This is a genomic window from Rhizobium sp. SYY.PMSO (assembly GCF_046840415.1).
GTDB lineage: Bacteria > Pseudomonadota > Alphaproteobacteria > Rhizobiales > Rhizobiaceae > Rhizobium.
The window spans coordinates 1-55,623 of the sequence record NZ_CP177349.1; the positions used below are offsets into that span (position 1 = coordinate 1).

The following is a 55,623-nucleotide window of genomic DNA, read 5'->3' on the forward strand; positions in this document are numbered from 1 at the left end:
ATGCAGATACATACGAGGACGACGGGTGCGTTGGAGAATGGGGACAATGCGCAGGCGTTCAGTGCGGTTTGCTTAGAAGCGGCGGGGGAAAAGAGCGACGTGGCGCAAAATAATCTGTTCGACCGCGTCAGTGCGCGCCTGAAGGCCCAGGTCGGACCCGATGTCTACGCCAGCTGGTTCGCACGGCTCAAGCTTCATTCGGTATCCAAGAGCGTCGTTCGTCTCACGGTGCCGACGACCTTTCTGAAATCGTGGATCAACAATCGCTATCTCGATTTGATCACCAGCCTGTTCCAGGCGGAGGATTCCGAGATACTGAAGGTTGAAATCCTGGTGCGCACCGCGACCCGGCAGGGCGCGAAGCCAAGCACGGACGAGCAGCCGGCGGTTCCGGATCAGGCGGCAGTCGCGCCGATCCGTCGCGCTGTCGCACAACCGGCAGGTCAGGTCGTCGCCCAGGCGGTGAGCGCGGCTGCGGCTGCGCGGCCGGCAACGGCGGGCACGCCGCTGTTCGGCTCGCCGCTCGATTCCCGCTTCACCTTCGACACTTTCGTCGAAGGCAGCTCGAACCGCGTCGGCCTTGCCGCCGCAAAGACCATCGCGGAAGCCGGCACCGGTGCCGTGCGCTTCAATCCGCTCTTCGTCCATGCGACGGTCGGCCTCGGCAAGACCCACCTTTTGCAGGCGATCGCCAATGCTGCCGTGCAGAGCCCGCGCGGCCTGCGCGTCGTCTATCTGACGGCCGAGTATTTCATGTGGCGCTTCGCAACCGCCATCCGCGACAACGACGCGCTGACGCTGAAGGATTCGCTGCGCAACATCGACCTGCTCATCATCGACGACATGCAGTTTCTGCAGGGCAAGATGATCCAGCACGAGTTCTGCCATCTGCTCAACATGCTGCTGGACAGCGCCAAGCAGGTCGTGGTTGCTGCCGATCGTGCCCCCTGGGAGCTGGAATCGCTCGACCCGCGCGTGCGGTCGCGTCTGCAGGGCGGTGTGGCGATCGAGGTCGAGGCGCCGGATTATGAGATGCGTCTCGAAATCCTCAAGCGCCGCCTGGATGCTGCCCGCCAGGACGATCCGTCGCTGGAAATACCGGCCGAGATCCTCTCGCATGTCGCCCGCAACGTGACGGCCAGCGGCCGGGAGCTGGAAGGAGCCTTCAACCAGCTCATTTTCCGCCGCTCCTTCGAGCCGAACCTGACGGTCGAGCGGGTCGACGAGCTGCTGGCGCATCTGGTCGGCTCCGGCGAGCCGCGTCGCGTCCGCATCGAAGACATCCAGCGCATCGTGGCACGCCACTATAATGTCTCGCGTCAGGAACTGGTCTCGAACCGCCGTACGCGCGTCATCGTCAAGCCGCGTCAGATCGCCATGTACCTGTCGAAGACCCTGACGCCGCGCTCCTTCCCGGAGATCGGCCGTCGCTTCGGCGGTCGCGATCACACAACGGTCCTGCACGCCGTACGCAAGATCGAGGAACTGATTTCCGGCGACAGCAAGCTGTCGCACGAGATCGAGCTTTTGAAGCGCCTCATCAACGAGTAAACCGTTCGGTCGGTATCCGCTCCATGGTCACGGCCGGCTTAACCGCCGGCCGTTTCTTTTCTGACTTCCCGCTTGGCGCAGGCTGCTGTCCCTGCAAGCAATCCCTCGCCTGCTGCCTCTGAAAATTCCGAGCAGCCTCTATGCCGGCGGCGTCGTGCGAGATACCTCGGAAAACAGCCATGCGCGCAGGGCCGCGATCGCCGGCCGCTCCAGTGCGCCTGGCGGATAGACGAGGTGATAGGCAAGCGCGCTCGCAAATCCGATCGGGAAAGGGGCGGCGAGCGTGCCGTCCGCCAGCTCCTGCGCGATGAAGGACCGGCGCATCAGGGCAATGCCGAGCCCTGCTTTCATGGCGTGATAGGCACCCATGCCGTCGGTGAAGACCGGCCCGTGCATGGCGTCAACGCGCGTCGCTCCGGCGGCCTGCAGCCAGAGCTCCCAATCCCGCCGGTAGACATCGTGGATAAGCGTGAGACCGGCGAGATCGTCGACCGCGGGAGAGGGACCGAGCGCCGCCGCCATTTCCGGTGTACAGATCGGCACATACTCGTCATCCAGCAGCCTCTCGCTCGCCAGCCCCTCGTAGCCGCCGAGGCCGTGACGGATGGCGATGTCTATGCCGTCCCGTTGAAAATCCATCATGCGATGGGAGGCGCTGATGCGCAGGTCGATATCGGGATGGGCTTCCTCGAAACGCCGCAGCCGCGGCACCAGCCAGTGCGTGGCGAAGCCGGCCGTACAGGTCACGGTCAACACCGTATCCTTCGAACGCATCGCCAGGGCGGCCGTCGCCTCGCGAATGAGCCGGAAAGCCGTCCGCATCGTCGCGAAATACTCGGCGCCATCCGCAGTCAGGGCAAGGCTGCGTGCCCGCCGCTCGAAAAGCCGCACGCCGAGCGCGCTTTCGAGATCGCGGATCTGCAGGCTGATGGCGCCTGGGGTCACATGCAGCTCGTTCGCCGCCAGCGTCATGCTGAGGTGCCGGGCGGAAGCTTCGAAGGCGCGGAGCGCCGAAAGGGATGGCAGTTGATCCATAATGATTGAGTTCAGCTAAATCATGATTCGAAAAAGACTCGTTTGCCCGAGCCTTGGTATTGCTGGATTATTGCAGTAGTTTGGTGGGCTTGCAATAAATGCCGGTCAATCAATGGCTAAGAAAAACTCAATCAACATAATATCGGAGATGAGCACATGCCGCAAAAATCCATGGGCGCAGGCGAGTGGAGCATGTTGGTGGGCCTGTCCATTCTCTGGGGCGGCTCCTTCCTGTTCAACGGCATATTGGTGCGCGAACTGCCGCCCTTTACCATCGTCACCGCGCGTGTCGCGCTCGCCGCCATTGCCCTGCACATCATCGTGCGCGCCACCGGGCATTCCATGCCGAAAGACCGCCAGAGCTGGCTTGCTTTCTTCGGCATGGGCTTTCTCAACAACGTCATCCCCTTCCTGCTGATCGTCTGGGGCCAGACCCACATTGCCAGCGGCCTTGCCTCGATCCTCAACGCCACAACGCCGCTCTTTGCGGTCGTCGTCGCCCATTTCCTCACCGAGGACGAGAAGATGACCGGCAATCGACTGATCGGCGTCATCGTCGGTTTCGCCGGCGTCGCCCTGATGATCGGCCCCTCGGTGCTGGCAAGCCTCGGCTCGAACGTACTGGCGCAGCTGGCCGTGCTGGGAGCCGCCTTCAGCTATTCGCTGGCGGGCATATTCGGCCGCCGCTTCCGCCGCATGGGATTGGCGCCCATCATTCCCGCCGCCGGTCAGGTGACGGGCTCGGCCATATTGCTTTTGCCGATCGCGCTCCTTGTCGATCGTCCCTGGGCGTTGTCAATGCCGTCTGGCGAAACCTGGCTTGCGCTCGCAGGCCTTGCCATTCTGTCGACCGCTGTTGCCTATGTGCTGTTCTTCCGCATCCTCGCCACGGCCGGCGCCACAAACCTGATGCTGGTGACTTTCCTCATTCCCGTCAGCGCGATCCTGCTTGGCGCGCTCGTTCTCGGCGAAAACCTGCAACCGAAGCATTTTATCGGCATGGCGCTGATCGCCCTTGGTCTTGCAGCCATCGATGGACGATTGCTTGCGCTGGGAAAAAGGCGGATCGCTCCGCAATAGCCTGCCGGATCGGATCAGCAGGCGAGATCGGCGACGACCGAGTCGAGAACCAGCATTCCCGCCGGCGTGCAGCGCAGGCGGGAATTGCCGATCCGCTCGATAAAGCCGTGTTCCAGTAAAAACGCCTCGCGCTGGGGATCGGGATCGCGGCCGGAAAGCTGCTGCCAGCGGGCGAGGTCGACGCCTTCCCGCAGCCGCAGGCCCATCAGCAGCAATTCGTCCGCCTGCTCATCGAACCCCAGCATTTCCTGATCGACCATGCCGTGGCCGTCGCGCTCGACCATTTCGAGCCAGCTCTCCGGCTTGCGTTCGGTGGCCGTGGCGAGCTTCTGCGGCCCGCGGGTCAAGCGGCCATGGGCGCCAGGGCCGATGCCGGCATAGTCGCCATAGCGCCAATAGGTGAGGTTATGCCGGCTTTCGGCGCCGGGACGCGCGTGATTGGAGACCTCGTAGGCCGGCATGCCCTCGCGCTCGGTGATGTCCTGCGTCGCCTCGTAGAGCAGCGCCGATTGGTCGCCATCGGGGACGATCAGCTTGCCGGCCTTGTGAAGGCCGTAGAAGGGCGTGCCTTCCTCGATCGTCAGCTGATAGAGCGAGAGGTGGTCGACGGCATAGGATATCGCCTCCTTCAGCTCGCGCTCCCATTCCTCGACGGTCTGGTTTGGGCGGGCATAGATGAGATCGAAGGACATGCGCGGGAAAATCTCGCGCGCCAGCCTGATCGCCTTCAGCGCATCCTCGACATTGTGGAGACGTCCGAGGAATTTCAGGTCGCGATCGTTCAGAGCCTGCACGCCCATCGACACGCGGTTGACGCCGGCGGCGCGATAGCCGCGAAAACGCTCGGCTTCGACGCTCGACGGATTGGCTTCCATGGTAATCTCGATACCGTCGGGCACATGCCAGGCCCCGGCAATGCCGTCGAGGATCGCACCGACCGTTTCGGGCTTCATCAGCGAAGGCGTGCCGCCGCCGAGGAAGACGCTGGTCACGGTCTTCGGGCCGCTGATCATCCGCATCGTCGCCATTTCCTGGAGAAAGGCGGCAGCGAAACGGTCCTGATCGACCGGTTGATGGCGGACGTGACTGTTGAAATCGCAATAGGGACACTTGGCCGCGCAAAAAGGCCAATGCACATAGACCCCGAAACCGGGTTCTCCGGTATCCGGCAGCAATTGCGCTCCGCGCATCAGATCCTGCGTATCGACGATTTCCACGGGGTAAGCTTACGCCTCCAGGCAGGTTTCGACAAAGACCTTGAAGGCGCGGGCGCGATGCGAGAGCGCCTGCCGGTCGCCGGGCTTCCAGCCATGCTTCTGTTCGGCGCTCATTTCACCGAAAGTCGTCTCGTATCCTTCGGGCTGGAAGACCGGGTCATAGCCGAAGCCCTGCGTGCCGCGCGGCGGCCAGACGACGGTGCCTTCGACCTCGCCGCGGAAAAGCTCGGTATGCCCGTCCGGCCAGGCAAGGCAGAGGGCACTGACGAAGCGTGCCGTGCGGCTTTCCGGAGAGGTGGCGCCGGCCTTTTCCAGCGCGGTCTCGACCTTCTGCATCGCCATGGCGAAGTCGCGCGTGCCATCGGCCGTTTCGGCCCAGTTGGCCGTATAAACGCCGGGATCGCCGCCGAGCGCATCGACAACGAGACCGGAATCGTCCGAAAGAGCCGGCAGGCCGGAGGCACGGGCGGAGGCCAGCGCCTTGATCGCGGCATTTTCCTCGAAGGTGGTGCCCGTCTCGTCCGGCTCGATGAAGTTGAGGTCTGCGGCCGACTTTGCAGCGAAGCCGAGGGGACCGATCAGATCCTGTATTTCGCGGATCTTGCCGGCATTATGGCTGGCGACGACGATGGTCTTGGTATCGAGCTTGCGCATGTGCTGTCCTGTCATAGGCCCCAGATGCGGGGTTCGGCGCATTCCAGGCTGTTGCCCGCCGGATCGCGGAAATAGATCGAACGGCCGCCGTTCGGCCAGTGAAAATCGGCTTCGATATCGACACCGGCGGCCTTCAGCTTCTGCGCCATGGCCTCGATAGCGTCGTTGTCGAGGCGGAAGCAGACGTGCCCGTGCCCCTTCGTGCCATGCGGCGGCACGGGCAGGGCGCCCGGTTCGTGCGGCTTGACCGTTTCCTCGCTATTGAAGATCAAAAGCACGCCGGGCCCGCAGCGATAGAAGACGTGGCGATTGCCGCCGCGCGAGATCTTCTGCAATCCGAGAATGCCCCCATAAAAGGCCTCGACCGCATCGAGATCGTCCGCATAGAGAGCGGTTTCCAGTACGCTTGCGAGGGCCGGATCAGCCATTGCACGATATCCTCAGGCGATAGCCTGCTTCTGCAAATCCACCAGTTCGGCAATGCCGTTCTTGGCGAGGCCCAGGAGCGTGGCGAATTCCTCTTCGCTGAAGGGCGCGCCTTCAGCCGTTCCCTGGATCTCGACGATGCCGCCCTTGCCCGTCATGACGAAATTGGCGTCGGTCTCGGCCGAGGAATCCTCGAGATAGTCGAGATCGATGACGGGCTGGCCGGCGAAGATGCCGCAGGAGATGGCGGCGATGTGGTCCTTCAGCACGCGATCGACCTTCACCATGTTGCGGCTTTCCATCCACTTCAGGCAGTCATAAAGCGCGATCCAGCCGCCGGTGATCGACGCCGTGCGCGTGCCGCCATCGGCCTGGATGACGTCGCAGTCGACGGTGATCTGGCGCTCGCCCAGTTCCTTGAGGTCGACGACGGCGCGCAGCGACCGGCCGATGAGACGCTGGATTTCCTGCGTGCGGCCGCCCTGCTTGCCGGAAGCGGCTTCGCGCTTCATGCGTTCGCCCGTTGCGCGCGGCAGCATGCCGTATTCGGCCGTGACCCAGCCTTTACCGCTGTTGCGCAGCCATGGCGGAGTCTTGTCTTCCAGGCTTGCCGTGCAGAGCACATGCGTATCGCCGAATTTCACCAGGCAGGAGCCTTCCGCATGCTTGGAAAAATTGCGCTCGAACGACACCTTGCGCATCTGGTCGGTTTTTCTGCCTGAAGGCCGCATTCCACTCTCCTGAAAGTTCGTTGACCGCTTCTACGACCCACAAGCCGCTTTTGCAAAGGAAAAGCAGGCCAAAGTGCCTCGTAAGGGCGAGGGCGGTATTTTCCCTTTTGCCATTGCGAACCGAATGATTATATTTTGGCCAAGCTCAACGGAATGGATCTCACAGCGAAATGGTATTCACGACATCGTCGGTCTCGGATGTCATTGCCGCACTGGACGAACGCTCCAAGGAAATCTTCCGCCGTATCGTCGAAGGCTATCTGGAGAACGGCGAACCTCTCGGGTCGCGCAATCTCTCCCGCCTGTTGCCCATGTCCCTGTCGCCGGCCTCCGTGCGCAATGTCATGAGCGATCTGGAGGAGCTCGGGCTGATCTATTCGCCGCATGTCAGCGCCGGACGATTGCCGACCCAGGTGGGTCTGCGCTTCTTCGTCGATGCCTTCATGCAGGTCGGCGATCTCTCCGCCGAAGATCGGGCCAATATCGATCGGCAGGTGCGCGGCAACAATCGCGATCAGCCGATGGAATCCATGATGTCCGAGGCAAGCCGCGTGCTGTCGGGCGTTTCGCGCGGCGCCGGCCTCGTGATCACCTCCAAAAGCGACCAGGTGCTCAAGCATGTGGAATTCATTCGCCTGGAGCCGACCAAAGCGCTTGCCGTGCTCGTCGGCGAACACGACCAGGTGGAAAATCGCATCATCGAACTGCCGGCCGGCACCACATCCTCGCAGCTGACGGAGGCCGCCAACTTTCTCAATGCCCACATGACCGGCCAGACGCTGCCGGAACTGCGGCGGCAGCTGCAGGCCCTCAAGGAAGGCGTGCGTCAGGAGCTGGACAGTCTGTCCCGCGAACTGGTCGAGCGGGGCATAGCGGTGTGGTCGGGTGGCGATGACGACGGCAAGCCGACGCAACTCATCGTACGCGGCCACTCCAATCTGCTGGCCGAAATCGGCGGCGCCGAAGATCTGGACCGCCTGCGGCTGCTGTTCGACGACCTGGAAAAGAAGGACAGCCTCATCGAGATTCTCAATCTCGCCGAAAGCGGGCCGGGCGTGCGCATCTTCATCGGTTCGGAAAACAAGCTTTTCTCGCTTTCCGGATCCTCGCTCATCGTTGCGCCCTATCGCGACGAGGACGATCGCATCGTCGGAGCCGTCGGCGTCATCGGTCCGACACGACTGAATTATGCCCGCATCGTGCCCATGGTCGATTACACGGCGCAGCTGATTTCGAAACTGTCGCGGCCAGGGATCTGATGGGCGGCGGGCACATCGCCGCGGCAATGATTCCGGCAGCCGCAAAATGCCGGGAATTGGCCCTTCTTCTCGACAAAGCCTTGATTTTTTCCAGCCAAACCTCGATATCGGGCACATTCAAAGACCAAGCAATTCGGAGACCGTCATGACCGACGAAACAACAAAAAACGGACCTGACGCCACGGCGGCCGACATCTCAGCGGATTTCACGCAGGATGCGGCGGAAACCGTCGATGCGACCGAGCCGTCTCAGCCGGATCCGGTTGAGCTGCTGAAGGCCGAGAACGGCGAACTGCGTGATCGCTACCTTCGCCTCGCTGCCGAGATGGACAACCTTCGCCGCCGCACCGAGCGCGACGTAAAGGATGCGAAGTCCTATTCCGTGGCCAGCTTTGCCCGCGACATGCTCTCGGTGGCAGACAATCTGCGCCGTACGCTGGATGCCATTCCGGCCGACGAGCGCACCGGCGACAATGCCGGGCTGAAGACGCTCATCGAAGGCGTCGAAATGACCGAGCGTTCCATGCTCTCGGCCCTGGAACGCCATGGCGTGCGCCAGCTAGAGCCGATCGGCCAGAAGTTCGACCCCAATTTCCATCAGGCCATGTTCGAGGTGCCCAATCCCGACGTGCCGAACAACACGGTCGTCCAGGTCGTGCAGGCCGGCTTCGTCATCGGCGACCGCGTTCTGCGCCCCGCCATGGTCGGCGTTGCCAAGGGCGGCCCGAAGATCGTCGAAAATGCCGAGCAGGGTTCCAACAGCCCGCTCGATGAAAAGGACGCCTGATCTTTCAGCCATAGGCCTGTCGCGCCTGGAGCCTTTCCGCTTTTCCTCGAATCGCGCAAGCGGAGAGATGGAGCGGGCCAGGAGTTCCGTGAAGGACTGAACCGCAGTGGCGGCAAAGGAAAAGAGCCGGATGACGTCTCAGGTCATCCGGCTCTTATTTTTGCCTTGGTCCGATGCGATCCAATCCGTCAGGCGGCGTTGGATGCCTGCTCCTCGTTGAGGAATGCGTAGATGGCGGAGGCGGAATCGGTGGCGCGCAGCTTGGCGACCAGATCCTGGTCGCGCAGAACGCGGGCAATGCGCGATAATGCCTTCAGATGGTCCGCGCCTGCGCCCTCGGGCGCGAGCAGCAGGAAGACGAGATCGACGGGCTGGTCGTCCAGCGCCTCGAAATCGACAGGCGCTTCGAGGCGCGCAAAAATGCCGACGATGGACTTGATGCTGGCAAGCTTGCCGTGCGGAATGGCGATGCCGTTGCCGACTCCGGTGGAGCCCAGGCGCTCCCGCTGCAGCACGACATCGAAGATTTCACGCTCCGGCAGTCCAGTCAGCTTGGAGGCTTTGGCGGCCAACTCCTGAAGCAGTTGTTTTTTGGAATTTGCCTTCAAGGCGGGGATGATCGCATCTTGCTGTAGCAAATCTGCCAATGCCATTCTCTTTATCCTTCGTGTCGCCGGGAACCGATGACGAGCAAGCGGCGGCTGCCGCTGGGCGCAGCCGCCGCTTATCTTCTGTTCTCAGCCTTTGATATTGGCCGCGTCGATCCAGCCAATGTTACCGTCCTGACGGCGGTAGACGATGTTCAAGTGGTCCTTGCCCGGGCTGCGGAAGAGCAGCAGCGGCTCGTCGGTCATGTCGAGCGCCATGACGGCGGTCGCGACCGACATGGTCTTCAATTGCTTCGTGCTCTCGGCGACGATGGCCGGCGCGAAATCGGCGGGGATCTCGTCGTCGTCATCAGGAACGCCATCCATGACGGTATAGGCGACTTCGGCGTGACCGTTCGTGTGGCTGTTGGCCTGATGGTCCTTGAGTTTGCGCTTGTAGCGGCGCAGGCGCTTTTCGATGCGCTCGGAGGCTGCGTCGAAAGCGAGCTGCGGATCCATGGCCTCCCCGGCAGCATGCAACACCACGCCACTGTCGAGATGAAGCTTGCAATCGGCCGCAAAACGCGAGCTGGACTTTTGCACAATCACTTGGCCCGAATACCCCCCGTCGAAGTATTTCGTCACGGCCATGCCGATCTGGTCTTCAATCCGCTGGCGGAAGGAGTCACCAATTTCCATATGTTTACCGGAGACACGCACACTCATGGAGTTTCCCTTCTTGTAGTGGTTATTGCGCGTATCAGTTTACGCCAAGCCTCAAGCTCATCCAAGCACTTCACGCAGTTAAAGGCAAATTGCGTATAATGGTCGCCTTTTGGATGGTGGGGATAAGTTTCATGGTCGTGCTGTCCTGCAGCGATTGCGGCGGGCTTCTAGCCTTGCCGCATGGGAAAGTCAACTGCGTCTTAACGGACTGTTAGGAGTTCGGCAGCCTGTGGTTGAATACTGCCGCCTGTCAGAAGCCGGAGACTTTGGCCAAAGCTCGCTTCTCCCGCCGCCGCTGCACGGATGAGGGGATGTTCATGGCTTCGCGGTATTTTGCAACCGTGCGGCGAGCGAGCTCGATCCCGCCCTTCTTCAGCGTATCGACGATATCGTCGTCGGACAGCACCGCATCCGGGCTTTCGTTCGAGATCAGCAGGCGGATCTTGTGGCGCACGGCTTCGGCGGAATGGCTGTCGCCGCCTTCGACGGCGCCGATCGAAACCGTGAAGAAATATTTAAGTTCGAACAGCCCCCGCGGCGTGAGCATGTACTTGTTCGAGGTCACGCGGCTGACCGTCGACTCATGCATCTTGATGGCGTCCGCCACGGTCTTCAGATTAAGCGGCCGCAGATGATCGACGCCATGCAGCAGGAACGCGTCCTGCTGCCGCACGATCTCGCTCGCCACCTTCATGATGGTCTTGGCGCGCTGGTCCAGGCTGCGGGTCAGCCAGTTGGCGTTCTGCAGGCATTCCGAAAGGAAGGCATGGTCCTGGCTGGTCTTGGAAACGGACGCGAAATAGGACTGGCTGACCAGCACGCGCGGCAGGGCATCGGGGTTGAGTTCCACCAGCCAGCTCCCGTCCGCGGAGGGGCGCACGACGATATCGGGCGTGATCGCTTCCGATATATCCGTGTCGAAACCGCTGCCGGGTTTGGGATTGAGCTGACGGATTTCCGCCATCATGTCGAGCAGGTCTTCCTCATCGACGCCGCAAAGCCGCTTCAGCGTCGCAAAATCCCTTCGTGCGAGCAGCTCCAGGTTCTGTATCAGCCGCTCCATGGCGGGGTCGAACCGGTCCTTCTGCCGAAGCTGGATCGCCAGGCATTCGCTGAGGGAGCGGGCGAAGACGCCGGGTGGGTCCAGCTGCTGCAGGATTTCCAGCACGCGCTCCACGTCCGCCATGGTCGTGCCGAGACGTTCGGCCGTTTCGTTGAGATCGGCGCGCAGGTAGCCGGCATCGTCGAGCTGGTCGACAAGGTGCTGGCCGATCAGCCGGTCGCTGATGACGGGAAGCGAGAACGGGATCTGTTCGTTGAGATGGTCGCGCAACGACACCCGGCCGGCGACGAAATCGTCGAGATCGTAGCTTTCGCCCGCTTCGCCGCCCGGCATGGATTTCCATTGGCTCAGCAGCTCGGGCGCATCGGCGCGCTGCGGGCTGCCGTCATCGGGAAAGACGTCGCTGAAATTGGTGTCGAGCTCGTCGCTCAGCCGATTGGCGTTGCCGGTATTGTCGCTTTCGTACCAGTCGCTCGCAAGGTCGCCCGCGCTGCGCTCGGAACCGTCGTCGCCGCGGGTTTCCTCGACAGCCTCGAAGCGGTCGTCCTTTGCGTCCCGGTCGCCGCCGCTGCCCATATCCTCGTCATTTGACGCAAATTCCAGCAGCGGATTCTTTTCGACTTCCTGCGCGATGAATTGTGTGAGTTCAAAATGGGTCATCTGCAGCAACTGGATGGATTGCATCAGTTGCGGTGTCATCACCAGGCTCTGGCTTTGGCGCAGGAAAAGATTGGCCGATAGTGCCATGGCGGACGCGGGACTCCCCTTGAACCTCGGGAATCCGCGCTTTCCATCCATAAAATCTTCGCGAAATTCCAACTGGCCCAAAAATTGCTTTTTTATCGGATTTGGTCAAGCGGAACTGTGAAGCAAAAGTAGATTTCCGGCCTGCGGCGGCATCCGGTCAATATTGGCAAGCGAGGTGGTGGAATTTCAGCCTGTCAGAGGCTGAAATTATCGCCCAGATACAATTTGCGTACTTCGGGATTGCTGACGATATCGTTCGCCCGCCCGTGGGTCAGCACCTCGCCCGCATGGATGATGTAGGCCCGGTCGATCAGGCCGAGCGTCTCGCGGACATTATGGTCCGTGATCAACACGCCGATGCCGCGTGCCGTCAGGTGGTGCACGAGGTTCTGAATGTCCGCGACCGAGATCGGATCCACGCCCGCGAAGGGCTCGTCGAGCAGCATGAAGGTCGGGTCCGTCGCCAGCGCGCGGGCGATTTCCAGGCGCCGCCGCTCGCCACCCGAGAGCGCGATTGCCGGCACGGTGCGCAGATTGCGAATGTGGAATTCCTCCAGCAGTTCGTCGATCTTGCGCTCCCGCTTCGTCTTGTCCTTTTCGTGGACCTCGAGCACGGCGCGGATATTTTCTTCCACCGTCAGGCCGCGAAAGATCGAGGCTTCCTGCGGCAGATAGCCGACGCCGAGCCGCGCGCGGCGGTACATCGGCATGGTCGTGACGTTGTTGCCGTCGATCTCGATCGTGCCTTCGTCCACCGGCACCAGTCCGGTGATCATGTAGAAACAGGTCGTCTTGCCCGCGCCGTTCGGCCCGAGCAGACCGACCGCCTCGCCGCGCCGCACTACCAGCGAGACACCGTTGACGACGCGCCGCCTGCCGTAGGTTTTGGTGAGGCCGCGGGCGATCAGCGTACCTTTATAGCGTGCCTTGTCAGCGGCCGGTGCGTCCGATGCCGCGGAAGACGGCCCGGGCATGCCGGGCAAAGTGGAGGTGGTCGATGTCGTCACGAGGAGGCCGGTATCAGTTCTTCTTTTGTTGTTGCTGCACTTGCTGCGACTTCGGATCGAGCTGGATCTGAACGCGGCCCCCACAGGAATCCAGCTGTGCTTCGCCCGTTGCCATGTGCACGGTGAGCTGGCAGCCGGTAAAGACGTTCGGTCCGTCGGTGAGAACGACCTTCTTGCCCTTGAGCACCGCAAGCTGGTTGGCCATGTCGAAGGAGCCGTCGTCTGCCGTCGCCGTCTGGGTTCCGGACACGAGATAGACCTTGTCGGTGACCAGAATGTGGTCGATGTTGGCATCGCCGGATACCAGCGACTGGTTCTGCTCCTTGGCGGCCTTGGCGACCGGATTGTCGGCCTGCTTGGCGTCGGCGGCCTGCTTCTTCTTGTAGAAGACCGTCATCTTGCCCGCCTGCATCGTCGTGGTGCCCTGCACCACCTTGACGTTGCCGGTGAACACGGCCTGGCTTTCCTGGTCATGGATTTCCAGCTTGTCGCTTTCGATCTGGATCGGCTGATCCTTGGAAAGGGCAAGGCCCGGCATGGAACTGGTCGTCGATTGCGCGCCTGCATCCGCGGCGGCGAAAAAGGCGAGCGCGCTGAAAGCACAGATAAGGCCGGCCTTGCGCGGACCGGAAGGGAAAATTGAATTTGACCAATACTTTATCATGAACCGCCCGGCTTCTGTTCGCTAGCTGAATTATGGATTGTGGAAGGCTCGATATGCATCCGCACCTCCCCGTCGAATTCGATTACGCTCCCCTTATCCGTCATCTTGAGCGAACGCGCAACAACCGACATGCCTCCTCGCTGGATTGCAACCTGATCCTGGCTGGAAAGGTCGCCTTTCTTCACGTCCAGGAAGGCCGTCTTGAACTCGGCGCGCAGACCGTTGTCCATCTGGATGACGAAGGGCTCGGTGAGCTTCAGCGTATCGGCCTGGCGGTCGAAATCGGCGCTCCGGGCGGTTACATGGGCGATCACGTCGGTATTGACCGGCATCGAAGCCTTGATCGTCTTCAGCGTGATCATGTTCGGGTTCTTGATGTCCTGCAGCGCCTTTTCGGCAAGAAGCGAATAGTTGATGCCGTCCTTGTTGCGGCCGGCAATGGCGGGGCGCTCCATGACGACCTTGCCGTCCTCGATCTTGGCGCCCTCGATCTGTATCTCCGCCGGCAGATAGGCGCGGACGATCGAGACAGCGATAAAGATGAGCGAAACGACGAAGGCGACAAGCGGCAGCAGCACCCTCAGCCGCTTCACGCGCGCCGAGTGAAAGGTAGCGTCTTTATATGCGTTTCGTTCCGGCGCCGAGCGGATTGCCTCGCCGGGAGTCTCGATCGTATTCAGCATGCAACAGGTCCGTCTTGTATGATCCGGAGAACCGCATTCACGCTATGCGAGGCTGTGCCAAAAAGCCTGTCGGATCGTTTCGCATTATTGCACTGGCTTGCCAATATGGATTTTTTTCCGCCGGTCAGGAATTTTGGCAGAAAAATATGGCATAAGCCGGTTTCATCGGGGCTGGCGATGCCCTATCTGATGAACCGGCAGAGCGACGTCCCGCCGACGACATCGAAAACGGGAGCAGCTTTTCTTTATGGATTGTGCCAGCTTCAAGGTCATGATCCGATTTGTTGCGCATTCGGTTTGTTGCAGGGAGAAATAAGGCGTGATGGACAGTTCTGCAATCGCGGACCGGCGACAATTGCGCCGAAAGCTTGGTTTCTGGCGCATTGTTGCCGTTTTGCTCCTTGTGGCGCTCGGTTTTGCGCTCTACCGCTTCATCGCGGCCGATCTGCCGGATGCGCGAGGCCCGCAAATCGCGCGTGTCACGATTTCCGGCCTCATTCAGGACGATCCCGAACTGCTGGAGCGGCTGAAAAAGATCCGCGACAACGATCAGGTCAAGGCGCTGATCGTTTCCATCTCGTCGCCGGGCGGGACGACCTATGGCGGCGAGCGCATCTTCAAGGCGATCCGTGCCGTCGCGGCCAAGAAGCCCGTGGTATCCGACATCCGCACGCTCGCAGCCTCGGCCGGGTATATGATCGCCACGGCGGGCGATACCATCGTGGCCGGCGATACCTCGATTACCGGCTCGATCGGCGTCATTTTCCAGTATCCGCAGGTCAAGGATCTGCTCGACAAGGTCGGCGTTTCCCTCGACGAGATCAAATCGGCGCCGCTGAAGGCCGAGCCGTCGCCTTTCCATCCGGCGAGCGAAGACGCCAAGAACATGATCCGCAATATGGTCATGGACAGCTACGCCTGGTTCGTGGATCTGGTGGCGGACCGCCGCAAGCTGCCGCGCGAAGAGGTGCTGAAACTCGCCGACGGCAGCATCTTCACCGGCCGCCAGGCGCTTCAGAACAAGCTGATCGACCGGCTCGGGGGCGAGGAGGATATCCTCGCCTATCTCGAAACGCGCAAGGTCAACAAGGATCTGCCCGTCGTCGATTGGAAGCGGGAAGACAGAACATCATCCTTCTTTTGGCCGGGCGCGGCTTCCTGGTTGCTAAATCGTCTCGGTTATGATGATTTTGTAAAAGGAGAGAGTTTCCAGAAAATCATGACCGATAAGTTGTTTCTTGACGGCCTGCTTTCTGTTTGGCAGGGTGCAGCCGATTGATAAATCAATGATTTAAGGGGATAGCCGTGATCAAGTCGGAATTGGTGCAGATTGTCGCCGCCCGCAACCCGCATCTCTATCACCGTGACGTCGAAAATATCGTCAACGCTGTCCTCGATGAGATTACCGATGCGCTTGCCGCCGGAAACCGGGTTGAACTTCGCGGCTTCGGCGCGTTCTCCGTCAAGAACCGGCCTTCGCGCTCCGGTCGCAATCCGCGCACCGGCGATACGGTCTTCGTCGAGGAAAAGTGGGTTCCCTTCTTCAAGACAGGCAAGGAGCTTCGCGAGCGTCTGAATCCGGGCGCCGGCGACGAAGACGACGACAGCTGATCGAGCCGGGCGTTTTTCCGAAAATACTACGGCGGAATGCCGTCGGACATGATTGTGCCGCGACGCGGTGGCACTTGAATTCGGCCGCCTCTTTTTTCTATTCTGCGGCTGAAGGCGGTTTGGGTGCGATGCACGCATGCCCGCGAATGGAAGGAGCTGCGCAATGGCCAAGAAGATCGTCAATCTGCTGATATTGCTGCCGCTCGGCATTATCCTCATCATATTCTGCGTTGCCAACAGGCAATCCGCCACGCTGGCCCTCAATCCGTTCCGGCCGGAGGACCAGGTGCTGTCGCTGCATGCGCCGCTGTTCGTGCTGCTGTTTGCCGCGCTGATCCTCGGCCTGCTTGTCGGAGCCGCGGTCACATGGTTCAATCAGGGAAAGCATCGCAAGCGTGCCCGCAGCCAGTCGCTGGAGGCGGTGCGCTGGCAGGCAGAAGCCGACAAGCATCGCACGCGGGCCGAACAGATCGCCGGACAGCTTCCGTCACCGTGACGGGCGGCCGCCAAGCAGCATTTCCTTGTAGTCGCCCTCGGGCGATGTGCCATCGCCAATCGTCTCGAAACCGATCGCTCTGTAAAAGGCCATCGCGCGCGTATTTTTGATCAGGCATTTCAGCCGGTAACGCCGGGCCGGCCAATCCGGCAGGCCGGAAAGCAGGGCTTTGCCGGCGCCGCGGCCCTGGAAGGCCGGCAGGATATAGAGCATATGGATGAAGTCGTCCGGTTCCCAGATCGCGGCGAAACCTGCGATCTTGCCATGCTCGTCCTCGCACACGAACAGGCGCTCGCCATTCGTGTGAGCCGCGAAGTCTTCCAGGCCGAAGCGGCCGGGATCGACCCATAGGAATGTTTCGCGGCGGACGCGGAGATAGATCTCCGCCAGATCGTGCATGTCCTGCTCGCGTGCCGGCCGGATGGCCCAGGTCTCGGATTTCGATATCATGATCGATTATATGGGCGCCGATGTGCCCGCGGCAATCAGGCGCCGGCCCGGCCGTTGATCGCTGCGGTGAAATCCGCGAAAAACTGCTGCGCGAGCTTCTTGGCGCTGGAATCGACCAGCCGCGAACCGAGCTGGGCGATCTTGCCGCCGACCTGCGCCTTGGCCTCGTATTGCAGGATCGTTTCGTCGCCGTCCTCCTTCAGCACGACGTCGGCGCCGCCCTTGGCAAAGCCGGCGATGCCGCCTTTTCCTTCGCCCGATATCGTATAGCTTTCCGGCGCGTTGATATTGGAAAGCGTGACCTCGCCGTTGAAGGAAGCCGAGACCGGGCCGATCTTCAGCTTCACGGTCGCGGTCAGTTCCGTCGGCGATACCCTCTCCAGGCTTTGACAGCCGGGAATGCATTGCTTGAGGATGTCGGGATTGTTCAACGCGGCCCATACCGCGTCCCGGGGTGCTGCGATCCGCTCTTCGCCGGTCATATCCATGCGCGATCCTCCCAATGTGACATTTTGTGCACGGATCATCGCAGATCGGAAAGCGCTTTGCCAAGTGGCGCCCAGATGCTATTTGCACGCACATATCAATTTCGAGACAAGCATGGTGAAACATAGGGAAAGCCGGCCCGGTCAGAAAACCGCGGGCGGTCCCGGGGCGAAACCCCGGCGTGACATGCCCGGCAAGCCGCCGGCAAAGCCCGAGCCTGCCTCAAGGCCGGCCAAGCCTTCGCGCGATCATGGCGAGCGTGTTGCCGAGCCGCGTGCGGCTGCGCCCGCGGCCGCCGCACCCGAGCGCCCGCTGATCGTGCGCAGCGGAGAGCGGCCGGCTGAGCGCGTGCCGGTCATCCTCGAATCGCTCGGCGCCGGGGATTTTCATCTCATCGACAGCGGCAACGATCTGAAGCTCGAGCAATACGGACCCTATCGCATCGTCCGGCCCGAGGCACAGGCGCTTTGGCCGCCGTCGCTTGCCTCGCATGTCTGGGACAATGCCGACGCCGTCTTCACCGGCGATACCGACGAGGACGGCATGGGCCGCTGGCGCTTTCCGCGCGAGGCGCTCGGCGAGACCTGGCCGCTGCAATTGCTCGGCGTCGATTTTCTCGGCCGCTTCACCGCGTTCCGCCATGTCGGCGTCTTTCCCGAGCAGATCGTCCATTGGGCGTGGATGAAGGAGCAGGTCGAGGCGGCGAAACGCCCGCTGAAAGTCCTGAACCTCTTCGGCTATACCGGCGTCGCTTCGCTGGTCGCCGCCGCGGCCGGCGCGGAAGTGACCCATGTCGACGCCTCGAAGAAGGCGATCGGCTGGGCACGCGAAAACCAGGCTTTGGGCCGCATGGAAAAGCTGCCGATCCGCTGGATCTGCGAGGATGCGATGAAGTTCATCCTGCGCGAGGAACGCCGCGGCAGCAAATACGATATCATCCTCACGGATCCGCCAAAATTCGGTCGCGGTCCGAACGGCGAGGTCTGGCATCTGTTCGAACACCTGCCGCTGATGCTCGATATCTGCCGCGAGATCCTGTCGCCGAAGGCGCTCGGCCTCGTGCTGACGGCCTATTCCATCCGCGCCAGCTTCTATTCGATCCATGAGCTGATGCGCGAGACGATGCGCGGCGCCGGCGGCGCGGTCGAATCCGGCGAACTGGTCATCCGCGAAGCCGGCCTCGACGGCCGCACGCCGGGCAGGGCGCTTTCCACCTCTCTTTTCAGTCGCTGGGTGCCGAAATGAATCAGGATTTCCGTAACGACGGCCCGCGCAAGGTCGGACAGGTCAAGGAAGTCACTTCGCTTGCCAATCCGATCGTCAAGGATATCAAGGCGCTGACGGTCAAGAAGTCGCGCGAGGAAAGCGGCGCTTTCCTGGCCGAGGGGTTGAAGCTCGTCATCGATGCGCTGGAACTCGGGTGGACGATCCGTACGCTTGTTTATGCCAAGGCCGCCAAAGGCAAGCCGCTGGTCGAGCAGGTTGCCGCGAAAACGGTCGCTGCCGGCGGGCTGGTGCTGGAGGTCAGCGAAAAGGTGATCGGCTCGATCACCCGCCGCGACAACCCGCAGATGGTGGTCGGCGTCTTCGAGCAGCGCTGGCGGCACCTTCGGGATATCAAGCCGAAGGCGGGCGAGACCTGGGTGGCGCTCGACCGGGTGCGCGATCCCGGCAATCTCGGCACCATCATTCGCACCGCCGATGCGGCGGGTGCTTCCGGCGTCATCCTTGTCGGCGAGACGACCGATCCGTTTTCGCTGGAAACCGTGCGCGCCACCATGGGTTCGGTCTTCGCCGTCCCCGTCGTCAAGGCGACGCCGGAGGAGTTCCTGGCCTGGAAGAAGACGGCAGGCGTCAGCGTCGTCGCCACCCATCTCGCAGGCGCCGTCGACTACCGCACCATCGATTACAAGAAAAAACCCGTCGTGCTGCTGATGGGCAACGAGCAATCCGGCCTGCCGGATGCCCTGGCGAAGGAGGCCGATGCGCTTGCCCGCATCCCGCAGGCCGGCCGTGCCGACAGCCTCAATCTGGCGGTTGCGACGGCAGTCATGCTGTTCGAGGCCCGCCGCCATATCCTGACACTTACCTAGCGAGACCCGATGACCGAAAGCGAGACCCATGGCCAGCCGCCGGCAAAGCCGGCCCTGTTTTCACGGCCCCTGCCGATCCTGATCTTCATCGTGGTCGCGGTCATCCTCGATCAGGCCATCAAGATCATGGTCGATCGCTGGCTGCCGCTTCAGGAGATGGTGCCGGTCATTCCGATGCTGGCGCTCTATCGCACCTACAATCTCGGCGTGGCGTTCTCGATGCTGTCCGGTATGGACGGCTGGTTCATCGTCGGCATGCGGCTCGTCATCGTCGCCTTCGTGCTGTGGCTCTGGCGGCGCACGCCCGATCATCGCTGGCTTGCGCATACGGGCTTTGCACTGATCATCGCCGGCGCGCTCGGCAACCTGCTCGACCGCTTTCTCTACGGGCATGTGATCGACTATATCCTCTTCCACACGCAAACATGGTCCTTTGCGGTGTTCAACCTTGCCGACAGTTTCATTACCATCGGGGCGGGCTGCGTCATTCTCGATGAGCTTCTGCTGCCGAAAAAGGCAAAAGCTTAAAATTCTAGCGAATCCCTGAAGGCATCGGGAAGGTTGTGCATGATAGCCAGAGTCCATGAGCACTCTGGCAGATCTGCACGAAAAGCTGGCCGCGGCGGCGGCTCGCAGCCAAGCGGAACCGATCGAAGGTCCGGCCGAGTTCGAGTCGTCGCTTGTGAAACCGGTCGTGCCCTCTCACGACCAGGCCCGGCAGCAGGCGCCGTCGCCCCAGTCCCGATGGTTGCAAAACCACTGGTTGGCCGGCGGCGGAGTGGTCGCGGGCGGCGCCCTCCTTGCGATCGGTTATGCCTCAGGTCCGCTGGCGCTCGCGGGCGCGCTGGGACTCATCGCGATCGCATTTGCCGTCACCGGCATCTGGAAGCTCCGCAGAGCGACGGGCGAACCCTCCATCGCCGCTACGGATTTCAGCGAAAGCGAGCACGATCGTCTTTGGGAGCATAAGGAAAGCGCGAGCCTGCTCGCCACCATCCATGACGCGCTCGGCGACGTCGCGGTCACGCGCAGCATCGATCGTCGGATTCTGTGCGCCAATGCCACTTTCTGCAAATTGACGGGCAAGTCGCATCCGGAAGGCCTGACGCTGGAAGAAACCGGTCTCGTGTTTCGAACCGTGACCGACGGCAAGCATCAGGACGCGGAAATCGTCACGCCCGAGGGCCGGCGCATCTTCGCCTGGCATGATGTGATGTTCCGCGATCCGGCGACCGGACAATTATGCATACAGAGCATCGCGCGCGACGTGACGGAGGAGCGGCAGGCCGCCCGCCAGCGCGAAGATGCGCGGCTGCAGGCGGAATACAACAGCGCCGCCAAGTCGCGTCTGCTTGCCACCGTCAGCCATGAGATCCGCACGCCTCTGTCGGGCATTCTCGGCATGAACCATCTGCTGGCCCAGACGACGTTGACTTTGGAACAGGCAAACTACCTGACCGGCATTCGCCAGTCGGGCCATGCGCTGGTGCAGCTGGTCGAAGACCTGCTCGATTTCTCCACGATCGAAGTCGGCCGCTTCCAGTTGCATCCGCGCAAGGAGGCTTTGCGTCCCCTCTTGGAAGGGGTCATCGAAATGCTCGCCCATCGCGCCCACGAAAAGGGCATCGAAATCGCCGCAAGCGTTGCGGCCGACGTTCCCGAGACGATGGAGTTCGACCCCGCCCGCCTGCGCCAGATTCTGTTCAATGTCATCGGCAACGCCGTGAAGTTCACCCAGACCGGCGGCGTTCTCGTCCGCGTCGATCTCCGGGGGCGGGATCTGACGATATCGGTGCAGGACAGCGGCCCCGGCATGACGGAAGAAGAGCAGGCTCGCGTCTTCGGCGAGTTCGAGCAGGCCGGCACGGTCGTTGAAAGAAGTGCCGGCACCGGGCTCGGTCTCGCCATTTCCGCCCGCATCCTGCGCGAGTTCGGCGGCAGGCTCAGCGTTGCCAGCGAGCGCGGCAAGGGCAGCGAGTTCGTCATTTCCTTTCCGATCGGCCTGGTCGCCGGGCAGGATGGATACCAGCCGCGAGACACAGTGCTGAAGGGATCGCGCGTCCTGCTGCTGGCGCCCGAAGGCGCGGCGAGCACTGCCGTCATACGAACCATCGAGACCCTCGGCGGTCGTTGCAGGCTGATCGGCGCCGCAGATATGGACGACCTGCTGCGCTCGTTCCCGATGGGCGAGGAGGGGAACTGGACGGATCTGATCGTCGATCATCGCATGGCGCCATGGTATTTCCACGAAGGAAGCGCGCTTGCCGCCCCGATGCTGCGCAAGATTTTTCTGGTCAATCCCGAGGAGCGAAATACCCATCCGCTCGATCTGTTCGATGCCTGGCTCATCCGGCCGCTGCGCGAGCAGTCGCTGGTCGATGTGTTGAGCGGCCGCATGCGCGGCATGGAAAAGCGCGACGCCCTGATCGAGGCGGTCTCCGAGATCGGCATAACGACGCCCGAGGCGGAAGACCGCACGCTGGACATCCTGCTCGGCGAGGATGATCCGGTCAACGCGATGCTGGTTCGCGCCATGCTCTCCAAGGCCGGTCACAGGGTTCGCCTCGTGGAGGATTTCGAAGCTCTTCGTGCCCGCACCGAAAATGCCGAAACAAGGCCCGAAGTGCTGGTGACGGATTTCAACATGCCCGGCGGCACGGGTGCGGTGGCGCTCGCGGAATTGCGGGCCTACGAGCGCCGGCATGGCTTGCCGCCGCTTCCGGTCATCGTGCTGACCGCGGACAGCCGTGATGCGATCCGCCGTCAGGCACTGCTGGCCGGCGCCGATGCCGTCATCGTCAAGCCGGTCGATCCCGGGAAGCTGACGATGACGCTGCAGAGCCTGACGGGATCGATTTTCGAACGCGCCTAGAATTTCCCCCGTCGGCCGAGTTTACCAATGCGGCTCATCAATGCTCGATAGTGCCGGGCGATGGGGTTCAACCTGTGGCAATTGCCCTTTCTAAATTGGGGATGGCTGCCCCATTCGAAAATTGCAACGGGCACGCTTCTTGCTTTTAGCCAGGCTGCATGTCACTTTCCTGTCGCATGAATTTGGTTTATGGCGCTATATCGGCCCGCAGGGGGGAGAATCGCCATGTCCATCGAAATCTTGAATCGCGAAGCTCAGGGCGAAATGGTTCAGTCTTCAAAGGCAACGGTTGAGCCGGTTGCCAGCGATGTGCTTGGACGCATCGGAAATCTAGAAACGCGCCTTGCTCGCACGGCGCGCGAAATCGATGCCGCTCAGGCTGTCCGCTACCGCGTTTTCGTCGAGGAGATGAATGCGCAGTTGCCGGCGGAGGCCATGCGCCGTCAGCGCGACGTCGACAGCTGGGACGCCGTTTGCGACCATCTTCTGGTGTTGGACCGTTCGCTCGAAGGCGATCCGGAAGATCAGATCGTCGGCACCTATCGCCTGTTGCGTCAGGAAGTCGCCATGGCCAATGGCGGTTTCTACTCCTCCTCGGAGTTCGATATCGATGCCCTGCTCGCCCGTCATCCGGACAAGCGCTTCATGGAACTCGGCCGTTCCTGCGTGCTGCCGGATTACCGCAACAAGCGCACCGTCGAGCTTCTGTGGCAAGGCAATTGGGCCTATGCGCTGAAACATGGCATGGGCGCGATGTTCGGTTGCGCATCCTTCCCCGGCATTCAGCCGGAGCAGCACGCGCTGGCCCTGTCTTTTCTGTACCATAACGTCCTTGCCAAGGACGAATGGGCCGTCGGCGCATTGCCGTCGCTTGCCCGCAACATGGATCTGATGCCTGTCGAGGCCGTCAATCCGAAGAAGGCATTGATGGCGCTGCCGCCGCTGATCAAGGGCTATCTGCGCCTCGGCGCCATGGTCGGCTCGACCGCGGTGGTCGATCACGCCTTCAATACGACGGACGTGCTCATCGTCCTGCCCATCGCCAGCATCTCGAACCGCTACGTGAATTATTACGGCGCCGACGCGGGTCGTTTCGCGAGCTGAAACGCATTTGACGGCGCAGTGCTGGGGCGCGCCCCCGGTGACGAAACTCGCTTTTGCAAAGGCCCGGCTGCTGTAGCGCAACCGGGCCTTTGCAATTTCATGGCGTCAGCCGGGTGAAGCCGTCAGGCGCCCGCCCCGTAGGCGGCGATCGCCGCCATGTTGACGATGTCGGAATCCTTGGCACCCATCGAGGTGATCTGCACCGGCTTGTCGAGCCCGACGAGCAATGGGCCGATCACCGTGGAGCCGCCGAGCTCCTGCAGCATCTTGGTGGAGATCGCCGCCGAGTGGAACGCCGGCATGACGAGGACGTTCGCCGGTCCGGAAAGCCGCGAGAAGGGATAGAGGCTCTCCATGATCTTGCGGTCGAGCGCCACGTCGGCCGCCATTTCGCCGTCGAACTCGAAATTCACATGGCGCTTGTCGAGGATGCTGACGGCTTCGCGCACGCGCTCCGACCGTTCGCCCGACGGATGGCCGAAGGTGGAATAGGCGAGCATGGCGACACGCGGATCATAGCCCATGCGTCGCGCGAAACCTGCCGCTTCTTCTGCGATATCGGCCAGTTCCTCGGCGGTCGGCATGTCGTGCACGGCGGTATCGGCGACGAAGACGGTGCGGCCGCGGGCCAGCACGATCGATATGCCGATGACCCGGTGCCCCGGCTTGGCGTCGATGCAGCGGCGCACGTCTCCGAGCGCCGTCGAATAGTTGCGGGTAACACCCGTCACCATGCCGTCGGCATCGCCGAGCGCCACCATGCAGGCGGCGAAGTGATTGCGGTCGTTATGGATCAGGCGGGTCACGTCGCGATGCAGGTAGCCCTGGCGCTGCAGCCGGGCATAGAGGTAGTCGATATAGGCATCGCCCCGCTTGGAGATGCGGGCGTTGACGATTTCGAGGCCCGGGCGGTTGAGGTCGATGCCCGCGCGCTCCGCGGTTGCCTCGATCAGGTCCTCGCGGCCGAGAAGGATGGCGGTGCCGAGCCCCTGGTTGGCATAGGAGAGGGCGGCACGCATGACCTGCTCTTCCTCCGCCTCGGCGAAGACGATGCGCTTCTGATGCCGGCGCACGCGCTCATAGAGCTGTGACAGCGTCGAGGCGATCGGATCGCGGCGGGCGGAAAGCTCGCGGGCATAGGCGTCCATATCGGATATGGCGCGGCGGGCGACGCCGCTTTCGATCGCCGCCTTGGCGACGGCGACCGGGATTGCCGAGATCAGACGCGGGTCGAACGGCACGGGAATGATGTACTGCGCGCCGAAGCGCGGCCTTGCGCCCTGATAGGCGGCGACCACGTCGTCCGGCACATCCTCGCGTGCGAGGCTTGCCAGCGCGTTGACGGCGGCGATCTTCATCTCGTCGTTGATGGTGGTCGCACGCACATCGAGCGCGCCGCGGAAGATGTAGGGGAAGCCGAGAACGTTGTTGACCTGGTTCGGATAATCCGAGCGCCCGGTGGCCATGATGGCGTCGTCGCGGATGCGGGCGACCTCCTCCGGCGTGATTTCCGGATCGGGATTGGCCATGGCGAAGATGATCGGCTTGTCCGCCATCGAGCGGATCATGTCTTCGGAGAAGGCGCCCTTCTGCGACAGGCCGAAGACAATGTCGGCACCCTTCATCGCTTCGGCGAGCGTGCGCTTGTCGGTCTTGACCGCATGCGCCGACTTCCACTGGTTCATGCCCTCGCTGCGGCCCTGGTAGATCACGCCCTTCGTGTCGCAGAGGATGATGTTTTCCGGGTTGAAGCCCATCGACTTGATCAGCTCGACGCAGGCGATTGCCGCCGCCCCCGCGCCGTTGCAGACGAGCTTGGCGGTCTTCAGGTCGCGGCCGGTCAGTTCGAGTGCGTTTATGAGGCCGGCGGCGGCGATGATGGCGGTGCCGTGCTGGTCGTCATGGAATACGGGGATGTCCATCAGCTCGCGCAGCCGCTGCTCGATGATGAAACAGTCCGGCGCCTTGATGTCCTCGAGGTTGATGCCGCCGAAGGAGGGGCCGAGATAGCGCACGCAATTGATGAATTCGTCGACGTTCTCGGTGTCGATCTCCAGGTCGATCGAATCGACGTCGGCGAAGCGCTTGAAGAGAACCGATTTGCCTTCCATGACCGGTTTGGAGGCCAGCGCGCCGAGATTGCCGAGCCCGAGGATGGCGGTGCCGTTGGAGATGACGGCGACCATGTTGCCGCGCGACGTGTAGTCGTAGGCGGTGGCGGGATCGGCGGCGATCGCCTTCACAGGCACCGCGACGCCGGGCGAATAGGCAAGGGAAAGATCGCGCTGCGTCGCCATCGGCTTGGTTGGGTTGATCTCAAGCTTGCCGGGGCGGCCCTGCTTGTGGAAGTCCAGCGCCTCCTGGTCGGTAATCCCCGTTCCCGAACGCGACTTGCTCTTGCTGTCTGCCATTGTTCCTCCAAACCTCCTGTGGGCGACCGGTCCCTCTTGCCCGATAGCTGTTGTCTTCTATAGCGGCGCGCGGGTAGGGTGGCACCTCATTTTTTTGGAAAAACTGCACCTCCGTGAACGAACGTATTAACGCCAGCATCGATGCTTTCTCGGCCGCCGAGCTTGCCTCGGAGGAGAGCCGCGCCTCGGCAACTCCGATGATGGAGCAGTATATCGAGATCAAGGCGAACAATCCCGGTTCGCTGCTGTTCTATCGCATGGGCGACTTCTACGAGCTGTTCTTCGAAGACGCCGTCGATGCCTCGCGTGCGCTCGGCATCACGCTGACGAAGCGCGGCCAGCACATGGGGCAGGATATCCCGATGTGCGGCGTGCCGGTTCACGCCGCCGACGACTATCTGCAAAAGCTGATCGCCCTCGGCTTCCGTGTTGCCGTCTGCGAACAGGTGGAAGATCCGGCGGAAGCCAAGAAGCGCGGCGGCAAGTCGGTGGTGCGGCGCGATGTCGTGCGCCTGGTGACGCCGGGCACGATCACCGAAGAAAAGCTGCTGTCGCCTTCGGAATCCAATTATCTCATGGCGCTCACCCGCATTCGCGGCGGCGCCGAACCGCAGCTGGCGCTCGCCTGGATCGATATTTCCACAGGCGTCTTCCGGCTGGCGGAAACGGAAGCCTCGCGGCTGCTCGCCGATATCCTGCGCATCGATCCGCGCGAGCTGATCCTGCCGGATACGATGTTTCACGATCCGGAACTGAAGCCGGTTTTCGATATTCTTGGCCGCACGGCCGTTCCGCAGCCGGCGGTGCTGTTCGACAGCGCCAGCGCCGAGGGGCGTATCACCCGTTATTTCGGCGTATCGACGCTGGACGGTTTCGGCACCTTCAGCCGTGCCGAGCTTGCCGCTGCCGCCGCCGCCATTGCCTATGTCGAAAAGACCCAGCTCGCCGAGCGCCCGCCGCTCGGGCTGCCGGAGCGGGAAAGCGGCGCCTCGACGCTCTTCATCGATCCCGCCACCCGCGCCAATCTCGAACTCGTCCGCACGCTCTCCGGCGATCGCAACGGTTCGCTCCTGAAGGCGATCGACCGCACGGTGACCGGCGGCGGCGCCCGGCTTCTCGCCGAACGGCTGATGTCGCCGCTCACCGATCCCCAGCGCATCAACGAGCGCCTGGATTCGATTGGCTTTCTGACGGAGGAGCCGTCGCTTTGCGGCGATCTGCGCGCGGCGATGAAGCATGTGCCGGACATGCCGCGCGCCTTGTCGCGGCTTGCGCTCGATCGCGGCGGTCCGCGCGATCTCTGGGCGATCCGGCAGGGACTGGCCGCAGCGGGCGACATTGCCCGCCTCCTCGGCAGCGCTCTGCTGCCCGAAGAGCTTGCCGCGGCGCTGGCCGGCCTGCAAGCCCTGCCTGCCGATCTCGAGGCCATGCTCGCCGCCACGCTTGCCGACGAGCTGCCCCTGCTGAAGCGGGATGGCGGATTCCTGCGGGAAGGGGCAAATGCCGAGCTGGACGAGGTGCGGGCATTGCGCGATCAGTCGCGCCGCGTCATCGCCGGTTTGCAGCTGCAATATGCCGAGGAAACCGGCATCAAGTCGCTGAAGATCAAGCACAACAACGTGCTCGGCTACTTCATCGAGGTCACGGCCGGCAATGCCGGTCCGATGACGGAGACCAGCGAAGCCAAGGCGCGCTTCATCCATCGTCAGACCATGGCGAACGCCATGCGCTTCACCACGACCGAGCTTGCCGATCTCGAAAGCCGCATCGCCAATGCGGCCGACAAGGCGCTTGCCATCGAGCTGGAGGCTTTCGATCGCATGGTCGCAGCCGTTGTCGCCGCTGCCGAAGGGATCAAGGCCGGCGCCCGCGCGCTGTCGGTGATCGATGTCGCGGCGGGGCTTGCGCTGCTGGCCGAGGAGCAGGCCTATTGCCGGCCCGTTGTCGATGGAAGCCGCATGTTCGCCATCGAAGGCGGCCGTCATCCGGTGGTCGAGCAGGCATTGCGTCGCCAGGCCGGCGGGCCGTTCGTCGCCAACAACTGCGATCTTTCGCCGACTGCCGATGGCAAGGACGGCGCCATCTGGCTGCTGACCGGCCCGAACATGGGCGGTAAATCCACCTTCCTGCGCCAGAACGCGCTGATCGCCATCCTCGCGCAGATGGGTTCCTTCGTGCCCGCCGCATCGGCCCATATCGGCATCGTCGACCGGCTGTTTTCGCGCGTCGGCGCATCCGACGACCTGGCGCGCGGTCGCTCGACCTTCATGGTCGAAATGGTCGAGACGGCGGCGATCCTCAACCAGGCGACCGAGCGGTCGCTCGTCATCCTCGACGAGATCGGCCGGGGCACCGCGACCTTCGACGGCCTTTCCATCGCCTGGGCGGCGGTCGAGCACCTGCATGAAGCCAACCGGTGCCGCGGCCTCTTCGCCACGCATTTCCACGAGCTGACCGTGCTGTCGGAGAAGCTCGCGCGACTGTCCAATGCCACCATGCGCGTCAAGGAGTGGGATGGCGACGTCATCTTCCTGCATGAGGTGGGACCGGGAGCCGCCGATCGTTCCTATGGCATTCAGGTGGCGCGGCTTGCCGGCCTGCCGGCCTCGGTGGTGGCTCGCGCCCGAGACGTTCTGACGCGGCTCGAAGATGCCGACCGCAAGAACCCGGCAAGCCAGCTCATCGACGACCTGCCGCTCTTCCAGGTGGCGGTTCGCCGGGAGGAGGCGACCGGCCGGCGTGAACCGTCCAAGATCGAAGAACGGCTGAAGACGCTCGATCTCGATGACCTGACGCCGCGAGCCGCTCTCGACGTGCTCTACGAGCTGAAGAAAACCCTCACCAAGACCGGCTGACCACAGGCGATATTCCAAGGACAACACGATGTATCTCGAAAATCTCCTCGCCGAGGTCCGCATTCTGGGCGAGCGCTTTTCTCCGATCGCCGCCCGCGGCAAGATCTGCGGCGAGGGCGAAGCCCCGGACTGCGAATCCGATCGCGGCCTGCTCCACATCGCCTTGTCCTGCAGCCGGATTTCCGACATCTGCTCGAAGATCGCGAAAGCCGGCTATTGGGAATGCGAGCGCGAAATGGTGACGCAGATCGGCGCCCAATCGCGGAACATATTATACAGCTTGAACGAGCTCAGGCGGTCTCTTGAACCGGCAAGGCCCTAAAACTGCCGATTTCTGTGTCGATTGCCGTCACGCTTCGTCAACTTTGACCCGATAAAAATCCCCAGCGTGTCGATTCGACATGGTCGACCACGACTGGCGCGGCGGATTCCGGGCGTAGATGCCTGTGTCAATCGCCCGTCAAAGAGGCTATAGCGCATGCAGACGAAAAGACAGGCGCGCCGGCAACGGGCCGCGGTCAGCGAAGAGAAAGCCGATCGGCAGAGCATGGAAACGCAACACATCGATTTTTCGACCATTCTCGACGTATCCGCGCTGAGGGCGGAATGCGAAGCCCTCGCCAAGCGCGGACTGGACAAGAACGAGGAAAGGTCCGCTCTGCTTGCGCTCTTGAAGAAGGCAAGCCAGGAGGGACGCGAAGAGGCGCGCCGGCTGCTGGTCGCACAGGGCGGCGGGCTCGATTGCGCCCACCGGATTTCCTGGCTGCAGGACCAGATCATCACCGTCCTCTACGATTTCACCGTCCGCCATGTCTATCCGAAGCAGGCGGGCGTCTTTTCCATCACCGCCGTCGGCGGCTATGGCCGCGATACGCTCGCGCCTGGCTCCGACATCGATCTCCTCTTCCTCTTCCAGCCGAAGCCGGCGAGCGAGACGCACAAGGCGGTGGAATTCATCCTCTATATGCTCTGGGATATGGGCTTCAAGGTCGGCCACGCCACCCGCACGGTCGAGGAATGCATCCAGCAGGCCAAGTCGGACATGACGGTGCGCACCGCCGTTCTCGAAACCCGCTACATCTGCGGCAACGCGCCGTTGGCGCGCGAACTGCAGGCGCGCTTCGACAAGGAAATCGTCACCAATACCGGCCCGGAATTCATCGCCGCCAAGCTTGCCGAGCGCGACGAGCGCCATCGCAAGGCTGGCGATACCCGCTATCTGGTCGAGCCCAACGTCAAGGAGGGCAAGGGCGGCCTGCGCGACCTGCACACGCTGTTCTGGATTTCGAAATACTACTATCACGTCCGCGATCCCGCCGAACTGGTGAAGCTCGGCGTGCTGTCTAAGCAGGAATATCGCCTCTTCCTGAAGGCCGAGGATTTTCTCTGGGCCGTGCGCTGCCACATGCATTTCCTGACCGGCAAGGCGGAGGAGCGGCTTTCCTTCGATATCCAGCGCGATATCGCCGAGGCGCTCGGCTATCACGCGCGGCCGGGCCTTTCGGCGGTCGAACGCTTCATGAAACACTATTTCCTCGTGGCCAAGGATGTCGGCGATCTCACCCGCATCCTCTGCGCAGCCCTTGAGGACCAGCAGGCCAAAGCCACGCCGGGGCTCACCGGCGTCATCAGCCGCTTCGCCAATCGTTCGCGCAAGATCGCCGGCACCGTCGAGTTGGTCGAGGATCGCGGCCGCATCGCGCTTGCCAATCCCGACGTGTTCAAACGCGATCCGGTCAGCCTCATCAGGCTGTTCTTCGTCGCCGACATCAACGGCCTCGAATTCCACCCCGATGCCTTGAAGCGCGTCACCCGCTCGCTGAACCTGATCGACAACGACCTGCGCGAGAACGAGGAGGCGAACCGCCTCTTCCTCGCGATCCTGACCTCGAAGCGCGATCCGGCGCTGATCCTGCGCCGCATGAACGAGGCCGGCGTGCTCGGCCGCTTCATCCCGGAATTCGGCAAGATCGTCTCCATGATGCAGTTCAACATGTATCACCACTACACGGTGGACGAGCATCTGATCCGCGCCGTCGAGGTGTTGTCGGAGATCGACAAGGGCAAGGCCGAGGATATCCATCCGCTCACCAACAAGCTGATGCCCGGCATCGAGGATCGCGACGCGCTGTATGTCGCGGTGCTCCTGCACGATATCGCCAAGGGCCGGGAGGAGGACCACTCGGAAGCCGGTGCCAAGGTGGCGCGCAAGCTCTGCCCACGCTTCGGCCTTTCGCCGAAGCAGACGGAGCTTGTGGTCTGGCTGATCGCCGAGCATCTGACCATGTCGATGGTCGCACAGACGCGTGACCTGACCGACCGCAAGACCATCATCGATTTTGCCGATCGGGTGCAGTCGCTCGACCGGCTGAAGATGCTGCTGATCCTGACCGTCTGCGACATCCGCGCCGTCGGCCCGGGTGTCTGGAACGGCTGGAAAGGGCAGCTGCTGCGCACGCTCTATTACGAGACCGAGCTGCTGCTGGCCGGCGGTTTCTCCGAAGTGTCCCGCAAGGAGCGCGCCGAGGCGGCCGCGCAGGCGCTCGACGAGGCGCTTTCCGACTGGAGCGAGAAGGACCGCAGCACCTATGTCAAGCTGCACTACCAGCCCTATCTCCTTTCCGTGCCGCTGGAAGACCAGATCCGCCATACGAAGTTCATTCGCCAGACCGACAAGGCGGGCAAGGTTCTTGCGACCATGGTCCGCACCGACAGTTTCCACGCCATCACAGAAATCACCGTGCTTTCGCCTGACCATCCGCGTCTTTTGACCGTGATCGCCGGCGCTTGCGCGGCCGCGGGCGCCAATATCGCCGATGCGCAGATCTTCACGACATCGGACGGCCGGGCGCTCGATACCATCCATGTCAGTCGCGAATTCGCAGACGATGCCGATGAGCTGCGCCGTGCCGGCACCATCGGCAAGATGATCGAGGACGTTCTGGCCGGCCGCAAGCGGCTGCCGGAGGTCATCGCGACGCGGACGAAGAACCGCCGCAAGAACAAGGCTTTCGTCATCCCGCCCTCGGTTATCATCTCCAACAGCCTTTCCAACAAGTTCACGGTGATCGAGGTCGAATGCCTCGACCGCACCGGCCTGCTGTCGGAAATAACGGCCGTTCTTTCGGACCTGTCGCTCGACATCCAGTCGGCGCGCATCACCACCTTCGGCGAAAAGGTCATCGATACCTTCTATGTCGCCGATCTGGTGGGCCAGAAGATTTCCAACGAGAACAGACGAGCCTATATCACCGCACGCCTGAAGGCCGTCATGGCAGGCGAGGAGGATGAAATGCGCGAGCGCATGCCCTCGGGCATCATCGCGCCCGCCGCCACGCGCGGCGTCGCGGTCGAAAAGTCAGACACTGAGAAGAAAGCCGGTTCCGCCGCATGAGCCTAGTCAAGAAATTCATCACGGTCGGTGGTGCGACGCTCGGCAGCCGCATCTTCGGCTTTGCCCGCGAAACGCTGATGGCAGCCGCTCTCGGCACCGGGCCGATGGCCGACGTCTTCTACGCCGCCTTCCGCTTTCCGAACCTCTTTCGTCGCCTGTTTGCCGAGGGTGCCTTCAATGCTGCTTTCGTGCCGCTCTTCGCCAAGGAGATCGAGGCGAACGGCATCGACGGCGCCAAGCGCTTCTCGGAGGAAGTGTTCGGCGTTCTCTTCTCGGTCCTGCTGCTGATCACCATCGTCATGGAACTGGCCATGCCGCTCCTGGTGCGTTGGGTCATCGCGCCCGGCTTTGCCGACGATGCCGAGAAATTCGACCTGACGGTCCGGTTGGCCGCCGTGATGTTCCCCTACCTTATGTCGATGTCGCTGACGGCGATGATGAGCGGCATGCTGAATTCGCTGCATCATTTCTTCGCCGCCGCCGTGGCTCCGATCTTCCTGAACCTGGTAATGATCAGCGCGCTGTTCTACGCGATCTACTACGGCGCCGATCCGCTGAGCACCGCGTGGTATCTGTCCTGGTCGGTGCTGGTGGCGGGCGTGCTGCAGCTGGCCGTCGTCTATATCGGCGTGCGTCATGCCGGCATCAATATCGGCCTGCGCTTTCCGCGCTTCACGCCCAATGTCAAGCGGCTGCTGCTTCTTGCTATCCCGGCAGCCATCACCGGCGGCGTCACTCAGATCAATCTGGTGATCGGCCAGGCGATTGCCTCGGGCAAGGAAGGCGCGATCGCCGCCCTGCAATATGCAGACCGTATCTACCAGTTGCCGCTGGGCGTCGTCGGCGTCGCGGTCGGAATCGTGCTTCTGCCGGAACTGGCGCGTTCGCTGAAGTCGGGCCATATCAAGGAAGCCGCCAATATCCAGAACCGCTCGATCGAATTCGTGCTGTTCCTGACGCTGCCGGCCGCTGTCGCGCTGTGGCTGCTCTCGGACGATATCATCCGCGTGCTTTACGAGCGCGGCGCCTTTAATCCGAACAATACGGCGCTGGTCGGCTCCATCCTCGCCATCTTCGGCCTGGGCCTGCCGGCTTTCGTGCTGATCAAGGCCTTGCAGCCCGGCTTTTATGCCCGCGAAGATACGAAATCGCCGATGCGCTACACGGCGGTTGCCGTCGCCGTCAATTCGGCGCTGTCCATCCTGCTTTTCCCGGTGCTGGCCGAACGCGGCATTGCGCTCGCCGAGGCGGTTGCCGGCTGGCTGAACGCTGTACAGCTCTTCGTCACGCTCTATCGCCGCGGACATCTCGCCTGGGAATGGTCGCTGGTGCGCCGCACCGTCATGCTGCTCGTCTCCTCCGCCGTCATGGGCGGCGTCATCGTGTATTTGTCTCATCGGTGGGAGCCGCTTCTGGGGTCCAGCTCGACGCTGCTCACCAAGACCGGCGTCCTGGGCTTGCTCATATTGATTGCGATGGCGGTTTATTTCATTGTGGCCTTCCTGATCGGCGGCGTGGATTTGGGCATGGTACGCCGCAATTTGAAGCGCAAGCGGGCCGCGGCTGCTCCAGATGCCGAGGTGGCGAACGGGGAGTAACAAAGCACCTTCTCCCCGCAAGCGGGGCGAGGGCACGACTTTGCCAGAAGTGGAGCCCTGCATGTCTCAATCCCTCTTCCTCGTCGCCCTCGTCGTCGATGACTACGATCGCGCCAAGGCCTTCTACTGCGATAGCCTCGGCTTCGATTGCCTGCAGGACGAGGTGCAGCCGGAGGGCAAGCGCTGGGTCGTCGTCAGGCCGAAAGGCGGGGAAGGTGCCGCGCTCCTGCTGGCCCAGGCCGCCAGCGACGGCCAGCGCGCCGCGATCGGCAACCAGACCGGCGGCCGCGTCGGCTTCTTCCTCAAGACCGATGATTTTGCCCGCGATCATGCCGCGATGCTGGCCAGGGGCGTCATGTTCCGGGAGGAGCCGCGTCATGAGGTCTACGGCACGGTGGCGGTCTTCGCCGATCCCTATGGCAACACCTGGGACCTGATCCAGCATTCTTCCTGAGTGTCTGTCACATAGCCTCTTGATCCCCGTCGATACCGCGTGCATAAGCCGCTCGAACCAAGGGTCGAGCGCCGCTCACCCGGGCCCTCCACAAGCCTTTTGAGGACGACATGACCGAATTCAAGCCGCTCGTATTCTCCGGCGTTCAGCCGACCGGCAATCTCCACCTCGGCAACTATCTCGGCGCGATCCGCAAGTTCGTCGCCCTGCAGGCCAACAACGACTGCATTTATTGCGTCGTCGACATGCATGCGCTGACGGCGCAGCTCGTGCATGAGGACATGCCGAACCAGACGCGCTCGATCACCGCGGCCTTCCTTGCCGCCGGCATCGACCCGGAAAAGCATATCGTCTTCAACCAGTCGGCCGTGCCGGGGCATGCCGAGCTTGCCTGGATCTTCAACTGCGTCGCCCGCATCGGCTGGATGAACCGCATGACGCAGTTCAAGGACAAGGCCGGCAAGGATCGGGAGCAGGCCTCGCTCGGGCTCTACGCCTATCCGAGCCTGATGGCCGCCGACATCCTGCTTTATCGCGCCACGCATGTTCCGGTCGGCGACGACCAGAAGCAGCATCTGGAGCTGACCCGCGATATCGCCATGAAGTTCAATCTGGACTACATGGAGCATATCCGCCGCACGGGTTACGGCATCGACATCACCGTCGGCGACGAGCCGGTGCATGCCTATTTCCCGATGGTCGAGCCGCTGATCGACGGTCCGGCGCCGCGCGTCATGTCGCTGCGTGACGGCACCAAGAAGATGTCGAAATCCGACGCTTCGGACCTGTCGCGCATCAACCTGCTCGACGACGAGGAAAACATCTCGAAGAAGATCCGCAAGGCGAAGACCGATCCGGATGGCTTGCCGAGCGAAATCGCCGGTCTCGCAGGCCGGCCGGAAGCCGACAACCTGGTCGGCATCTATGCGGCGCTTGCCGACAAGTCGAAGGCGGATGTCCTGTCCGAATTCGGCGGTCAGCAGTTCTCCGTCTTCAAGCCCGCGCTGGTCGATCTCGCCGTGCATGTGCTCTCGCCGATCACCACGGAAATGCGCCGCCTGATGGCCGATCCCGGTCACATCGACGCCGTTCTGCGCGATGGCAGCGCCCGTGCCCGTGCCCGCGCCGACGTCACCATGAAGCAGGTCCGCGACATTATCGGCTTTCTCTATTGACGATGTCGTCATGCAGGCCTCCCGGTTGAAATCGGGGGCTTGCAAAACGCCGTCTTCGGGTGTCAGAGTCGCCTTATGGTATCAACACGTCTCTCACGGCTCGAAGGTCATCGCCGCAAGTTCATGGCGGTCATCGACGGCACACCAGAATGCCAGCGCGCCGTTCACTATGCCGGCCGGCGCGCCAAGAATTCCAATGGCGGCCTCGTGCTGCTCTATGTGATTCCCGAAGGCGATTTCCAGCAATGGCTTGGCGTCGAGGAAATCATGCGCGCGGAAGCGCGCGAGGAGGCCGAGGCGGCGACGGCAAAGGCGGCGCAGGCCGTCCGCGAAAATATCGGCATCGACCCTGAGATCGTTATCCGCGAGGGATCGGCTGCCGAGCAGATCAACGCCGTGATCGAGGACGACCGGGATATCGCGCTGCTCGTGCTTGCCGCCGGCTCCGCAAAGGAGGGCCCGGGCCCGCTTGTCTCGTCGATCGCCGGGCGCGCGGCAGCCTTTCCGATCCCGGTCACGGTGCTTCCGGATACGTTGAGCAACGAGGAAATCGATGCGCTGAGCTGATCGGCGCATGCTATTTCTTGAGAAACACTCTCTTGAATAGAATGGCCAAAAGGCCTATTTTCTTTTGAAATATTCTAAAGTCGGGACCGGGCGTTTCGCTCGCCGCATGGAGATCAAGATGTTCATTCAGACCGAAGCGACACCGAACCCCGCGACCCTCAAGTTCCTGCCGGGCAAGGTGGTGATGGAAAGCGGCACGGCCGAGTTCCGCAGTGCCGAGGAAGCCGAGGCTTCGCCGCTGGCTGCCCGCCTCTTCGAGGTTCCCGGCGTGACCGGTGTCTATTTCGGCTACGACTTCATCTCCGTTTCCAAGGAAAATCAGGAATGGCAGCACCTGAAGCCGGCCATCCTCGGTTCCATCATGGAGCATTTCATGTCCGGCAAGCCGGTCATGGGCTCCTCTTCGGTGTCTTCCGAAGTGCAGGATGCCGGCGGCGAGTTCTTCGACGAGGGTGACGAGTCGATCGTGCTGACCATCAAGGAACTGCTGGAAACGCGCGTGCGCCCGGCCGTTGCCCAGGATGGCGGCGACATCACCTTCCGCGGCTTCCGCGACGGCAAGGTCTACCTCAACATGAAGGGATCCTGCGCCGGCTGCCCGTCTTCCACGGCAACGCTGAAGCATGGCGTGCAGAACCTGCTGCGCCATTTCGTCCCGGAAGTGCAGGAAGTCGAAGCCGTCTGAATTCTGGCGTTTCGGAAAAATTGATATGATCGTCTTGGCGCTCGACACGGCAGGTGTGGATTGCGCTGCCGCTGTGTATGATAGCGGTAGTGATTCTGTGATGGGGGAGGTCACGGAAACGATCGGACGGGGACATGCCGAGCATCTGATGCACGTTGTCGACGAAGCACTGGCGAAAGCCGATGTAGCGCTTTCGGCGGTGGAACGTGTCGTCGTGACCGTCGGCCCCGGTTCCTTCACCGGCATCCGCATCGGCGTCGCCGCCGCGCGGGGGTTTGCACTCTCCCTCAACGTTCCGGCAGTCGGCGTCACGACCCTCGAGGTCATGGCCGCGACTGCCAGAGCGCAGAATCCGGGCAAGTCGGTTATGGCTGCCATCGACGCCAAGCGCGAGGAGATCTATCTCCAGAGCTTCGATGCCGACGGCAACCCGCTGGACGAGGCTCGGGCCGTGACGATCGGCGAAGCGCGGGCGATCGCTGCCGGCTTCGACGGCATCGTTACCGGAACGGCGGTCGCCCGGCTCGGCGACGCGCCGCCGGCGGAGCGGCCAGACGCATTTCCGATTGCCATCGTCGCCCGGCTGGGCGCCGGCAAGCCTGCCGGCGAAAGGCCGAAGCCGCTTTATCTTCGCGGACCCGATGCCAGACCGCAGGCCGGATACGCAGTCGCCAGGCAATAGACATGCTCGAATCCTATCTGACCTTGAAAGCCGAATACGAAATCGTCCCGATGGAGCTCAAGGATTGTGCCGAAGTGGCCATCCTGCACGGCGAGCGGTTCCCGCGGATCTGGGACGAGACCGAATTTCAGGGCCTCCTCTCGCAGGAAACGACATTCGGCTTCGTCGCCCGCCAGACCAATGCCATCCTGAGGAAAGCGCTTCCCGGCTTCGTGCTGGCGCGGCATGTGGCGGGCGAGGGCGAAATCCTGACCATTGCCGTCAATGCCAGGCTAGGGCGCACCGGCCTCGGCTGGAGGCTGATGCAGGCGGCGCTGCGCGAAACCCGCCATCGTGGCGGCGAGACCATGTTTCTCGAGGTGGACGGCGGCAATCAGCCCGCGCTCGGCCTCTACCGAAAGCTCGGCTTCGAAACGGTCGGCGAGCGCAAGGCCTATTATGTCGGCGACGACGGCACGAAGTCGACGGCGCTTGTCATGCGCCGCGTTCTTCGCTAGTCCGTTGTCACAGTCCAAATAGACCGAAGACAGCAATCGATGGATGATGCCGTAAAATCCCTTGAGGAGCTCTGCGCCGAGCGCGGCATGCGCATGACGGAGCAGCGCCGGATCATCGCGCGCATCATCGAGAGCTCCGGCGATCACCCGGATGTCGAGGAGCTTTATCGCCGCTCCGTGCAGGTGGACGCGAAAATCTCGATTTCCACGGTCTATCGCACCGTCAAGCTGTTCGAGGACGCCGGCCTTCTTGCCCGCCACGATTTTCGCGATGGCCGCTCCCGCTATGAGACCGTGCCGGAAGAGCATCACGATCACCTCATCGATCTGAAGAGCGGCGAGGTGATCGAATTCCACTCGCCGGAGATCGAGGCGCTGCAGGAGCGCATTGCCCGCGAACACGGCTTCAAACTCGTCGACCACCGGCTGGAGCTCTACGGCATCCCGCTGAAGAAGGACGAAGGTTGACGTGAAGGCTGTCATGCAGGAGCGAATGATTTGATGACCTGGCTGCGCATCGGCTGTGCCGCCGTGGTCATCGGTATTGTCAGCGCCGTGATGCTGCCGCTGCAGATCCTTTGCCTGCGCTTCGACTGGAAGCTCAGGCGATACCTGCCGCGCTACTGGCATCGCATCGTCTGCTATTGGCTCGGCGTGCGTATCCATGTCATCGGCAAGCTCGAGCCCAGCCGCCCCTTGATGCTGGCTTCGAACCATTCGTCCTGGCTCGATATTCTCGTCCTCTCGGCAGTGGCCGATGTCTCCTTCATCGCCAAGTCGGAGGTGAAGGACTGGCCGATCTTCGGCCTGTTCGCGCAGTGGCAGAAGAGTGTGTTCGTCGAGCGCGAGCAGAAGCGCAAGACGGGCGATCAGGTAAACGAGATTGCCGAGCGCATGGCCGATGGCGAAATCATGGTGCTGTTTCCGGAGGGAACCACTTCGGACGGCAATCGGCTGCTGGAGGTCAAGTCTTCGCTCTTCGGTGCCGCCGCCGCGGCCTTGCCGAAGACGCCGGATGCCGTCGTGCATGTGCAGTCGGTGGCGGTTGCCTACACCCACGTCCACGGCACGGCCATGGGACGCTATTATCGCCCGCTGACCGCCTGGCCCGGCGATATCGAACTCGTGCCGCACCTGAAGGGCATCATCCGGTGCGGTGCCATCGATGTCGACGTCTGCTTCGGCGAAGCCGTCGATTATCGCGCCGGCACCAACCGCAAGGAAGTCAGCGCCACCATTGCGCGGCGCATCCGCACGATGCTCGCCAGCCGGCTTCTCGGTCGCGAGATCGCCTGATTTCCAGGTGATCCCAACTTTTTCATTTTCTCCGAAAGCAAAAGCCACTACATAGCGGCCATGACCAAGGACAGCCTGACCCTCGACGCCCCGGCGGCCCATGCCCTGCAGCTCGGCCCCCGCGACGGCTCCAACAGCCGCAAGGTCTTCATCAAGACCTACGGCTGTCAGATGAACGTCTATGATTCCACGCGGATGAGCGATGCGCTCGCCCGCGACGGCTATGAGCCGACCGAAGACATGGAAGAGGCCGATCTCGTCCTGCTCAATACCTGTCATATCCGCGAGAAGGCGGCCGAAAAGGTCTATTCCGCGCTCGGCCGGCTGCGTGACATGAAGAAGCGCAAGGCTGCAGACGGCCGCGAGATGATGATCGGCGTCACCGGCTGCGTTGCCCAGGCGGAGGGCGAGGAAATCCTGCGCCGGGCTCCCGCCGTCGATGTGGTCATCGGCCCGCAGACCTATCACCGCCTGCCCGATGCGCTTCGCCGGGCGAAGGAAGGCCAGCGCGTCGTCGATACCGAATATGCGATCGAGGACAAGTTCGAGCATCTGCCGATCGCCGAAAAGACGAAGATTCGCGCGCGCGGCGTCACCGCGTTTCTGACGGTGCAGGAAGGCTGCGACAAGTTCTGCACCTTCTGCGTCGTGCCCTATACCCGCGGCTCCGAAGTATCCCGGCCCGTCTCGCAGATCGTCGAAGAGGCCGAAAAGCTCGTGGAGGGCGGCGTGCGCGAGATCACGCTGCTCGGCCAGAACGTCAATGCGTGGCATGGCACCGGCCCCGGAGGCACCGCCTGGAGCCTCGGCGATCTCCTTTATCGCCTGGCTGAGATTCCCGGCCTGGCGCGGCTGCGCTACACGACGAGCCATCCGCGCGACATGGACGAACGCCTGATCGGTGCGCATCGCGACCTGCGCACGCTGATGCCCTATCTGCATCTGCCGGTTCAGGCGGGTTCGGATCGCATCCTGAAGGCGATGAACCGGCGGCACACGGCCGCCGAATATCTTGCGCTCATAGGAAAGATCCGCATGGCACGTCCCGATATCGCACTATCGGGCGATTTCATCGTCGGCTTCCCGGGGGAGACAGACCAGGATTTTGAGGATACATTGAAGCTGATCGAAGAGGTCAATTATGCGCAGGCCTTTTCGTTCAAATATTCGACTCGGCCGGGTACGCCCGGGGCGGAGCTGAAGGAACAGGTGCCCGAAGAGGTCAAGACGGAGCGGCTGGAGCGGTTGCAGGCGTTGTTGCTGAGGCAGCAGCATGCTTTTGCCGAGGCTTGCGTGGGCAAAACAGTGGATATCCTCCTGGAAAAGCCGGGCCGGATGCCGGGCCAGTTGATTGGGCGCTCTCCCTGGCTGCAATCTGTGAATGTTGATGCAAAAGCATCGCAAATCGGTGACATTATTAACATACGAATCACCGGAACCAGCACTAACAGCCTTTTTGCTGAATTGCTCTAGGTTCCGGACGGGCCAAAGGAGCCGCACCGCTTGAACGGACAGGAATTGGTTTCTTCTTCATCGCGCCAGCCCCGCACCGCGAGCGACGCCAATCACTTCACCCTGACGTTCGAGAATAATCGGTTCGCCAGCGAACTTTTCGGGCAATTCGATCAGAATCTGAAGCTGCTTGAAGAGCGCCTCGGCATCGACGCGCGCGCCCGCGGCAATTCCGTCATTATCACCGGTGACGTGCTTGCCACCAATCAGGCCCGCCGCACGCTCGATTATCTCTATGACAAGCTGCAAAAAGGCGGCAATGTAGAGCGTTCCGACGTCGAAGGGGCAATCCGCATGGCGGTTGCCGCCGACGACCAATTGACGCTGCCGACCATGGAGAGAAAAGCCAAGTTGACGATGGCGCAGATTTCCACGCGCAAGAAGACGATCATTGCCCGCACCCCGACGCAAGACGCCTATATCCGGGCGCTGGAGCGTTCCGAGATGGTGTTCGGCGTCGGCCCGGCCGGCACAGGCAAGACCTATCTGGCCGTAGCCCACGCTGCCCAGCTTCTGGAACGCGGCGCGGTGGAAAAGATCATCCTGTCGCGGCCGGCCGTCGAAGCCGGCGAGCGCCTCGGCTTTCTGCCCGGCGACATGAAGGAAAAGGTCGATCCCTATCTGCGGCCGCTCTACGATGCGCTCTATGACATGATGCCGGGCGACAAGGTCGAGCGCGCCATCACCGCAGGCGTCATCGAGATCGCGCCGCTTGCCTTCATGCGCGGCCGCACGCTTGCCAACGCCGCCGTCATCCTCGACGAGGCGCAGAACACGACATCCATGCAGATGAAGATGTTCCTCACCCGTCTCGGCGAGAATTCGCGGATGATCATAACGGGCGATCCGAGCCAGATCGACTTGCCGCGCGGCGTCAAGTCCGGACTGGTGGAAGCGCTGCAGCTCCTGAATGGCGTCGAGGGCATCTCCATCGTCCGCTTCAAGGACACCGACGTCGTGCGTCATGCATTGGTGGCACGCATCGTCCGGGCCTATGACTCGGCCTATGCCCCTCAGGCCGAGGAAAGCGATCCGCAGATCTGATCCGCGGCACCGAAGCAGCTCATGGTCGAACTCGATATACAGATCAGCGTGGAGGAGGGCGATTGGCCCTCCGAAGAGGAGCTGCAATCCCTGGCCGAACGGGTTCTGGGAAGCGCGGCCGCATATTTGAAGAAGCAAGAAAAGCAGCCTTTTCCCAAGGTCGCGCCGGAGTTGTCGCTGGTGTTCACCGACGATGCCTCGATCCGCGAGATCAATGCGGAATGGCGCTCGCAGGACAAGGCGACCAACGTGCTTTCCTTCCCGGCCTTCCCGCTGCAGCCCGGCGGCAAGCCCGGCCCGATGCTTGGCGACATCATCATCGCCAGGGAGACGGTGGAGCGCGAGGCGGCCGAACTCGAAAAGAGTTTCGACGAGCATCTGACGCATTTGATGGTGCATGGTTTCTTGCATCTCTTCGGCTACGACCATATGAATAATGGCGAAGCCGAAAGAATGGAGGGGCTGGAGACTCGCATTTTGGCGGAGCTTGGCCTATCTGATCCCTATGCGGGACAAGACCCCATTTGATTTGAACCCTGTCTGACCAGGAACAATGAGCGACTTTACGACGAGATCGGCCCCCGAGGCCAAAGACGGAGCCGATGCAGCCTCCTCCGACGAGGTAGGCAGTAGTAGCAACGGCAAGCGATCCCACTCTTCATTCTGGGCACGCGCTGCGCGCATCCTTCGCCCGGCACAGGATTCCGCCCGGTTGCGCGAGGATCTTGCCGATGCGTTGATGACCAACGCGGCCGGCGACGACGCCTTTTCCGCGGACGAGCGTGCGATGCTGCACAACATCCTGCGCTTCCGCGAGGTGCGCGTCGAGGATGTCATGGTGCCGCGCGCCGACATCGAAGCCGTGGACCAGAACATCACCATCGGCGAGTTGATGATCCTGTTCGAGGAGAGCGGCCGCTCGCGCATGCCGGTCTATGCCGACACGCTGGACGATCCGCGCGGCATGGTGCATATCCGCGACCTCCTGTCCTATGTCGCCAAGCAGGCGCGCAACAAGCGTCGCGGCGGCAGCGCCAAAACGGCGGCAGCCGCAACGGGCGCGGCCGCACCCGAAAAGCCGACGCGGTCCGCCAAGCCGAATTTCGACCTTTCGCGCGTCGATCTGCAGAGGACGCTGGTCGAGGCCGGCATCATCCGCAAGATCCTGTTCGTGCCGCCATCCATGCTCGCCTCCGATCTGCTGCGCCGCATGCAGGTCAACCGCACGCAGATGGCCCTCGTCATCGACGAATACGGTGGCACCGACGGCCTGGCTTCGCATGAGGACATCGTCGAAATGGTCGTCGGTGACATCGACGACGAGCATGATGACGAAGAAGTGATGTTCAAGCGCGTGTCCGAGGATGTCTTCGTCGCCGACGCTCGTGTCGAGCTGGAAGAGATCGCAGCCGCGATCGGCCCGGATTTCGACATCAGCGAGCAGGTGGACGAGGTGGACACGCTCGGCGGCCTGATCTTCTCCGCGCTCGGCCGCATTCCGGTGCGTGGCGAAGTCGTGCAGGCGCTGCCGGGCTTCGAGTTCCATATTCTCGATGCCGATCCGCGCCGCATCAAGCGGGTGCGCATCACGCGCAAGCGTCATGCCGCGCGCCGCCGCCCGGTCAAGGCGGACGGCGAAGCGGGCGTCTCCGAGCGCGGCTTGCCAGCTCCGGATGCGATTGCCGAGGAAACTTCCGCCAAGCCCGGCACCGCCAGCCATTAGAGCAATTCCGGGAAAGTGCAGAGCGATTTTCCGTCCGGAATTGCGTAAAAACAAAAGGATAGAGCGTTTTCGCGATTCGAAGAAAAGCGAAAGCGCCGCGAGCGCCACTTCAGCGGGACAAATCGCTGCTTTTTTGAAAGACTGCGGCCAGTTGATTCGCAGGTGGACGGAGCTGGCGCATGGAATGGCTTTCGGGCAGGGTGATCCTCGTCTGGGGTTTCAAACGTGCGTTGCTTGCGATTCTTGCCGGTGCCATCGGCGTTCTGGCGCTGCCGCCCTTCGGCTTTTTCGCGGCGATGTTCGTTTCCTTCACGCTGCTGGTCTGGCTGCTGGACGGTGTTGCCGCCGGTCCCGACAGCGGCCTGCTTGGACGCCTGTGGCCGGCCTTTTTCACCGGTTGGCTGTTCGGTTTCGGCTATTTTGTCGCCGGCCTGTGGTGGCTCGGCCATGCGCTGCTGATCGATGCCGATGAGTTCGCCTGGGCGCTGCCTCTGGCAATCCTCGGTCTCCCGGCCTTTCTGGCCGTTTTTTATGGCGTCGCGACCGTGCTTGCCCGCATTCTCTGGGCCGACGGCATGGGGCGCATCGCAGCGCTTGCCTTCAGCTTCGGCATCCTTGAATGGCTGCGCAGCTTTCTCTTCACCGGATTTCCCTGGAACGCCGTCGGTTATGGCGCCATGCCCATCCCGCTGATGATGCAGTCGGCGCATGTGATCGGCGTGCTCGGCGTCACCGTGCTTGCCGTCTTCGTCTTCGCCGCTCCGGCATTGCTCGGCACGCGCCAGGGCCGGGTGCCGGGGATCGGCCTTGCGGTTCTCATTGCCGCCGCGCATTTCGGCTATGGCTATTACGCGCTGAACTTGCCTGAGCCGGCGGCGATTGCCGGCAAGACGGCGCCGGTCGTGCGCATCGTCCAGCCCTCGATCGACCAGGAAACCAAGATGGACACCGATGCCGATCGCGCCGCCATCTTCGACAAGCACCTGGCGCTTTCGGTTCAGCCGCCGGCAAACGGCGGCAAGCGGCCGGATATCATCGTCTGGCCCGAGACCGCCGTCCCCTTCATCCTTACCGACAATCGGGATGCGCTGACCCGCATCGCCGATCAGCTCGACGATGACCAGATCCTCATCACCGGCGCCGTGCGTGTGGAAGACATGGGACCGGGCGTCGAGCCGCGCTACTACAATTCCATCTATGTCATCGACGGCCGCGGCCAGATCATCGGTGCCTCCGACAAGACCCATCTCGTGCCCTTCGGCGAATACGTGCCCTTCGAGCATATCCTCGACTATCTCGGCATCGAGAACGTCGTGGAACTGCCGGGAGGGTTTTCCGCCGCCGCAAAGCGGCAATTGCTGACCCTGCCGGATGGCCTCAAGCTCTATCCGCTGATCTGCTACGAGATCATCTTCCCGAACGAAATGACGCCGGAAATCCGGCAGGCCGATGCCATCCTCAACGTCACGAACGACGGCTGGTTCGGCGACACGCCCGGGCCCTACCAGCATTTCCTGCAGGCAAGGGTGAGAGCCGTGGAGCAGGGGCTGCCACTGATTCGCAGCGCCAATACCGGCATCTCGGCCTTCGTCGACCCGCATGGGCGTGTGCTTTCCGGCATCGATTATAACCAACAAGGTTTCATAGACACCACTTTAGGTGGCGCAACCGTATCGCGTATCGACGACAACGCCAGAAAAGCTTACTTTTGGTTGATTGTCGGAGCAGTCGGTATGATCGCTTTGATTTCACGCATGGGTTTTATTTCAAGGGTGAATTGACCAAAAAACCCTAAAATTGCATAGTGCTTCGTGTCCGCCTTTCGAACGTAGACTGGAGGCCTTGGGGGCGTCGGCTGCAACGTGGCGTTATAGGGGTGGTGAAGGGTACCGGGTGGCAGGTCCTGAATTCAACCTATGTTAGGGTAATATGATGATTGAAAACAAAAAGAAGCCGAACCCCATCGACATTCATGTCGGTAGCCGCATACGCCTCCGCCGCACAATGCTTGGCATGAGCCAGGAAAAGCTCGGCGAAAGCCTCGGAATTACGTTTCAGCAGATTCAGAAATATGAAAAGGGCACCAATCGCGTTGGCGCCAGCCGCCTGCAGAATATTTCCAGCATCCTCAACGTCCCGGTTTCCTTCTTCTTCGAGGATGCTCCGGGTGAGCACTCGACGGGCGCTGGCGGCATGGCCGAGGCATCCAGCTCCAATTACGTCGTCGACTTTCTGTCTTCCTCCGAAGGGCTGCAGCTCAACCGCGCCTTCGTGAAGATTTCCGATGGCAAGGTCCGCCGCAAGGTTGTCGAGCTGGTCAAAGCGCTCGCCGCCGAGGCGGATGCGGAATAGCTCCGCGCAAGCAAGACAAAACCGGTAAAGTCGAGAGGCGGTCATTTTGGCCGCCTTTTCTGCATTTTCGGCAAAATTTTATCCCTGCGGCAGGGATATAAAGATATATTTATGTCCTTGTTCGACTTGTTTTTCTAGGCGGAGGCGAATATCAAAAGCAGAGATTTGTTCTTTGAGGGGAATCCCGCATGCGCGCGAATTATCTGTTTACGAGTGAGTCTGTTGCCGAAGGTCACCCGGATAAAGTTTGTGACCGCATCTCCGATGAAATCGTCGATCTGGTTTACCGCGAGGCCACGAAGACCGGCGTAAACCCATGGTCCGTGCGCATTGCTTGTGAGACTCTTGCCACCACCAACCGCGTCGTCATCGCCGGTGAAGTTCGCCTGCCGCCGAGCCTGATGAAGAAGGACAAGGACGGCAACGACGTCATCAATCCTTCGAAGTTCAAGGCCGCCGCCCGCCGCGCCATCAAGGATATCGGCTACGAGCAGGACGGCTTCCACTGGAAGAAGGCGCGCATCGACGTGCTGCTGCACTCGCAATCCGCCGATATCGCCCAGGGCGTCGACAATGCCGCCGACCAGCAGGGTGACGAAGGCGCCGGCGACCAGGGCATCATGTTCGGCTACGCCTGCAAGGAAACGCCGGATCTCATGCCTGCGCCGATCTATTACTCCCACAAGATCCTGCAGCTGCTTGCCGCTGCCCGCAAGAAGGGCGAAGGCGAAGTCGCCAAGCTTGGCCCGGATGCCAAGAGCCAGGTTACCGTTCGCTACGTCGACGGCAAGCCGGCAGAGGTGACATCGATCGTTCTTTCCACCCAGCATCTCGATGACAGCTGGGATTCGAAGAAGGTCCGCTCCGTCGTCGAGCCCTATATCATCGAAGCGCTTGGCGACCTCAAGATCGCATCCGATTGCAAGTGGTACATCAACCCCACCGGCAAGTTCGTCATCGGCGGTCCCGACGGCGACGCCGGCCTGACCGGCCGCAAGATCATCGTCGACACCTACGGCGGCGCAGCCCCGCATGGCGGCGGCGCTTTCTCCGGCAAGGACACGACCAAGGTCGACCGTTCCGCAGCCTATGCGGCCCGCTATCTCGCCAAGAACGTCGTTGCCGCCAACCTGGCCGATCGTTGCACGATACAGCTGTCCTACGCCATCGGCGTCGCCCAGCCGCTGTCGATCTATGTCGATCTGCATGGCACCGGCAGGGGCGTCAGCGAGGACGATGTCGAGGCAGCCATCCGCAAGAGCATGGACCTGTCGCCGACGGGCATTCGCCGTCACCTCGATCTCAACAAGCCGATCTATGCCAAGACCTCGGCCTACGGCCATTTCGGCCGCAAGGCTGGCCGGGACGGTTCCTTCTCCTGGGAGCGTACGGATCTCGTGAAGGCTCTCAAGGAAGCCGTAAAGGTCCGGGAAGCCGCATGATCGATACCGAGCGCCGGTCGCGGGCGACGGAAGCATTCTTCGGCCGGCGCAAGGGCAAGGCCCTGCGCGGCCAGCAGGCTGAGAAGCTGGAAGCATTGCTGCCGCAATACATTGTCGATCTTGCCGCCCCGGCGCCGCAGCCGCTGAACGATCTCTTTCCGGTGCCGACCGAGCGTCTGCGCCTGGAAATCGGTTTCGGCGGCGGCGAGCATCTGATTCACAGGGCGCTGGAGCAGCCGAAGACCGGCTTCATCGGCGTGGAACCCTTTGTCAATTCGATGCAGAAACTGCTTGCGCGCGTCGACGAAGCCGGCGCGCACAATATCCGTGTCTATAACGACGACGCGACGCAGGTGCTGGACTGGCTGCCGGACGGCTGCCTGGATCAGATAGACCTGCTCTATCCCGATCCCTGGCCGAAGAAGAAGCACTGGAAGCGCCGCTTCGTGTCACAGGTGAACCTCGCCCGCTTCCATCGTGTCCTGAAGCCCGACGCGCTCTTCTGCTTCGCTTCCGATATCGATACCTATGTCAACTGGACGCTGCAGCACTGCCATGCCCATGGCGGCTTCGAGTGGACTGCCAGGAATGCCGCCGACTGGCTGACGCCCTATGAGGGCTGGCCGAGCACGCGCTATGAGGCGAAGGCCCGGCGCGAGGGGCGCTCATCCGCCTATCTGACCTTCAAGAAGATCTGATCGTTCGTTCTCGGGCGAAAATTTGAGATATCGGTGATCGCATCATCCTGTCTGGACCGCCGTTCGAGGCGGTCTGGATCATGCGCGTGCGCCGCAAGGAGGGGCCGGTAAGGCGCGGCCTTGGTAGACGGTGGATTTCACCGTCGCGCGATGCTTGTGGTCAGTGCAGGCTGACCGTCTTCAGTTCGTCTTCGGCAGCACGATAGAAGGTGCTGGAGCGATTGTCCGTCAGCAGGATCGGCGTACCGTCGGCGCCGAAGAGTGCCCAGAGGTCGACATCCGGGTCGATATCAGGCGCTTCCGGGAAGCAGCGCGACACTTCGGACCAATCCATTTTTCGGATGTAGGCGACCTCACCGGCGCCGATATTGGCAAGCTCGGATTCGGTCAGGCGGGCGGTGGCTTCTTTCAATAACATACTCGTACCTCCAGTATGAGGGACCAACGGCAGTAAGCCGTTGTCCTACTGTGAGACCGAAATGTTAATTTTCTTTACTATGCGATCCGGTTCCGGCCGAATGAGGTCGACGGAAAGCAAGCCGTTCTTCAACGTCGCGCCGAGCACCTGCATGCCGTCCGCAAGGACGAAGACGCGCTGGAACTGCCGGGCGGCGATGCCGCGATAGAGATAGTCGCGCTCGCGGTCGCCCTGCTCGACCTGACGTCCGCGGATCAAAAGCTGGTTCTCTTCCGTCGTGACATCGAGGTCGTCTTCGGAAAAGCCGGCAACGGCCAGCGTTATGCGCAGCCTTTCGGGTTCGCCGGACAGGCGGTCCGCGCGCATCCGTTCGATATTGTAGGGCGGATAACCGTCACTGGCCTTGGAAATCCGTTCCAGTGTCTTTTCCATTGTGTCGAAGCCCAGAAGCAGAGGGCTGGCAAAGGGAGTCGTCCGGCTCATCGTATCAAAGTCCTTGGGTAACAAGCGACCGCTCCGGACCTGATTTTCAGCACCCGGTTGCCCCTAATATGGGAGGACGCGCCTGCGAGTGCAAGCCATCGCGTCTTCGCATCTGCGAGATCGGGATCGCAGATGAGGAATCGTTTCGTCAGCTGCCGTTCGAGCGCTTGACAAAGCCTGACCGGACCCGCGACAAAGCCACTCGATCTGCACCGGAGGACTATCACAGACATGACCGAACCCAGAAAAATCATCATCGATACCGATCCTGGTCAGGACGACGCCGCAGCGATCTTTCTCGCCTTCGGCAGCCGCGAGGAGATCGATGTTCTCGGCATTACGACCGTCGCCGGCAATGTGCCGCTGCGGCTGACGAGCCGTAATGCCCGCATTGTCTGCGAACTCTGCAATCGGCGCGATATCAAGGTTTTCGCCGGTGCCGACGCGCCACTCAAGCGCAAGCTGGTCACTGCCGAGCATGTGCACGGCAAGACCGGGCTCGATGGTCCGGAGCTGCCCGAACCGACCATGGAGCTGCAGCCGGGCCACGCCGTCGATTTCATCGTCGACACGCTCCGCAGGGAGCCGGAAGGCGCCGTCACCCTTTGCACGCTCGGGCCGCTGACCAACGTGGCGATGGCCTTCCAGAAGGCCCCCGACATCGTCGGGCGCGTGCGGGAGCTGGTGATGATGGGCGGCGGCTTCTTCGAAGGCGGCAACATCACGCCGGCGGCGGAATTCAACATCTATGTCGACCCCGAGGCGGCCGACGTCGTCTTCCGTTCGGGCGTGCCGATCGTCATGATGCCGCTCGACGTTACGCACAAGCTGCTGACGCGCAAGGATCGCGTTGCCCGTATCGCCGCAGTCGGCACCCCGCCGGCAAAGGCCATGGCCGAGATGCTGGAATTCTTCGAACGCTTCGATATCGAGAAATACGGCTCCGACGGCGGCCCGCTGCATGACCCGACAGTCGTTGCCTACCTGCTGAAGCCGGAGCTGTTCAAGGGTCGCGATTGCAATGTCGAGATCGAGGTAACTTCGGAACTGACCGTAGGCATGACGGTGGTCGACTGGTGGCACGTCACCGACCGCAAGCGGAACGCCAAGGTTATGCGCGAGGTCGATGCCGATGGTTTCTTCGCACTGCTGACGGAACGCTTCGCCCGCATCTGACCGGAACCGCGCCGGTTCAGTCCTTTCAAGAGGACTCTGAACCGCTTTCGCTGCTTTGGAGCAATTCCGGGAAAAGCGCACGGCGGCTTCCGTCCGCAATGGCGTAACAGCAAAAGATAGGCGTTTTCGCCACTCGAAGAAAAAGGCCGCCGGATCGCTCCGGCGGCCTTTCGATTTCACTCGGACTGCAGTCTCAGAATTCTTCCCAGTCGTCCTGGGCGAGGGCATTGGCGCCGTGGGTCTGAGGAGCGGCCCTGCGCGTCGGTGCCGCTGCGGGTGCGGCTGCCCTGCGGGGCGACGACGGCGCACGCATCTGCTGTGCAGTCGCCCGCAACGCACCGGCATTGTCCTGAATGGAGCCTGCGGTGCGGAAGCGTGCGACCAGAGCTCTCAGGCCCTGTGCTTCCTCGGCAAGCGCCACGCTGGATGCGGTGGTCTCTTCGACCATCGCTGCGTTCTGCTGTGTGACCTGGTCCATCTGGTTCATGGCCGAGTTGATTTCCTTCAGCCCGACCGCCTGCTCGCTCGCGGAAGCCGAGATCTGGCGGATGAGGCCGTTGATCTCCATCACCTGCTGGGCGATCTTGTGCAGGGCATCGCCGGCGCGGCCGACCAGATCGACGCCTTCCTTGACCTGTCCGGCCGAGGCATTGATCAGGGTCTTGATTTCTTTGGCAGCGTTGGCGGAGCGCTGGGCCAGTTCGCGCACTTCCTGCGCCACGACCGCAAAGCCCTTGCCGGCCTCGCCCGCACGGGCGGCTTCGACGCCGGCGTTCAGGGCAAGCAGGTTGGTCTGGAAGGCGATCTCGTCGATGACGCCGATGATGCGGGAGACCTCCTGCGACGATTGCTCGATGCCGTGCATGGAGGCAATGGCCCGCTGGACGATCTCGCCGGAATGCTCGGCGTCCTCGGAGGCGGCGTTGACGCTGCTGGCGGCCGTACGGGCGTTCTCGGCGCTGGAGTTGACCTGTGCGGTCAGCTCGTTGAGGGCGGCTGCCGTCTCCTCGAGGCTTGCCGCCTGCTGCTCGGTGCGGCGGGCAAGATCCGAGGCGCTGTTGCTGATTTCTCCAGTGCCGCTGCCGATGTTGCCGACGCTCACATTGACCGTGTGCACGGTCTCTTCCAGGCTGGCAAGCGCGGCATTGAAGTCCTGCTTGAGCTGGGCGTATTCGCCCGGGAAGTCGTCCGTGATCCGCTGGTTGAGATTGCCCTTCGAGAGCTCCGAGAGGCTTTGGCCGAGAACGCTGACGATATGGCGCTGCAGCGCAATGCTTTCGTTGCGTTCGTTCTCCGAGCGGCGGCGTTCGCCCTCGGCGGCCAGGCGTTGATCGTTGGCTTCGCCTTCCAGCCGCTTGGTATCGGCCAGCGCGAAACGGAAGCCTTCCAGCGCCTTTGCGACGGAACCGACTTCGTCGGCGCGATCCTGCCCGGCGACTTTTTCGGCGTAATTGCCGGCGCTGAGGCGGTTGACGCTTGCGATAAGACCCGCGAGCGGCTTCTGCACGAAGCCGCGCACGGCGGCATAGAGAGCCAGCATGACGGCGGCGAGAACGAGTATGCCGGCGATGACCATCATGTAGGTCTGATCGCGGACCGGCGCGACGATTGCGCTGTGCGGCACGTCGATGAGAACCACCCAGGTCGCGTTGAGGCCGGGTACTGCGAAGGGATAGACGACGCGGTCGAATGCTTCGCCGCCGTTTTCGGAGAGGTCCTTGAGGATGCTTGCGGAGGAGGAGGTCAGTGCCGCCTTGATGACGTCGGTGCCTGCGCCGTTATAATCCTTCATCAGCAGATCGACGCTCGGCGCGACGAGCCATTTGTTATCCTGCGAAACCAGCAGGACGCGGCCGGAGCCGAAGGGATGAAGCTTCAGCAGCTTCGTGTAGAGCGAGCTCAGCGAGATGTCGACGCCTGCGACGCCGATCAGCTTGCCGCCGGACATGACCGGATAGGCGATCGAGCTCATGGTCGTCGGAACATCGGTGCCCTGGGCGAGATAGGGCGGGGTGATCGCGCCCTTGCCGCTTTCGGCGGCAAGCTTCCACCAGGGGGCCGTATAGTCGTTGTCGAAGGTCGAGAACTGGATGCCGCCATCCTTCGTCTTGGACCAGTAGGGCGCAAAGGCACCCTTTTCGTTGACGCCTTCGTCCTTGTTGTTGGCAAGCTCGGTCGTCTTGCCGTCCAGCGCGCCGAGCTGCTCGCAGAACCAGCTGCCGAAGGCAAAGGCGTTCTGTTCGACGTTGGCCTTGAGGATGTTGATGATACCCTTGCGATCGAAGGTATGGCCTTCGTGGCCGCGACCGATGATGGCCGCCATGGAGCGCGCGGCGCTGGCCATTTCGCCGATATTCGCGGCGATCTCGTTGGAAATGGATTTGGCCTCGGTATTGGCCTGATCCATTGTCAGCGCTTCGACACGGTCGCGGGTTTGCGAAATCAGCAAGAAGTTGGAAACCAGCAAGACAAGCGCGATCGCCAGCCCAGTGACCAAGATCAGCTTGGCCGCAAGCGACTTCATACGAAAGATGAACATCATTTCCTCGAAAATGCGATGCGTCGGATAAGCATTATCCGGATGCAAAGTCGGCACAGGATGGCCCCTTCATGGGGCCGCCGCGAAAATCCTGCCGGAGCCGGAAGGCCATGCACGTCAGGCCAGAGGAGAATGATACGGAAGCGCAAAAATTTAATTAATTGCGCTTCGCAATGCTTACGAAATTTTATCTTTAAAGGTTGTCGGCCACTTCGCTGGCAACAGGAATGGATGGCTGTGCGCCGGGCTTCAGGCAGGCAAGCGAGCCGGCCACCGCGGCACGGCGCAGGCTGGCGTGAAAATCCAGTCCCTGGTCGAGGCTTGCGGCAAAGTAGCCGCAGAACGTGTCTCCGGCGCCGACCGTGTCGACCGGCTCGATGACGAGGCCCTTGGCGCGCGAAAGCTCTCCGTCGCGGATGGCGATGACGCCATCGCCGCCAAGCGTGACGATCAGCGTCTGGCCGGTTTCGCCATGCAGGCGCACGAGGGCGGCTTCCCGCTCGGATGCCGACATGTTGTCCTGACCGGCGAGCCTCTCGAATTCCGTTTCGTTGGCGATGACGATATCGGCAAGCCGGCCGAGACGGGCGGCGTCCGGGATCAGGGGCGCGAGGTTGAGCACGGTGCGCACGCCCTTCGCCTTCGCGGCGTTCAGCGCCGTCTCGACGGCGTCGACGGGAATTTCGAACTGAAGCATGAGGGTGTCGCCCGGGTTCAGCGCGGCGACGGCGGCGGTGGCGTCGTGCGGCGTATTGGTGCCGTTGGCGCCAGGCACGACGGCAATCATGTTCTCGCCGTCGCCCCCCACCAGAATGAGGGCCGTGCCGGTCGGCTCGGAGACGCGCCTGACTGCGGAAAGATCGGTGCCGGCCGCATCGAGCAGGGCGAGCGCGGGCCCGGCAAAGCTATCGTTGCCGACGCCGCCGCTGAGGCGCACCGTTGCGCCGGCGCGGCGTGCGGCCAGCGCCTGATTGGCGCCCTTGCCGCCGGCGGCGGTGGAAAAACCGTTGCCGGCAACTGTCTCGCCCGGCTTAGGCAAGCGATCCGTGGTGGCGATGAGGTCCATGTTGATGGAACCGAAAATAGTGATCATGCGATATCCCGCCCTGCGTGTTGATCTTGCACGATCCCGCCCGAAGGCTGCTTTGTGTCTTTGGGATCATGCATCGACTTGGGCGCGACACTGCCGAAGCGATCAGTCTTCGTCAACCACCCTCAGCTTGAGTTGGCTCGTGCGGTTGTCGACAGGCTTGGGCTTCTCTTCGGAGCGCGTCTTTGCAGGCTCTTTCGCGGTATCGAATTCCAGCGCCTCGATCCGTTCGCCGCGTCTTGCCAGCTTGTCCGCCGAGGTGACGATCATGTCGACATCCTTCTGCGCCATGGCGAAATGACCCTGGAGTTTGCGCACGCGCTCATCCAGGCGGGAAAGATCGTCCATCAGATGTGCGACCTCGCTCTGGATGACATGGGCCTGCTCGCGCATGCGCTGGTCCTTCAGCACGGCCTGGATGACCTGGATCGACAGCATCAAAAGCGATGGCGAAACGATGACGATGCGGGCGCGCTGGGCCTTCTGCACGATCGGCTCGAAGTTCTCGTGGATCTCCGCGAAGATCGATTCGGAGGGCACGAACAGGAAAGCCGTGTCCTGGGTCTCGCTCGGAATGAGGTATTTCTCGGCGATATCGCGAATATGCAGCTCCAGATCCCGGCGAAACTGCTGGGCGGCGATCTTGCCATGTTCGGGACTGGCGGCGGCACGGATGGCATTCCAGGCTTCCAGCGGAAACTTGGCATCGATAACCAGCGGCGGAGAGCCGTTCGGCATGCGAACGGTGCAGTCCGGCCGCGAGCCGTTCGAAAGCGTCGGCTGGAAGGCATAGGCGCCCATCGGCAGCCCATCGGCGACGATGGTTTCCATGCGCGCCTGGCCGAAAGCGCCGCGCGTCTGCTTGTTGGAAAGGATGGCCTGAAGCCCGACGACATCCTTTGCCAGCGACTGGATATTGGTCTGCGCCGCGTCGATGACGGCAAGCCTTTCCTGCAGCCGGCGCAGATTTTCATGCGTCGAGCGCGTCTGCTCGCCGATCGTCGCCGTCACCCGTTGCGACATGCCGTCCAGACGCTGGCCGATCGCCTGGTTGAGCTCGGCCTGCCGAGAGCCGAACACCTCTGCCATGGTGGCGAGCCGGCCCTGCATCTCCGCCTGAGACCGCAGCAGCGCCGCCATCGTGTGCTCGGCATCGAGCATATCATCTTCCGCGCGTGCCCGGCCGCGGATGAAAAGGACGAGCACCGCGATAGCAAGCAGAATGACGAGGCCAGTCAGAATCTGGACCGTGGAAATGGCTTGGCCGAAGAGGATGAAGGACATGAAACCTGACGCGCTGATGACGTTTTCATCGGCACCATAGCAAAATCGCCGTGAATATCCAGATCAAAACGTGAACATGATTTCCGAGCCAGCGATAGCGGCCCGGATTGTGCTCGTTGAAAAAACACGGCCTCACAGCCATCTTGACGATTCCATCGCACAAGAAGATGCGTTATGGGAAACGTCATGACGATCAAGCCACTTATCATTTTGCCCGATCCGCTGCTCCGCCAGGCTTCCAAGCCCATCGAGCAGGTCGATACCGAAATTCAGCGCCTCGCCGACGACATGCTGGAAACCATGTACGACGCGCCCGGCATCGGCCTTGCGGCGATCCAGATCGGCGTTCCCCGCCGCATGCTTGTCATCGATATCGCGCGCGAGGGCGAGGAGAAGACGCCGCTGGTCTTCATCAATCCGGAAATCGTCGCGTCGTCGGACGAGCGCTCGGTCTATGAGGAAGGCTGCCTTTCCATTCCCGATTATTATGCCGAAGTGGAGCGCCCGGCGCGCGTCACCGTCAAGCATCTGGACCGCAACGGCAAGGAGCAGCTCACCGAAGCCGACGGTTTGCTGGCGACCTGCGTACAGCACGAGATCGACCACCTCAACGGCGTGCTGTTCATCGACTACATTTCCCGCCTCAAGCGCGAGATGGTGATCAAGAAGTTCACCAAGGCCGCCAAGTCCAAGGCTCTCTGATCGGCCGCCATTGAAAGATCAGCTACTAGCGCCCATGATATCGTTGATATCAAGCGGAGGCGCGCATGAGTGATCTTTTGATTCGCGATATTTCCGAGCCCATGAAGCAGGATATCGCAAGACGGGCGAGGCAAACCGGACGCAGCCTTTCGGAAGAGGCAAAAGAACTCTTGCAGAAGGCCTTGATCGCGGAGAAAGCCGAAACGGAGACCCCTCG

At 62.2% G+C, this 55,623-nt stretch carries 55 protein-coding genes (1 of these 55 only partly in view); 36 read left to right on the forward strand and 19 right to left on the reverse strand.

Annotation, left to right across the window (positions count from 1 at the left end; all coding sequences use genetic code 11):
- Window positions 1-1,551, forward strand: a complete 1,551-nt coding sequence (gene dnaA, locus ACJJVH_RS00005; RefSeq protein ID WP_112801106.1) for a chromosomal replication initiator protein DnaA — start codon at window positions 1-3, stop codon at window positions 1,549-1,551.
- 138 nt (window positions 1,552-1,689) lie between these two features.
- On the opposite strand, the gene gcvA is transcribed toward dnaA, so the two are convergent.
- The gene (gene gcvA / locus ACJJVH_RS00010) at window positions 1,690-2,586 is read right to left on the reverse strand and encodes a transcriptional regulator GcvA (RefSeq protein ID WP_412064494.1); all 897 of its coding nucleotides are present in this window, start codon (window positions 2,584-2,586) and stop codon (window positions 1,690-1,692) included.
- Window positions 2,587-2,742: 156 nt separating this feature from the next.
- On the opposite strand from gcvA, the gene ACJJVH_RS00015 reads away from it, so the two are divergent.
- Window positions 2,743-3,666, forward strand: coding sequence for a DMT family transporter (locus ACJJVH_RS00015; protein ID WP_112801102.1), 924 nt, complete (start codon window positions 2,743-2,745; stop codon window positions 3,664-3,666).
- 14 nt (window positions 3,667-3,680) lie between these two features.
- On the opposite strand, the gene hemW is transcribed toward ACJJVH_RS00015, so the two are convergent.
- The 4 genes from hemW to rph are packed head-to-tail and all read right to left on the reverse strand — an operon-like array spanning window position 3,681 to window position 6,694.
- Complete coding sequence (hemW, locus tag ACJJVH_RS00020) at window positions 3,681-4,856, reverse strand: radical SAM family heme chaperone HemW (protein WP_113372045.1); 1,176 nt, start codon at window positions 4,854-4,856, stop codon at window positions 3,681-3,683.
- Window positions 4,857-4,892: 36 nt separating this feature from the next.
- Window positions 4,893-5,537, reverse strand: a complete 645-nt coding sequence (rdgB, locus tag ACJJVH_RS00025) for an RdgB/HAM1 family non-canonical purine NTP pyrophosphatase (protein WP_412064495.1) — start codon at window positions 5,535-5,537, stop codon at window positions 4,893-4,895.
- A gap of 11 nt (window positions 5,538-5,548) precedes the next feature.
- A complete protein-coding gene (locus ACJJVH_RS00030) occupies window positions 5,549-5,965 on the reverse strand; it encodes a VOC family protein (RefSeq protein WP_112801098.1) in 417 nt (138 codons plus the stop codon).
- Between the two features lie 12 nt (window positions 5,966-5,977).
- On the reverse strand, window positions 5,978-6,694 hold the full coding sequence (gene rph / locus ACJJVH_RS00035) for a ribonuclease PH (RefSeq protein ID WP_113385447.1): 717 nt from the start codon (window positions 6,692-6,694) through the stop codon (window positions 5,978-5,980).
- Between the two features lie 170 nt (window positions 6,695-6,864).
- Here rph and hrcA point away from each other — a divergent pair, with 170 nt between their 5' ends.
- Window positions 6,865-7,953: a heat-inducible transcriptional repressor HrcA gene (hrcA, locus tag ACJJVH_RS00040; RefSeq protein ID WP_112801094.1), complete on the forward strand. Its 1,089-nt coding sequence runs from the start codon at window positions 6,865-6,867 to the stop codon at window positions 7,951-7,953.
- A gap of 145 nt (window positions 7,954-8,098) precedes the next feature.
- Entirely contained in the window at window positions 8,099-8,740 is a 642-nt protein-coding gene (grpE, locus tag ACJJVH_RS00045; RefSeq protein ID WP_112801092.1) for a nucleotide exchange factor GrpE, read from the forward strand.
- A 188-nt stretch (window positions 8,741-8,928) separates the two neighbouring features.
- Here grpE and ptsN read toward each other — a convergent pair whose 3' ends face one another.
- From ptsN to ACJJVH_RS00070, 5 genes are all read right to left on the reverse strand, one after another.
- Window positions 8,929-9,393: a PTS IIA-like nitrogen regulatory protein PtsN gene (ptsN, locus tag ACJJVH_RS00050; RefSeq protein ID WP_106996444.1), complete on the reverse strand. Its 465-nt coding sequence runs from the start codon at window positions 9,391-9,393 to the stop codon at window positions 8,929-8,931.
- 84 nt (window positions 9,394-9,477) lie between these two features.
- Window positions 9,478-10,053 carry a ribosome hibernation-promoting factor, HPF/YfiA family gene (hpf, locus tag ACJJVH_RS00055; protein WP_112801090.1) on the reverse strand — a complete coding sequence of 192 codons (576 nt, stop codon included), beginning with the start codon at window positions 10,051-10,053 and terminating at the stop codon, window positions 9,478-9,480.
- Window positions 10,054-10,303: 250 nt separating this feature from the next.
- The gene (rpoN, locus tag ACJJVH_RS00060; protein WP_112801088.1) at window positions 10,304-11,863 is read right to left on the reverse strand and encodes an RNA polymerase factor sigma-54; all 1,560 of its coding nucleotides are present in this window, start codon (window positions 11,861-11,863) and stop codon (window positions 10,304-10,306) included.
- 194 nt (window positions 11,864-12,057) lie between these two features.
- Window positions 12,058-12,837 (reverse strand): LPS export ABC transporter ATP-binding protein, encoded by a 780-nt coding sequence (gene lptB / locus ACJJVH_RS00065; RefSeq protein WP_112801086.1) that lies wholly within the window; start codon window positions 12,835-12,837, stop codon window positions 12,058-12,060.
- Window positions 12,838-12,883: 46 nt separating this feature from the next.
- Complete coding sequence (locus ACJJVH_RS00070) at window positions 12,884-13,408, reverse strand: LptA/OstA family protein (protein WP_412064496.1); 525 nt, start codon at window positions 13,406-13,408, stop codon at window positions 12,884-12,886.
- Between ACJJVH_RS00070 and ACJJVH_RS00075 the strand changes: the two genes are divergently transcribed.
- Entirely contained in the window at window positions 13,407-13,559 is a 153-nt protein-coding gene (locus tag ACJJVH_RS00075) for a hypothetical protein (protein ID WP_412064497.1), read from the forward strand. The genes ACJJVH_RS00070 and ACJJVH_RS00075 overlap by 2 nt on opposite strands.
- Here the strand turns inward: ACJJVH_RS00075 and lptC are convergent.
- On the reverse strand, window positions 13,531-14,217 hold the full coding sequence (lptC, locus tag ACJJVH_RS00080) for an LPS export ABC transporter periplasmic protein LptC (protein WP_112801082.1): 687 nt from the start codon (window positions 14,215-14,217) through the stop codon (window positions 13,531-13,533). The two genes, ACJJVH_RS00075 and lptC, sit on opposite strands and share 29 nt — an antisense overlap.
- A gap of 322 nt (window positions 14,218-14,539) precedes the next feature.
- Here lptC and sppA point away from each other — a divergent pair, with 322 nt between their 5' ends.
- From sppA to ACJJVH_RS00095, 3 genes are all read left to right on the forward strand, one after another.
- Window positions 14,540-15,496, forward strand: coding sequence for a signal peptide peptidase SppA (sppA, locus tag ACJJVH_RS00085; RefSeq protein ID WP_113359283.1), 957 nt, complete (start codon window positions 14,540-14,542; stop codon window positions 15,494-15,496).
- A gap of 26 nt (window positions 15,497-15,522) precedes the next feature.
- Window positions 15,523-15,828: an integration host factor subunit beta gene (locus ACJJVH_RS00090; RefSeq protein WP_112801079.1), complete on the forward strand. Its 306-nt coding sequence runs from the start codon at window positions 15,523-15,525 to the stop codon at window positions 15,826-15,828.
- 163 nt (window positions 15,829-15,991) lie between these two features.
- On the forward strand, window positions 15,992-16,324 hold the full coding sequence (locus tag ACJJVH_RS00095) for a LapA family protein (RefSeq protein ID WP_113385445.1): 333 nt from the start codon (window positions 15,992-15,994) through the stop codon (window positions 16,322-16,324).
- On the opposite strand, the gene ACJJVH_RS00100 is transcribed toward ACJJVH_RS00095, so the two are convergent.
- Together ACJJVH_RS00100 and ACJJVH_RS00105 are read right to left on the reverse strand one after the other, a co-directional pair.
- Window positions 16,316-16,774 (reverse strand): GNAT family N-acetyltransferase, encoded by a 459-nt coding sequence (locus ACJJVH_RS00100; protein ID WP_112801075.1) that lies wholly within the window; start codon window positions 16,772-16,774, stop codon window positions 16,316-16,318. The two genes, ACJJVH_RS00095 and ACJJVH_RS00100, sit on opposite strands and share 9 nt — an antisense overlap.
- Before the next feature lie 35 nt (window positions 16,775-16,809).
- Entirely contained in the window at window positions 16,810-17,262 is a 453-nt protein-coding gene (locus ACJJVH_RS00105; protein ID WP_112801073.1) for an SRPBCC family protein, read from the reverse strand.
- Window positions 17,263-17,377: 115 nt separating this feature from the next.
- Here ACJJVH_RS00105 and ACJJVH_RS00110 point away from each other — a divergent pair, with 115 nt between their 5' ends.
- The 5 genes from ACJJVH_RS00110 (at window position 17,378) to ACJJVH_RS00130 (ending at window position 23,329) form a co-directional block, all read left to right on the forward strand.
- Window positions 17,378-18,505 (forward strand): class I SAM-dependent methyltransferase, encoded by a 1,128-nt coding sequence (locus tag ACJJVH_RS00110; RefSeq protein WP_412065193.1) that lies wholly within the window; start codon window positions 17,378-17,380, stop codon window positions 18,503-18,505.
- Window positions 18,502-19,353: a TrmH family RNA methyltransferase gene (locus tag ACJJVH_RS00115; RefSeq protein WP_412064498.1), complete on the forward strand. Its 852-nt coding sequence runs from the start codon at window positions 18,502-18,504 to the stop codon at window positions 19,351-19,353. Before ACJJVH_RS00110 ends, ACJJVH_RS00115 begins: the two co-directional genes overlap by 4 nt.
- Window positions 19,354-19,362: 9 nt before the next feature.
- Window positions 19,363-19,881: a signal peptidase II gene (lspA, locus tag ACJJVH_RS00120; protein WP_112801067.1), complete on the forward strand. Its 519-nt coding sequence runs from the start codon at window positions 19,363-19,365 to the stop codon at window positions 19,879-19,881.
- Window positions 19,882-19,936: 55 nt separating this feature from the next.
- Complete coding sequence (locus ACJJVH_RS00125; RefSeq protein WP_412064499.1) at window positions 19,937-22,225, forward strand: ATP-binding protein; 2,289 nt, start codon at window positions 19,937-19,939, stop codon at window positions 22,223-22,225.
- A 225-nt stretch (window positions 22,226-22,450) separates the two neighbouring features.
- The gene (locus tag ACJJVH_RS00130) at window positions 22,451-23,329 is read left to right on the forward strand and encodes a GNAT family N-acetyltransferase (protein ID WP_112801063.1); all 879 of its coding nucleotides are present in this window, start codon (window positions 22,451-22,453) and stop codon (window positions 23,327-23,329) included.
- Window positions 23,330-23,451: 122 nt separating this feature from the next.
- Here ACJJVH_RS00130 and ACJJVH_RS00135 read toward each other — a convergent pair whose 3' ends face one another.
- On the reverse strand, window positions 23,452-25,740 hold the full coding sequence (locus ACJJVH_RS00135) for an NADP-dependent malic enzyme (RefSeq protein ID WP_112801061.1): 2,289 nt from the start codon (window positions 25,738-25,740) through the stop codon (window positions 23,452-23,454).
- Between the two features lie 197 nt (window positions 25,741-25,937).
- Between ACJJVH_RS00135 and mutS the strand changes: the two genes are divergently transcribed.
- The 20 genes from mutS (at window position 25,938) to trmB (ending at window position 47,714) form a co-directional block, all read left to right on the forward strand.
- On the forward strand, window positions 25,938-28,595 hold the full coding sequence (mutS, locus tag ACJJVH_RS00140) for a DNA mismatch repair protein MutS (RefSeq protein ID WP_412065194.1): 2,658 nt from the start codon (window positions 25,938-25,940) through the stop codon (window positions 28,593-28,595).
- A 28-nt stretch (window positions 28,596-28,623) separates the two neighbouring features.
- Window positions 28,624-28,917: a hypothetical protein gene (locus tag ACJJVH_RS00145; RefSeq protein ID WP_112801057.1), complete on the forward strand. Its 294-nt coding sequence runs from the start codon at window positions 28,624-28,626 to the stop codon at window positions 28,915-28,917.
- A gap of 156 nt (window positions 28,918-29,073) precedes the next feature.
- Window positions 29,074-31,989, forward strand: coding sequence for a [protein-PII] uridylyltransferase (locus ACJJVH_RS00150; RefSeq protein ID WP_412064500.1), 2,916 nt, complete (start codon window positions 29,074-29,076; stop codon window positions 31,987-31,989).
- Window positions 31,986-33,587, forward strand: coding sequence for a murein biosynthesis integral membrane protein MurJ (gene murJ, locus ACJJVH_RS00155; RefSeq protein ID WP_113385440.1), 1,602 nt, complete (start codon window positions 31,986-31,988; stop codon window positions 33,585-33,587). Before ACJJVH_RS00150 ends, murJ begins: the two co-directional genes overlap by 4 nt.
- A gap of 61 nt (window positions 33,588-33,648) precedes the next feature.
- Window positions 33,649-34,041 carry a VOC family protein gene (locus ACJJVH_RS00160; RefSeq protein ID WP_112801050.1) on the forward strand — a complete coding sequence of 131 codons (393 nt, stop codon included), beginning with the start codon at window positions 33,649-33,651 and terminating at the stop codon, window positions 34,039-34,041.
- Window positions 34,042-34,151: 110 nt separating this feature from the next.
- Window positions 34,152-35,216, forward strand: a complete 1,065-nt coding sequence (gene trpS, locus ACJJVH_RS00165) for a tryptophan--tRNA ligase (RefSeq protein WP_047628325.1) — start codon at window positions 34,152-34,154, stop codon at window positions 35,214-35,216.
- A 75-nt stretch (window positions 35,217-35,291) separates the two neighbouring features.
- On the forward strand, window positions 35,292-35,783 hold the full coding sequence (locus ACJJVH_RS00170; protein WP_112801048.1) for a universal stress protein: 492 nt from the start codon (window positions 35,292-35,294) through the stop codon (window positions 35,781-35,783).
- Between the two features lie 118 nt (window positions 35,784-35,901).
- A complete protein-coding gene (locus tag ACJJVH_RS00175) occupies window positions 35,902-36,468 on the forward strand; it encodes a NifU family protein (protein ID WP_113359293.1) in 567 nt (188 codons plus the stop codon).
- Window positions 36,469-36,493: 25 nt separating this feature from the next.
- Entirely contained in the window at window positions 36,494-37,150 is a 657-nt protein-coding gene (tsaB, locus tag ACJJVH_RS00180; protein WP_412064501.1) for a tRNA (adenosine(37)-N6)-threonylcarbamoyltransferase complex dimerization subunit type 1 TsaB, read from the forward strand.
- A gap of 2 nt (window positions 37,151-37,152) precedes the next feature.
- A complete protein-coding gene (locus ACJJVH_RS00185; RefSeq protein ID WP_112801044.1) occupies window positions 37,153-37,647 on the forward strand; it encodes a GNAT family N-acetyltransferase in 495 nt (164 codons plus the stop codon).
- A gap of 39 nt (window positions 37,648-37,686) precedes the next feature.
- Complete coding sequence (locus ACJJVH_RS00190; RefSeq protein WP_112506292.1) at window positions 37,687-38,115, forward strand: transcriptional repressor; 429 nt, start codon at window positions 37,687-37,689, stop codon at window positions 38,113-38,115.
- A gap of 30 nt (window positions 38,116-38,145) precedes the next feature.
- Window positions 38,146-38,943 (forward strand): lysophospholipid acyltransferase family protein, encoded by a 798-nt coding sequence (locus ACJJVH_RS00195; RefSeq protein WP_412064502.1) that lies wholly within the window; start codon window positions 38,146-38,148, stop codon window positions 38,941-38,943.
- A gap of 60 nt (window positions 38,944-39,003) precedes the next feature.
- Window positions 39,004-40,416 carry a tRNA (N6-isopentenyl adenosine(37)-C2)-methylthiotransferase MiaB gene (gene miaB / locus ACJJVH_RS00200; protein WP_412064503.1) on the forward strand — a complete coding sequence of 471 codons (1,413 nt, stop codon included), beginning with the start codon at window positions 39,004-39,006 and terminating at the stop codon, window positions 40,414-40,416.
- Window positions 40,417-40,446: 30 nt separating this feature from the next.
- Complete coding sequence (locus tag ACJJVH_RS00205) at window positions 40,447-41,499, forward strand: PhoH family protein (RefSeq protein ID WP_113359301.1); 1,053 nt, start codon at window positions 40,447-40,449, stop codon at window positions 41,497-41,499.
- A gap of 21 nt (window positions 41,500-41,520) precedes the next feature.
- Window positions 41,521-42,027: an rRNA maturation RNase YbeY gene (ybeY, locus tag ACJJVH_RS00210; protein WP_112801034.1), complete on the forward strand. Its 507-nt coding sequence runs from the start codon at window positions 41,521-41,523 to the stop codon at window positions 42,025-42,027.
- A 25-nt stretch (window positions 42,028-42,052) separates the two neighbouring features.
- Window positions 42,053-43,222, forward strand: a complete 1,170-nt coding sequence (locus ACJJVH_RS00215; RefSeq protein ID WP_113371993.1) for a hemolysin family protein — start codon at window positions 42,053-42,055, stop codon at window positions 43,220-43,222.
- Between the two features lie 179 nt (window positions 43,223-43,401).
- Window positions 43,402-45,003, forward strand: a complete 1,602-nt coding sequence (gene lnt, locus ACJJVH_RS00220; protein ID WP_112801031.1) for an apolipoprotein N-acyltransferase — start codon at window positions 43,402-43,404, stop codon at window positions 45,001-45,003.
- A 151-nt stretch (window positions 45,004-45,154) separates the two neighbouring features.
- Window positions 45,155-45,574: a helix-turn-helix domain-containing protein gene (locus ACJJVH_RS00225; protein WP_092715201.1), complete on the forward strand. Its 420-nt coding sequence runs from the start codon at window positions 45,155-45,157 to the stop codon at window positions 45,572-45,574.
- 188 nt (window positions 45,575-45,762) lie between these two features.
- Complete coding sequence (metK, locus tag ACJJVH_RS00230; protein ID WP_112801028.1) at window positions 45,763-47,016, forward strand: methionine adenosyltransferase; 1,254 nt, start codon at window positions 45,763-45,765, stop codon at window positions 47,014-47,016.
- Window positions 47,013-47,714, forward strand: a complete 702-nt coding sequence (gene trmB, locus ACJJVH_RS00235) for a tRNA (guanine(46)-N(7))-methyltransferase TrmB (protein ID WP_412064504.1) — start codon at window positions 47,013-47,015, stop codon at window positions 47,712-47,714. Before metK ends, trmB begins: the two co-directional genes overlap by 4 nt.
- 160 nt (window positions 47,715-47,874) lie before the next feature.
- Here trmB and ACJJVH_RS00240 read toward each other — a convergent pair whose 3' ends face one another.
- Together ACJJVH_RS00240 and ACJJVH_RS00245 are read right to left on the reverse strand one after the other, a co-directional pair.
- Window positions 47,875-48,132: a DUF1150 family protein gene (locus ACJJVH_RS00240; protein WP_112801024.1), complete on the reverse strand. Its 258-nt coding sequence runs from the start codon at window positions 48,130-48,132 to the stop codon at window positions 47,875-47,877.
- A gap of 45 nt (window positions 48,133-48,177) precedes the next feature.
- Window positions 48,178-48,615, reverse strand: a complete 438-nt coding sequence (locus tag ACJJVH_RS00245) for an Hsp20 family protein (protein ID WP_113359303.1) — start codon at window positions 48,613-48,615, stop codon at window positions 48,178-48,180.
- A gap of 231 nt (window positions 48,616-48,846) precedes the next feature.
- On the opposite strand from ACJJVH_RS00245, the gene ACJJVH_RS00250 reads away from it, so the two are divergent.
- Window positions 48,847-49,791: a nucleoside hydrolase gene (locus ACJJVH_RS00250; RefSeq protein WP_112801020.1), complete on the forward strand. Its 945-nt coding sequence runs from the start codon at window positions 48,847-48,849 to the stop codon at window positions 49,789-49,791.
- A 193-nt stretch (window positions 49,792-49,984) separates the two neighbouring features.
- On the opposite strand, the gene ACJJVH_RS00255 is transcribed toward ACJJVH_RS00250, so the two are convergent.
- The 3 genes from ACJJVH_RS00255 to ACJJVH_RS00265 all read right to left on the reverse strand — a co-directional run bounded on the left by ACJJVH_RS00255 (window position 49,985) and on the right by ACJJVH_RS00265 (window position 54,704).
- Complete coding sequence (locus ACJJVH_RS00255) at window positions 49,985-52,330, reverse strand: methyl-accepting chemotaxis protein (protein ID WP_412065195.1); 2,346 nt, start codon at window positions 52,328-52,330, stop codon at window positions 49,985-49,987.
- Between the two features lie 193 nt (window positions 52,331-52,523).
- On the reverse strand, window positions 52,524-53,423 hold the full coding sequence (locus tag ACJJVH_RS00260) for a ribokinase (RefSeq protein ID WP_412064505.1): 900 nt from the start codon (window positions 53,421-53,423) through the stop codon (window positions 52,524-52,526).
- Window positions 53,424-53,525: 102 nt separating this feature from the next.
- Window positions 53,526-54,704 (reverse strand): DNA recombination protein RmuC, encoded by a 1,179-nt coding sequence (locus ACJJVH_RS00265; RefSeq protein ID WP_113359307.1) that lies wholly within the window; start codon window positions 54,702-54,704, stop codon window positions 53,526-53,528.
- A 186-nt stretch (window positions 54,705-54,890) separates the two neighbouring features.
- Between ACJJVH_RS00265 and def the strand changes: the two genes are divergently transcribed.
- Together def and ACJJVH_RS00275 are read left to right on the forward strand one after the other, a co-directional pair.
- A complete protein-coding gene (gene def, locus ACJJVH_RS00270; RefSeq protein WP_112801576.1) occupies window positions 54,891-55,406 on the forward strand; it encodes a peptide deformylase in 516 nt (171 codons plus the stop codon).
- A gap of 65 nt (window positions 55,407-55,471) precedes the next feature.
- Window positions 55,472-55,623, forward strand: partial view of a FitA-like ribbon-helix-helix domain-containing protein gene (locus ACJJVH_RS00275; protein WP_412064506.1) — the 5' portion only. The gene runs 139 nt beyond the window's last position; only the first 152 of its 291 coding nucleotides appear in the window; it begins with the start codon at window positions 55,472-55,474; the stop codon falls past the right edge of the window.

Bases quoted from the DNA above. Each gene is read 5' to 3' on its own strand.
- dnaA (WP_112801106.1), top strand. From the start codon at position 1: ATGCAGATACATACGAGGACGACGGGTGCGTTGGAGAATGGGGACAAT.
- gcvA (WP_412064494.1), bottom strand. From the start codon at position 2,586: ATGGATCAACTGCCATCCCTTTCGGCGCTCCGCGCCTTCGAAGCTTCC.
- ACJJVH_RS00015 (WP_112801102.1), top strand. From the start codon at position 2,743: ATGCCGCAAAAATCCATGGGCGCAGGCGAGTGGAGCATGTTGGTGGGC.
- hemW (WP_113372045.1), bottom strand. From the start codon at position 4,856: ATGCGCGGAGCGCAATTGCTGCCGGATACCGGAGAACCCGGTTTCGGG.
- rdgB (WP_412064495.1), bottom strand. From the start codon at position 5,537: ATGCGCAAGCTCGATACCAAGACCATCGTCGTCGCCAGCCATAATGCC.
- ACJJVH_RS00030 (WP_112801098.1), bottom strand. From the start codon at position 5,965: ATGGCTGATCCGGCCCTCGCAAGCGTACTGGAAACCGCTCTCTATGCG.
- rph (WP_113385447.1), bottom strand. From the start codon at position 6,694: ATGCGGCCTTCAGGCAGAAAAACCGACCAGATGCGCAAGGTGTCGTTC.
- hrcA (WP_112801094.1), top strand. From the start codon at position 6,865: ATGGTATTCACGACATCGTCGGTCTCGGATGTCATTGCCGCACTGGAC.
- grpE (WP_112801092.1), top strand. From the start codon at position 8,099: ATGACCGACGAAACAACAAAAAACGGACCTGACGCCACGGCGGCCGAC.
- ptsN (WP_106996444.1), bottom strand. From the start codon at position 9,393: ATGGCATTGGCAGATTTGCTACAGCAAGATGCGATCATCCCCGCCTTG.
- hpf (WP_112801090.1), bottom strand. From the start codon at position 10,053: ATGAGTGTGCGTGTCTCCGGTAAACATATGGAAATTGGTGACTCCTTC.
- rpoN (WP_112801088.1), bottom strand. From the start codon at position 11,863: ATGGCACTATCGGCCAATCTTTTCCTGCGCCAAAGCCAGAGCCTGGTG.
- lptB (WP_112801086.1), bottom strand. From the start codon at position 12,837: ATGCCCGGGCCGTCTTCCGCGGCATCGGACGCACCGGCCGCTGACAAG.
- ACJJVH_RS00075 (WP_412064497.1), top strand. From the start codon at position 13,407: ATGGAACTGGTCGTCGATTGCGCGCCTGCATCCGCGGCGGCGAAAAAG.
- ACJJVH_RS00070 (WP_412064496.1), bottom strand. From the start codon at position 13,408: ATGCCGGGCCTTGCCCTTTCCAAGGATCAGCCGATCCAGATCGAAAGC.
- lptC (WP_112801082.1), bottom strand. From the start codon at position 14,217: ATGCTGAATACGATCGAGACTCCCGGCGAGGCAATCCGCTCGGCGCCG.
- sppA (WP_113359283.1), top strand. From the start codon at position 14,540: ATGGACAGTTCTGCAATCGCGGACCGGCGACAATTGCGCCGAAAGCTT.
- ACJJVH_RS00095 (WP_113385445.1), top strand. From the start codon at position 15,992: ATGGCCAAGAAGATCGTCAATCTGCTGATATTGCTGCCGCTCGGCATT.
- ACJJVH_RS00100 (WP_112801075.1), bottom strand. From the start codon at position 16,774: ATGATATCGAAATCCGAGACCTGGGCCATCCGGCCGGCACGCGAGCAG.
- ACJJVH_RS00105 (WP_112801073.1), bottom strand. From the start codon at position 17,262: ATGGATATGACCGGCGAAGAGCGGATCGCAGCACCCCGGGACGCGGTA.
- ACJJVH_RS00115 (WP_412064498.1), top strand. From the start codon at position 18,502: ATGAATCAGGATTTCCGTAACGACGGCCCGCGCAAGGTCGGACAGGTC.
- lspA (WP_112801067.1), top strand. From the start codon at position 19,363: ATGACCGAAAGCGAGACCCATGGCCAGCCGCCGGCAAAGCCGGCCCTG.
- ACJJVH_RS00125 (WP_412064499.1), top strand. From the start codon at position 19,937: ATGAGCACTCTGGCAGATCTGCACGAAAAGCTGGCCGCGGCGGCGGCT.
- ACJJVH_RS00130 (WP_112801063.1), top strand. From the start codon at position 22,451: ATGTCCATCGAAATCTTGAATCGCGAAGCTCAGGGCGAAATGGTTCAG.
- ACJJVH_RS00135 (WP_112801061.1), bottom strand. From the start codon at position 25,740: ATGGCAGACAGCAAGAGCAAGTCGCGTTCGGGAACGGGGATTACCGAC.
- mutS (WP_412065194.1), top strand. From the start codon at position 25,938: ATGATGGAGCAGTATATCGAGATCAAGGCGAACAATCCCGGTTCGCTG.
- ACJJVH_RS00145 (WP_112801057.1), top strand. From the start codon at position 28,624: ATGTATCTCGAAAATCTCCTCGCCGAGGTCCGCATTCTGGGCGAGCGC.
- ACJJVH_RS00150 (WP_412064500.1), top strand. From the start codon at position 29,074: ATGCAGACGAAAAGACAGGCGCGCCGGCAACGGGCCGCGGTCAGCGAA.
- murJ (WP_113385440.1), top strand. From the start codon at position 31,986: ATGAGCCTAGTCAAGAAATTCATCACGGTCGGTGGTGCGACGCTCGGC.
- ACJJVH_RS00160 (WP_112801050.1), top strand. From the start codon at position 33,649: ATGTCTCAATCCCTCTTCCTCGTCGCCCTCGTCGTCGATGACTACGAT.
- trpS (WP_047628325.1), top strand. From the start codon at position 34,152: ATGACCGAATTCAAGCCGCTCGTATTCTCCGGCGTTCAGCCGACCGGC.
- ACJJVH_RS00170 (WP_112801048.1), top strand. From the start codon at position 35,292: ATGGTATCAACACGTCTCTCACGGCTCGAAGGTCATCGCCGCAAGTTC.
- ACJJVH_RS00175 (WP_113359293.1), top strand. From the start codon at position 35,902: ATGTTCATTCAGACCGAAGCGACACCGAACCCCGCGACCCTCAAGTTC.
- tsaB (WP_412064501.1), top strand. From the start codon at position 36,494: ATGATCGTCTTGGCGCTCGACACGGCAGGTGTGGATTGCGCTGCCGCT.
- ACJJVH_RS00185 (WP_112801044.1), top strand. From the start codon at position 37,153: ATGCTCGAATCCTATCTGACCTTGAAAGCCGAATACGAAATCGTCCCG.
- ACJJVH_RS00190 (WP_112506292.1), top strand. From the start codon at position 37,687: ATGGATGATGCCGTAAAATCCCTTGAGGAGCTCTGCGCCGAGCGCGGC.
- miaB (WP_412064503.1), top strand. From the start codon at position 39,004: ATGACCAAGGACAGCCTGACCCTCGACGCCCCGGCGGCCCATGCCCTG.
- ybeY (WP_112801034.1), top strand. From the start codon at position 41,521: ATGGTCGAACTCGATATACAGATCAGCGTGGAGGAGGGCGATTGGCCC.
- ACJJVH_RS00215 (WP_113371993.1), top strand. From the start codon at position 42,053: ATGAGCGACTTTACGACGAGATCGGCCCCCGAGGCCAAAGACGGAGCC.
- lnt (WP_112801031.1), top strand. From the start codon at position 43,402: ATGGAATGGCTTTCGGGCAGGGTGATCCTCGTCTGGGGTTTCAAACGT.
- ACJJVH_RS00225 (WP_092715201.1), top strand. From the start codon at position 45,155: ATGATTGAAAACAAAAAGAAGCCGAACCCCATCGACATTCATGTCGGT.
- metK (WP_112801028.1), top strand. From the start codon at position 45,763: ATGCGCGCGAATTATCTGTTTACGAGTGAGTCTGTTGCCGAAGGTCAC.
- trmB (WP_412064504.1), top strand. From the start codon at position 47,013: ATGATCGATACCGAGCGCCGGTCGCGGGCGACGGAAGCATTCTTCGGC.
- ACJJVH_RS00240 (WP_112801024.1), bottom strand. From the start codon at position 48,132: ATGTTATTGAAAGAAGCCACCGCCCGCCTGACCGAATCCGAGCTTGCC.
- ACJJVH_RS00245 (WP_113359303.1), bottom strand. From the start codon at position 48,615: ATGAGCCGGACGACTCCCTTTGCCAGCCCTCTGCTTCTGGGCTTCGAC.
- ACJJVH_RS00250 (WP_112801020.1), top strand. From the start codon at position 48,847: ATGACCGAACCCAGAAAAATCATCATCGATACCGATCCTGGTCAGGAC.
- ACJJVH_RS00255 (WP_412065195.1), bottom strand. From the start codon at position 52,330: ATGTTCATCTTTCGTATGAAGTCGCTTGCGGCCAAGCTGATCTTGGTC.
- ACJJVH_RS00260 (WP_412064505.1), bottom strand. From the start codon at position 53,423: ATGATCACTATTTTCGGTTCCATCAACATGGACCTCATCGCCACCACG.
- ACJJVH_RS00265 (WP_113359307.1), bottom strand. From the start codon at position 54,704: ATGTCCTTCATCCTCTTCGGCCAAGCCATTTCCACGGTCCAGATTCTG.
- def (WP_112801576.1), top strand. From the start codon at position 54,891: ATGACGATCAAGCCACTTATCATTTTGCCCGATCCGCTGCTCCGCCAG.